The organism is Pseudomonas fluvialis (assembly GCF_002835605.1).
GTDB classification, from domain to species: domain Bacteria; phylum Pseudomonadota; class Gammaproteobacteria; order Pseudomonadales; family Pseudomonadaceae; genus Aquipseudomonas; species Aquipseudomonas fluvialis.
The window spans coordinates 12520-62059 of the sequence record NZ_PIYS01000009.1; the positions used below are offsets into that span (position 1 = coordinate 12520).

Annotated in this window: 39 protein-coding genes, 4 tRNA genes and 2 pseudogenes; 30 read left to right on the forward strand and 15 right to left on the reverse strand. The window is 63.3% G+C overall.

Translation table 11 applies throughout. The features are described 5' to 3' along the window. Positions 1-108 precede the first annotated feature (108 nt). From CW360_RS06605 to CW360_RS06620, 4 genes are all read left to right on the forward strand, one after another. Positions 109-184: transfer RNA gene (locus CW360_RS06605), tRNA-Ala, on the forward strand. A gap of 48 nt (positions 185-232) precedes the next feature. Beyond that, a tRNA-Glu gene (locus tag CW360_RS06610) sits at positions 233-308 on the forward strand. A gap of 508 nt (positions 309-816) precedes the next feature. Next, a complete protein-coding gene (locus tag CW360_RS06615; RefSeq protein ID WP_093985846.1) occupies positions 817-1107 on the forward strand; it encodes an SEL1-like repeat protein in 291 nt (96 codons plus the stop codon). 52 nt (positions 1108-1159) lie between these two features. Continuing rightward, positions 1160-2641: a DNA recombination protein RmuC gene (locus CW360_RS06620; protein ID WP_101193154.1), complete on the forward strand. Its 1482-nt coding sequence runs from the start codon at positions 1160-1162 to the stop codon at positions 2639-2641. A gap of 7 nt (positions 2642-2648) precedes the next feature. Here the strand turns inward: CW360_RS06620 and CW360_RS06625 are convergent, their stop codons facing one another. After that, complete coding sequence (locus tag CW360_RS06625; RefSeq protein WP_101193155.1) at positions 2649-6125, reverse strand: PAS domain-containing hybrid sensor histidine kinase/response regulator; 3477 nt, start codon at positions 6123-6125, stop codon at positions 2649-2651. Positions 6126-6339: 214 nt separating this feature from the next. On the opposite strand from CW360_RS06625, the gene CW360_RS06630 reads away from it, so the two are divergent. The 3 genes from CW360_RS06630 to CW360_RS06640 all read left to right on the forward strand — a co-directional run bounded on the left by CW360_RS06630 (position 6340) and on the right by CW360_RS06640 (position 9321). Continuing rightward, a complete protein-coding gene (locus CW360_RS06630) occupies positions 6340-7008 on the forward strand; it encodes an AzlC family ABC transporter permease (RefSeq protein ID WP_101193186.1) in 669 nt (222 codons plus the stop codon). Beyond that, complete coding sequence (locus tag CW360_RS06635) at positions 7005-7334, forward strand: AzlD domain-containing protein (protein WP_101193156.1); 330 nt, start codon at positions 7005-7007, stop codon at positions 7332-7334. Before CW360_RS06630 ends, CW360_RS06635 begins: the two co-directional genes overlap by 4 nt. A 112-nt stretch (positions 7335-7446) precedes the next feature. Next, positions 7447-9321 carry a 1-acyl-sn-glycerol-3-phosphate acyltransferase gene (locus CW360_RS06640; protein WP_101193157.1) on the forward strand — a complete coding sequence of 625 codons (1875 nt, stop codon included), beginning with the start codon at positions 7447-7449 and terminating at the stop codon, positions 9319-9321. Between the two features lie 14 nt (positions 9322-9335). Here CW360_RS06640 and phnE read toward each other — a convergent pair whose 3' ends face one another. From phnE to CW360_RS06660, 4 genes are read right to left on the reverse strand one after another with little or no spacing between them, the layout of a single operon-like run. Then, positions 9336-10103 carry a phosphonate ABC transporter, permease protein PhnE gene (gene phnE / locus CW360_RS06645; protein ID WP_101193158.1) on the reverse strand — a complete coding sequence of 256 codons (768 nt, stop codon included), beginning with the start codon at positions 10101-10103 and terminating at the stop codon, positions 9336-9338. After that, the gene (locus CW360_RS06650) at positions 10100-10927 is read right to left on the reverse strand and encodes a PhnE/PtxC family ABC transporter permease (protein ID WP_101193159.1); all 828 of its coding nucleotides are present in this window, start codon (positions 10925-10927) and stop codon (positions 10100-10102) included. Before CW360_RS06650 ends, phnE begins: the two co-directional genes overlap by 4 nt. Beyond that, a complete protein-coding gene (locus tag CW360_RS06655) occupies positions 10921-11718 on the reverse strand; it encodes a phosphonate ABC transporter ATP-binding protein (RefSeq protein WP_101193160.1) in 798 nt (265 codons plus the stop codon). Before CW360_RS06655 ends, CW360_RS06650 begins: the two co-directional genes overlap by 7 nt. Beyond that, complete coding sequence (locus tag CW360_RS06660) at positions 11715-12566, reverse strand: putative selenate ABC transporter substrate-binding protein (RefSeq protein WP_101193161.1); 852 nt, start codon at positions 12564-12566, stop codon at positions 11715-11717. Before CW360_RS06660 ends, CW360_RS06655 begins: the two co-directional genes overlap by 4 nt. Positions 12567-12759: 193 nt before the next feature. Between CW360_RS06660 and CW360_RS06665 the strand changes: the two genes are divergently transcribed. The 4 genes from CW360_RS06665 (at position 12760) to gloA (ending at position 16236) form a co-directional block, all read left to right on the forward strand. Further along, positions 12760-13590, forward strand: coding sequence for a PA3715 family protein (locus tag CW360_RS06665; RefSeq protein WP_101193162.1), 831 nt, complete (start codon positions 12760-12762; stop codon positions 13588-13590). A 97-nt stretch (positions 13591-13687) separates the two neighbouring features. Continuing rightward, positions 13688-14722, forward strand: a complete 1035-nt coding sequence (gene selD / locus CW360_RS06670; RefSeq protein WP_101193163.1) for a selenide, water dikinase SelD — start codon at positions 13688-13690, stop codon at positions 14720-14722. After that, positions 14722-15819: a tRNA 2-selenouridine(34) synthase MnmH gene (gene mnmH, locus CW360_RS06675; protein WP_101193164.1), complete on the forward strand. Its 1098-nt coding sequence runs from the start codon at positions 14722-14724 to the stop codon at positions 15817-15819. The genes selD and mnmH overlap by 1 nt, the downstream gene beginning before the upstream one ends. Before the next feature lie 24 nt (positions 15820-15843). After that, positions 15844-16236, forward strand: coding sequence for a lactoylglutathione lyase (gene gloA, locus CW360_RS06680; protein ID WP_093985834.1), 393 nt, complete (start codon positions 15844-15846; stop codon positions 16234-16236). Between the two features lie 28 nt (positions 16237-16264). Here gloA and CW360_RS06685 read toward each other — a convergent pair whose 3' ends face one another. The 5 genes from CW360_RS06685 to mutS all read right to left on the reverse strand — a co-directional run bounded on the left by CW360_RS06685 (position 16265) and on the right by mutS (position 22952). Then, positions 16265-18571 (reverse strand): PqiB family protein, encoded by a 2307-nt coding sequence (locus CW360_RS06685; protein WP_101193165.1) that lies wholly within the window; start codon positions 18569-18571, stop codon positions 16265-16267. After that, on the reverse strand, positions 18564-19181 hold the full coding sequence (locus CW360_RS06690) for a paraquat-inducible protein A (RefSeq protein WP_101193166.1): 618 nt from the start codon (positions 19179-19181) through the stop codon (positions 18564-18566). Before CW360_RS06690 ends, CW360_RS06685 begins: the two co-directional genes overlap by 8 nt. Then, positions 19168-19827, reverse strand: a complete 660-nt coding sequence (locus tag CW360_RS06695; RefSeq protein WP_101193167.1) for a paraquat-inducible protein A — start codon at positions 19825-19827, stop codon at positions 19168-19170. The genes CW360_RS06690 and CW360_RS06695 overlap by 14 nt, the downstream gene beginning before the upstream one ends. Before the next feature lie 104 nt (positions 19828-19931). Further along, a complete protein-coding gene (fdxA, locus tag CW360_RS06700) occupies positions 19932-20255 on the reverse strand; it encodes a ferredoxin FdxA (RefSeq protein WP_101193168.1) in 324 nt (107 codons plus the stop codon). Between the two features lie 129 nt (positions 20256-20384). Further along, positions 20385-22952: a DNA mismatch repair protein MutS gene (gene mutS / locus CW360_RS06705; RefSeq protein WP_093985830.1), complete on the reverse strand. Its 2568-nt coding sequence runs from the start codon at positions 22950-22952 to the stop codon at positions 20385-20387. Between the two features lie 74 nt (positions 22953-23026). Here mutS and CW360_RS06710 point away from each other — a divergent pair, with 74 nt between their 5' ends. From CW360_RS06710 to CW360_RS06725, 4 genes are all read left to right on the forward strand, one after another. Next, positions 23027-23521, forward strand: coding sequence for a CinA family protein (locus tag CW360_RS06710; RefSeq protein ID WP_101193169.1), 495 nt, complete (start codon positions 23027-23029; stop codon positions 23519-23521). A 92-nt stretch (positions 23522-23613) separates the two neighbouring features. Then, positions 23614-24657 carry a recombinase RecA gene (gene recA / locus CW360_RS06715; protein ID WP_093985828.1) on the forward strand — a complete coding sequence of 348 codons (1044 nt, stop codon included), beginning with the start codon at positions 23614-23616 and terminating at the stop codon, positions 24655-24657. Beyond that, positions 24657-25124, forward strand: a complete 468-nt coding sequence (gene recX, locus CW360_RS06720) for a recombination regulator RecX (protein WP_101193170.1) — start codon at positions 24657-24659, stop codon at positions 25122-25124. The genes recA and recX overlap by 1 nt, the downstream gene beginning before the upstream one ends. 74 nt (positions 25125-25198) lie before the next feature. Beyond that, entirely contained in the window at positions 25199-26155 is a 957-nt protein-coding gene (locus CW360_RS06725) for a tRNA dihydrouridine synthase (RefSeq protein ID WP_101193171.1), read from the forward strand. Here CW360_RS06725 and CW360_RS17065 read toward each other — a convergent pair. From CW360_RS17065 to CW360_RS06740, 3 genes and pseudogenes are all read right to left on the reverse strand, one after another. After that, positions 26152-29028, reverse strand: a pseudogene (locus CW360_RS17065) (sensor domain-containing protein). The gene CW360_RS06725 and the pseudogene CW360_RS17065 overlap by 4 nt on opposite strands. Positions 29029-29217: 189 nt before the next feature. Then, positions 29218-29775, reverse strand: a pseudogene (locus tag CW360_RS17285) (PAS domain-containing protein); the annotation flags it as partial. Between the two features lie 84 nt (positions 29776-29859). Next, positions 29860-30741, reverse strand: coding sequence for a LysR family transcriptional regulator (locus tag CW360_RS06740; RefSeq protein ID WP_093985824.1), 882 nt, complete (start codon positions 30739-30741; stop codon positions 29860-29862). Positions 30742-30961: 220 nt separating this feature from the next. On the opposite strand from CW360_RS06740, the gene leuC reads away from it, so the two are divergent. From leuC to CW360_RS06805, 13 genes are all read left to right on the forward strand, one after another. Further along, positions 30962-32389, forward strand: coding sequence for a 3-isopropylmalate dehydratase large subunit (gene leuC / locus CW360_RS06745; RefSeq protein ID WP_101193172.1), 1428 nt, complete (start codon positions 30962-30964; stop codon positions 32387-32389). Positions 32390-32400: 11 nt separating this feature from the next. Then, on the forward strand, positions 32401-33048 hold the full coding sequence (gene leuD / locus CW360_RS06750) for a 3-isopropylmalate dehydratase small subunit (protein ID WP_101193173.1): 648 nt from the start codon (positions 32401-32403) through the stop codon (positions 33046-33048). Between the two features lie 13 nt (positions 33049-33061). Then, positions 33062-34144 (forward strand): 3-isopropylmalate dehydrogenase, encoded by a 1083-nt coding sequence (leuB, locus tag CW360_RS06755; protein WP_101193174.1) that lies wholly within the window; start codon positions 33062-33064, stop codon positions 34142-34144. 55 nt (positions 34145-34199) lie between these two features. Beyond that, the gene (gene asd / locus CW360_RS06760; protein ID WP_101193175.1) at positions 34200-35312 is read left to right on the forward strand and encodes an aspartate-semialdehyde dehydrogenase; all 1113 of its coding nucleotides are present in this window, start codon (positions 34200-34202) and stop codon (positions 35310-35312) included. A gap of 368 nt (positions 35313-35680) precedes the next feature. Beyond that, positions 35681-38470 carry a motility hub landmark protein FimV gene (locus CW360_RS06765; RefSeq protein ID WP_101193176.1) on the forward strand — a complete coding sequence of 930 codons (2790 nt, stop codon included), beginning with the start codon at positions 35681-35683 and terminating at the stop codon, positions 38468-38470. Between the two features lie 15 nt (positions 38471-38485). Further along, complete coding sequence (gene truA / locus CW360_RS06770) at positions 38486-39349, forward strand: tRNA pseudouridine(38-40) synthase TruA (RefSeq protein WP_101193177.1); 864 nt, start codon at positions 38486-38488, stop codon at positions 39347-39349. Positions 39350-39422: 73 nt separating this feature from the next. Then, the gene (locus tag CW360_RS06775; RefSeq protein WP_101193178.1) at positions 39423-40043 is read left to right on the forward strand and encodes a phosphoribosylanthranilate isomerase; all 621 of its coding nucleotides are present in this window, start codon (positions 39423-39425) and stop codon (positions 40041-40043) included. A gap of 129 nt (positions 40044-40172) precedes the next feature. Beyond that, positions 40173-41057, forward strand: coding sequence for an acetyl-CoA carboxylase, carboxyltransferase subunit beta (gene accD, locus CW360_RS06780; RefSeq protein ID WP_093985816.1), 885 nt, complete (start codon positions 40173-40175; stop codon positions 41055-41057). After that, positions 41054-42319, forward strand: coding sequence for a bifunctional tetrahydrofolate synthase/dihydrofolate synthase (folC, locus tag CW360_RS06785; RefSeq protein WP_101193179.1), 1266 nt, complete (start codon positions 41054-41056; stop codon positions 42317-42319). The genes accD and folC overlap by 4 nt, the downstream gene beginning before the upstream one ends. After that, positions 42319-42897: an SPOR domain-containing protein gene (locus CW360_RS06790; protein WP_101193180.1), complete on the forward strand. Its 579-nt coding sequence runs from the start codon at positions 42319-42321 to the stop codon at positions 42895-42897. The genes folC and CW360_RS06790 overlap by 1 nt, the downstream gene beginning before the upstream one ends. Positions 42898-42967: 70 nt before the next feature. Beyond that, entirely contained in the window at positions 42968-43513 is a 546-nt protein-coding gene (locus tag CW360_RS06795; protein ID WP_101193187.1) for a CvpA family protein, read from the forward strand. Positions 43514-43566: 53 nt separating this feature from the next. Next, positions 43567-45072 carry an amidophosphoribosyltransferase gene (gene purF, locus CW360_RS06800; RefSeq protein WP_101193181.1) on the forward strand — a complete coding sequence of 502 codons (1506 nt, stop codon included), beginning with the start codon at positions 43567-43569 and terminating at the stop codon, positions 45070-45072. 56 nt (positions 45073-45128) lie between these two features. Continuing rightward, the gene (locus CW360_RS06805; RefSeq protein WP_101193182.1) at positions 45129-46340 is read left to right on the forward strand and encodes an O-succinylhomoserine sulfhydrylase; all 1212 of its coding nucleotides are present in this window, start codon (positions 45129-45131) and stop codon (positions 46338-46340) included. 59 nt (positions 46341-46399) lie between these two features. Here the strand turns inward: CW360_RS06805 and gspD are convergent, their stop codons facing one another. Both gspD and CW360_RS06815 read right to left on the reverse strand, forming a co-directional pair. Next, positions 46400-48307 (reverse strand): type II secretion system secretin GspD, encoded by a 1908-nt coding sequence (gene gspD, locus CW360_RS06810; RefSeq protein ID WP_101193183.1) that lies wholly within the window; start codon positions 48305-48307, stop codon positions 46400-46402. A gap of 1 nt (position 48308) precedes the next feature. Next, entirely contained in the window at positions 48309-48947 is a 639-nt protein-coding gene (locus CW360_RS06815; RefSeq protein ID WP_157825259.1) for a type II secretion system protein N, read from the reverse strand. 262 nt (positions 48948-49209) lie between these two features. On the opposite strand from CW360_RS06815, the gene CW360_RS06820 reads away from it, so the two are divergent. Next, positions 49210-49285: transfer RNA gene (locus CW360_RS06820), tRNA-Val, on the forward strand. Positions 49286-49318: 33 nt separating this feature from the next. Further along, a tRNA-Asp gene (locus CW360_RS06825) sits at positions 49319-49395 on the forward strand. Positions 49396-49540: the final 145 nt, after the last annotated feature.

Here is a 49540-nt window from a genome sequence, read left to right on the forward strand (position 1 = left end):
GTGGCCTAGGACACCGCCCTTTCACGGCGGTAACAGGGGTTCGAGTCCCCTAGGGGACGCCATATTCCAGCCGCAGTGCCCAGGCACTGCAGCCGACCGCAAGGTTTCGGGGCTATAGCTCAGCTGGGAGAGCGCTTGCATGGCATGCAAGAGGTCGACGGTTCGATCCCGTCTAGCTCCACCAAACACTCAACAGGCCAGCCGCGTGCTGGCCTTGTTGTTCGAAGGTTTAGTCCCCTTCGTCTAGTGGCCTAGGACACCGCCCTTTCACGGCGGTAACAGGGGTTCGAGTCCCCTAGGGGACGCCATTTCAATTTCCCGGTCTGCGGGGTCAAAGGGTCAGTTCGCAAGAGCTGACCCTTTTGTTTTATCTCTGCCAATACGCTGCGCCGACCTCTTTTGGTGCTCTGCCGGGCGCTCTGCGACAGTCTGTCGCGGCCTGTTGTGCACAATCGGTGCAGTCACCCCGGCGAGGGTTAGCAGGCCGTCAGAAATTTTTCCTAAGTCGTTGATTTTTCGTGCTTGCATTTGTAAGTATCTGAAAAATAAGGATATTTATTTTTGATCAAAAAATGATCAAGCTGTCTGAAAGCCTTGTCAGACAACTCCGCCGGGCCTTTTCCAAGAGGTTTTGCACAAAGTTATCCACAGCTTCTGTGGATGGATTGTCGAGTGTTTCACCAAGCCTATTTGCTCACGAAATGCAAGGCTTTACCTGGGCGAGAAAAAGAGTAGAGTGCGCCACCTCACAGGCTGATGCAGATAGTTATGAAGCCGACTCTTGCCGCCCGGCAAAGCCGTCATCAACGGATGTCCATGCACCTGGCCATGTGGCTGCTGGACACCCCACCATTGGCGCAGACTGCACCGATCAAGCGTTTTGCCGTGCAACTGCTCAAGCCCGCTGCCAAGCAAGGCGTGGTGGCTGCGCAAAGCCGTCTTGGCTGTCTGCTCTGCCACGAGGCTGCTGATCTACGCGATCGTCGCGTGGGCCAGGAAATGCTTCGCCTGGCGGCACGTGCCGGCGATCACGGTGCCCGTGAAGCCCTTGAATGTCTGACCGCGCAATTGCGCCTACCTTCGCTGCGTAGTTCTCGCCAGGGTTAACCGCTGGCCTGGTCGGTATACTGCCGGCCAATCCTGCCGTGGAGCCTTTGTGATGCCTGCCGATCTGCCAACCTTGCCGCTGTTGCTGAGCGTATTGCTGGTGGCCTTGCCGTTGCTCGGCCTGCTGTGGCGTCAGCAGCGTCGTCTGGATGCGCTACGCCTGTTGCAGAGCCATCAGCGTGAACTGCTGCAGCAGGCCCAGCAGCGTGTGCAGACGCTGGATGCACAGGTGCAGGAAGCCGTCCAGCACAAGGAACAATGGCAACAACTGCATGCCCGTCAGCAGGCCCAGCTGGCTGCCTTGCAGCGCGAACGTGAGCTGCTGCAGGCCCAGCAACAACAAGCGCGTGCTGATGCTCAGGCCTGGCAGGCCGAGCGTCAGCAGCAGGTCAGCGAGTTACGCCGCCTGGACGCCCAGCGCAGCGCGCTGGCTGCCGAGTTGCGCGAGCAGCAGGAGCATCAGCAGCAGCGCCTGAATGACCTGCAAGGCGCGCGTGACAGCCTGCGTGCACAGTTTGCCGAGCTGGCAGGGCAGATCTTCGAGGAGCGTGAGCAGCGTTTCGCCGAGCACAGTCAGCAGCGCCTCGGGCAGTTGCTGGAGCCACTCAAGGAACGCATCCAGGCCTTCGAGAAGCGGGTCGAGGAGAGCTACCAGCAGGAGGCGCGCGAGCGTTTTTCGCTGGGCCATGAGCTGCAGCGCCTGCAACAGCTCAACCAGCGCCTGGGTGACGAGGCGACGCGTCTCAGTCGTGCCCTGCAGGGACAGAAACAGCAGGGCAACTGGGGCGAGCTGGTGCTGGAGCGGGTACTCGAGCATGCCGGCCTGCACAAGGGTCGCGAATACGAAACCCAGGTCAGTCTCAAGGGAGCCGATGGCCAGCGTTTGCAGCCCGATGTGCTGATTCGCCTGCCCGGCGAGCGGCAGATCATTGTCGATGCCAAGGTCAGCTTGCAGGCTTACCAGCAGGCGGTTGCCGCGCCGGACGAGACGGCGCGCCAGGCGGCGCTGCGTCAGCATGTACAGTCATTGCGCGGGCACCTGAAGAATCTTGCCAGCAAGGATTACAGCCGTCTGGAGGGCCTGCACAGCCTGGACTTCGTACTGCTCTTCGTGCCGCTTGAGGCTGCCTTTGCCGCCGCACTGGAGCAGGATGGGGGGCTTTTCCAGGAGGCTTTCGAGCAGCGAATCGTCATCGTCAGTCCGACTACGCTGCTGGCTACTCTGCGGGTGATCGACAGCCTGTGGCGCCAGGAACGTCAGGGGCAGAATGCCCGGGAGATCGCCGAGCGCGCCGGTTGGCTGTATGACAAGTTCACCCTGTTTGTTGCTGACCTGGATGAGATCGGCACGCGCCTGCAGCAGTTGGACAAGGCCTATGCCGGGGCGCGCAACAAGCTGGTGGACGGACGCGGCAACCTGGTGCGACGTGCCGAGCAGTTGCGCGAGCTGGGCGCACGCACCAGTAAGCAGTTACCGGCCGAGCTGCTCAGCGAGGCCGGTGAAAGCCTGCGCCTGGACGACCCGCGGGGTTGAGCGTGGGTCAGTCACGCTGCCGCAGGTGATGGCTGATCAGCGCCCGCAGGGCAGCCGGCTTGACCGGCTTGGCAAGGTAGTCAAGGCCGGCGGCATGCACGCTGTTGATCAGTTCCTGGCGCCCGTCGGCGCTGATCACCACGCCAGGCAGGGGGCTGCCCAGGCGGCCGCGTAGCCAGGCCATCAGTTCGCAGCCGGTTTCTCCCTCATCGAGGTGGTAGTCGACCAGCGCCAGCTGTGGGCGAATGCCCTCGTCGAGCAGGTGTTCACACTCCAGACGGTTGCGCGCTGTCCATACCTGGCAACCCCAGCGCGACAGCAGGCTGTGCATGCCGGCGAGAATGCTGTCTTCGTTGTCCACGCACAATACCGGCGCGCCGGCCAGTTGCTGGCCGCTGGTGTGCTGGCTGGGGGGCGGGCTATGCGTGACGGTCTGCTGGCTGGCCAGGGGCACGCTAACGCTGAACACGCTGCCCTTGCCAGGCCAGGAGCGCACTTGCAGACGATGGCCGAGGACCCGGCACAGTCCGTCGGCGATGGCCAGGCCGAGGCCCAGGCCCTTTTCTGCGCGGGTCTGGTGACTGTCCAGGCGCTTGAATTCCTCGAAGATTTCCTTCTGCTTGTCGGCGGCGATGCCCGGGCCGCGGTCCCAGACTTCCAGGCGCAGTTGCCTGCCTTCGCGGCGCACACCGAGCAGCACCTGGCCCTTGGCATAACGGAAGGCGTTGGTCAGGAAGTTCTGCAGGATGCGCCGCAGCAGCTTGGGATCGCTGTTGATGCTGTGCCGGCTGCCGCGCACGCGGAAATCCACGCCCTGTCCTTGGGCCAGGGCGCGGAACTCGGCGCCCAGTGCATCGAACAGTTGGGCGAGGGGGATATTCTGCCGGTCACAGGTGATGCGGCCGTTTTCCAGGCGAGAGATATCCAGCAGGTCGGTGATCAGGTCCTCGGCCGAATGCAGTGCACTGTCCAGATGCTGTACCAGCGTTTCGGCTTCGCGGGGCAGGCCTTGCTGGTGGGCGAGGGCGGCGGAAAACAGCCGCGCGGCATTCAGCGGCTGCATGAGATCGTGGCTGACCGCAGCGAGAAAACGACTCTTCGACTGATTGGCCGCCTCGGCATGCGCCTTGGCTTCGGACAGTGCCAGATTGAGCTGGGAGAGTTCCTGGGTGCGTTCGCTGACCCGCTGTTCCAGTCCTTCGTTGGCGGCCTTGAGGGCTCGCTCGGCTTCGCGGAACTCGGTGATGTCGGTGAAGCTCATGACGAAACCGCCGCCTGGCATCGGGTTGCCGATCAGTTCGATGACCCGGCCGCTGGGGAACAGACGCTCGGACGTGTGCGCGGTGCCCTGGCGCATCCAGTGCAGACGCTTGTTCACATGCTCCTCGATGTCGCCGTTGCCGAGCAGGCCGCGTTGCGCATTGAAGCGAATGATGTCGGCAATCGGCCGGCCGATGTACACCAGTCCCTCGGGGTACTCGAAGATCTCGATGTAGCGGCGGTTCCAGGCGACCAGGCGTAACGACTGGTCGACCACGCTGATGCCCTGGCTGATGTTCTCGATGGCCCCCTGCAGCAGGGCGCGGTTGAACTGCAGGACTTCGCTGGCTTCGCCGACGATGCGTACGACGTCCTCGACCTGCATCTCGCGGCCTTCGATGGCTGCCTTGACCACCACCCGCGCCGAGGAGGCCCCGAGCACACCCGCGAGCAGGCGTTCGGTATGGGCAATCCAGTCGCTGTTGGCGTTATGCCCTGGGTTGAATGCACTGCCCTGGCGCATGGCGAAGCGCTGGAAGCTCTGCTGGGCGCGTTCGCTGCCGACAAAGCGCTCGGCCAGGCTGAGCAGATCTGCCAGGCGCACCGCCAGCAGCGAGCGGTTGCTGCCTACCGAGCTGTCCTGGCCGACAAAACGCCCGGCCTGCCAGTGTTCGGCAACCCGGGTGCGCGACATCAGCGAGACCACGGCAAATACCAGCCAGTTGCCAGCCAGCGACAGCACCACGCCCAGGGTCAGGGGATCGACGGGCAGCCCCAGTGGCTGGTTGGCCAGCCACTCCAGGCCGGGGAAGCGCTGCAAGGGCCAGCCCAGTCCGCCGGCCACCAGGGGCAGCACCAGGGTGTAGAACCACAGTGCGGCGCCGGTCAGCAGCCCGGCCAGCACGCCTTGGCGATTGGCCTGTTTCCAGTACAGCGCCCCGAGCATGGCCGGTGCCAGCTGGGTGATGGCGGCGAAGGCTACCTGGCCAATGGTGGCCAGGCTGGCGCTGGAACCGAACAACCGGTAGCAGACATAGGCCAGCAGCAGGATGACCAGAATGCTGACCCGGCGAACCGTCAGCAGCCAGTGGCGGAACAGCTCGAAGGGGCGGTCGCTGCGCTGGCGCCGCAACAGGGCCGGCAGCACGATGTCGTTGCTGAGCATGGTCGACAGCGCCACGCAGGCAACGATCACCATGCCGGTAGCTGCCGAGGCACCACCGATGAAGGCCAGCAGGGCCAGCTCGGGGCGCGCCTCGGCCAGCGGCAGGCTGATCACGAAGGAGTCGGCGCTGATCCCCGGTGGCAGGCTGAGTTGCCCGGCCAGGGCTATCGGTACGACGAACAGCGCCGCCAGCACCAGGTACAGCGGAAACACCCAGCGTGCCAGACGCAGGTCGCGTGGTTCGGTGTTCTCTACCACGGTGACATGGAACTGGCGGGGCAAGCAGATGATCGCCAGCAGGGCGATGCCGGTCTGCACCAGCATCGACGGCCAGTCCAGGGTGTCTGCCCAGAACGCCTGCATGTGGCTGGCCTTGCGGGCCTGGTCGAGCAGCGGCTGGAAGCCGTCGAACATCCCCCAGGTGACGAATACGCCAACGGCCAGGAAGGCGAGCAGTTTGACCAATGACTCGAAGGCAACCGCCAACACCATGCCGCGATGGTGTTCGGTGACATCCAGGTTGCGCGTACCGAACAGGATGGCGAATAGCGCCAGTACCAGCGACACCACCAGCGCGGTGTCCTGGGCGCGTACGCCGCTGGATTCGGCGCTGGCCCCGGTCAGCAGGTTGACGCCCAGCACAATGCCCTTGAGCTGCAAGGCAATGTAGGGCAGTACGCCGACCAGGCAGACCAGCGTGACCAGCACCGCCAGGCCTTGCGACTTGCCATAGCGGGCGGCGATGAAGTCGGCAATCGAGGTGATGTTTTCCTGTTTGCTGATGCGCACCATCTTCTGCAGCACCCAGGGTGCCAGGAGCATCAGCAGCACCGGGCCGAGGTAGATGGGGACAAATGACCAGAGACGCTCGCTGGCCTGGCCGACCGCGCCGAAGAATGTCCAGCTGGTGCAGTACACCGCCAGCGACAGGCTGTACACCCAGGCACGCAGGCGCGGCGACAAGGGCGCGGCGCGGCGGTCGCCATAGAAGGCAATGGCGAACAGCAGCGCCATGTACGACAGAAAGACGGCGGCGATCAGACCGGGGGAAAGAATCATGCGGGCTCCGCTACAGGCTGCAGGCGCTGTGCAGTGTGGCAGCAAAGCACTGCGGCGTCAGGAGGCTTGCGACCAAGGTCGCCTGGTGGCGACTACCCGGTCGCGGAAAAACCTGGGCTGTTGGTCAAGACAGGCGGCCGGCAATCGGCTACCTTCGGCGACCTGTGAGGAGAACACCGTGCGTCGTGAAGAGTTTCTGCAGGGTGCCCGTGACATGCTGCCGCTGTTGCTGGGAACCGCACCCTTCGGGGTGATCTTTGGTGGCCTGGCGATTGCCGCCGGGCTGAGCCCCTGGCAAACCCTGGGTATGTCGCTGCTGGTCTTTGCCGGTAGCGCGCAGTTCATTGCGGTCAGCCTGATTGGCGCCGGGGCTGGCCTGGCCGTGGTGCTGCTGACCACCCTGGTGGTCAACCTGCGGCACGCCCTGTACAGCGCCAGTTTGCAGCCCTTCGTGCGCCACCTGCCGGGCCGCTGGCGCCTGGCGCTGGCCTTCTGGTTGACCGACGAGGCGTTTGCCGTGGTCCAGCAGCGTTATGCGCGGGCCGATACCTCGCCGTGCAAGCACTGGTATTTCCTCGGCGCGGCGCTGGCCATGTATGGCAACTGGCAGTTGTGTACCGCGCTGGGCATCGTGTTCGGCCAGACCCTGCCCAACCTGGCTGCCTGGGGGCTGGATTTCGCCATGCTGGCGACCTTTATCGGCATCGTCGTGCCCATGCTGCGTAACACGCCGCAGGTTGCCGCGGCACTGGTGGCCGGGGCGCTGGCGCTGGCCTGCCACAGCCTGCCCTATCAGCTGGGACTGCTGGTGGCGGCGGCCGGTGGCATTCTCAGCGGTTTGTGCCTGGAGCGCCTGGCCGCGAGCGGGGAGGCGAAGGCATGAACACCTGGCTGCTGATCCTTGGCATGTTGCTGATTACCTTCACCACTCGCTATAGCCTGTTCGCCTGGCCGCACCTGCAGTTTCCTGAGGGCCTGCGCCGTGCTCTGCACTATGTGCCGATCGCCGTGCTCAGCGCCATCGTGGTGCCGGGCATGCTGCTGCCCGATGGCCAGCACTGGGCGCTGCGTGCCGACAACGCCTACCTGCTGGCCGGCCTGGCGAGCATTCTGGTCGCCGCAGTGACCCGCCACCTGCTGGCCACCATCGCCAGCGGTCTGTTGCTGTTCTTCGTGCTGCGCTGGGCATTCGGCCAGTTGCCGGTATAGCGGGTGGGGCGGAGGGCTGTGGCCGAGTGCCACTTTTGCGTAGGTGCCTGTGGCGCAGAGCAGGTGGTTTGCGTTCCAATGCACAGGTTCAACTCACCCAGGGACATGGTCGATGAGTCATCCTTCGCAATTCAGCCTGCTGCGTAGCCGGCGTTTTCTGCCGTTCTTTCTTACCCAGTTGCTCGGTGCCTTCAACGACAACATTTTCAAGCAGGCGCTGATCCTCGGCATTCTCTTCAAGCTCAATGCACAGGCTGACCAGGCGCTGCTGATCAACCTCTGTGCGCTGCTGTTCATCCTGCCGTTCTTTCTGTTCTCGGCACTGGGCGGGCAGTTTGGCGAGAAGTTCGCCAAGGATGCGTTGATCCGCGCCATCAAGTTGGGCGAGGTGCTGATCATGCTGGCCGGTGCCGTGGGGGTACTGCTTGGCAACCTGCCGCTGATGCTGCTGGTGCTGTTCCTGATGGGTAGCCAGTCGGCACTGTTCGGCCCGGTGAAATACTCAATCCTGCCCCAGGCATTGCGCGAGGACGAGCTGGTGGGCGGCAATGCGCTGGTGGAAACCGGCACCTTCCTGGCGATTCTTGGTGGCACCATTGGCGCTGGCCTGCTCATGGCCAGCAGCGACTATGCCGCGCTGGTGGCGGGCAGTGTGGTGGGGGTGGCGGTGCTCGGCTACCTGGCCAGCCGCTTCATTCCCTTTGCCCATGCCTCGCTGCCGCAGCTGGCACTGGACTGGAATATCCTCCGCCAGTCTTGGCAGATCATGCGCATGGGGCTGGGGCAGCGTCCGGCGGTGTCACGTTCGCTGATCGGCAATTCCTGGTTCTGGTTCCTCGGGGCGGTGTATCTCACGCAGATTCCGGCCTTTGCCAAGGACTGGCTGCATGGCGATGAAAGTGTGGTGACGCTGATCCTTACCCTGTTCTCGCTGGGCATCGGCCTCGGCTCGATGCTTTGCGAGCGGCTGTCGGGCGGCAAGGTGGAGATCGGTCTGGTGCCGTTCGGTTCGATCGGCCTGAGCCTGTTCGGCATTCTGCTGTGGGCCGGCTCCGGGCAGCTGGCCCCGGCGGACAGCGCCTATGACTGGCTGAGCCTGCTGGCCCAGCCGGGTAGCCTGACGTTGCTGGGCTGCGTGGTGGGCCTCGGGCTGTTTGGCGGCTTCTATATCGTGCCGCTGTATGCGCTGATCCAGTCGCGTACCGCCGAGCAGGAGCGTGCTCGCGTGGTGGCCGCCAACAACATCCTCAATGCCTTGTTCATGGTGGCCTCGGCGCTGCTGTCGATCCTCTTTCTCAGCGTGGCGGGTCTCTCGGTGCCCGAGCTGTTCCTCGTCGTGTCGCTGATGAACGTGGCAGTGAACTGCTACATCTTCAAGATCGTCCCGGAATTCAGCATGCGCTTCCTGGTGTGGCTGCTCGGCCACTCCATGTACCGCGTCGAGGCGCGTGGCCTGCAGGTGATCCCCGACGAAGGCGCCGCCGTGGTGGTGTGCAACCACGTGTCGTTTGTCGATGCCCTACTGCTGGCCGGCGCGGTGCGCCGGCCCATGCGCTTCGTCATGTACTACAAGATCTACAACCTGCCGGTGCTCAATTTCATCTTCCGCACGGCCGGCGCGGTGCCGATTGCCGCCCGGCACGAGGACGAGCGGATTTATGCGCAGGCCTTCGAGCGGATCAGCCAGTACCTGCAGTGTGGTGAGCTGGTGTGCATCTTCCCGGAAGGCAAGCTGACCAGCGATGGCCAGATCAACACCTTCAGGGGCGGAATCGAGCGCATCCTCGAGGAAAATCCGGTGCCGGTCATTCCCCTGGCGCTGCAGGGGTTGTGGGGCAGTTTCTTCAGCCGGGCCCCGCAGCGCGGGTTGTTCCGCCGCCTGTGGTCACGCATCGGGCTGGTCGCCGGGCAGCCGCTGCCGGCCAGTGAAGCCAGTTGCGCCCGTCTGCAGGCCGAAGTGCAGGCCTTGCGGGGCGAGCGGGCCTGAGCGGCCGCGCTCTGCTACTGGCGCACCCAGCGCTGGCGACTCCAGCTGCTGAGGGCATCCACCGCCAGCACCAGTGCCAGCATGGCGAGGATTACCGTGCTGGCTTGCGCCTCCTGGAACAGGCTGAGGCTGACATAGAGCATCTGCCCCAGGCCGCCTGCGCCGACGAAGCCGAGCACGCTGGCCATGCGGATGTTGTTTTCCCAGCGATACAGGGTGTAGGCCAGCAACTGCGGCCAGAGATTGGGCAGGGTGCCATAGCAGAACGCCGCCAGCTGACCGCCGCCTTGCAGGCGAATCGCCTCGGCGGGTGCCGCCGGGGTATTTTCCAGTGCTTCGGCAAACAGCCGGCCGAGCACGCCGGCCGTGTGCAGGGCCAGCGCCAGGGTGCCGGCGTTCGGCCCCAGGCCGGCGGCCAGTACCATCAGCGCGGCCCAGACCAGTTCGGGAATCGCTCGCAGGGCATTGAGCAGCAGGCGCGCCAGGGCCTCGGCCAGGCCACCGCAGCGCCCGGCGGCTGGCAGCGCGAGGAGCAGGCCGAGCAGCGCCGCCAGCAGGGTGCCGAGTGCCGACATGGCCAGGGTTTCCAGGGTGCCGCGGGCAATTGCCTGCAGGTGCGTGCTGCTCAGGTCCGGTTGCAGGAAACGTAGTGCATAGCGGGACATCTGGGTCAGGCTTTGCTCGCTGAACAGACTGCCCAGTTGCAGGCCCAGGTAGGCAAACGACGCCCAGATGCCCAGGCCCAGGGCCACTAGCAGGGCCAGGTTGCCCAGGCGCTTCATGCCAGCCTCCCACGCAACAGGCGGCTCAACGCATCGGCCAGCAAGACCAGCAGCAGGAAGGTGAGCAGCATGCTGGCCACTTCGCCGCCGGCGAACATGCGCATCGACAGGTCAAGCTGCTGGCCCAGGCCGCCGGCACCGACGAAGCCCATTACCACCGAAGCGCGGATGGCGCATTCCCAGCGGTACAGGGTGTAGGAGGTCAGCTCCGCGGCGGCATTGGGCAGGATGCCGTAGGCAAAGGCGCTCAGACGGCCGCTGCCGGCCTGCAGCAGGGCATGCATGGGGCGCTGCTCGACCGACTCGAAGATTTCCGCATAGACCTTGCCGAGCATGCCGGCATAGGTAATGGCGATGGCCAGTACGCCGGCGGTCGGCCCCAGGCCCACGGCGCGCACGAACAGCAGCGCCCAGACGATTTCCGGCACGCTGCGCAGAAAGATCAGCAGCCCGCGTACCGGCCAGCGCACGGCTTGGCCAAGCCAGCTGGGCTGCCCGCCACGACTGGCGGCAGACAGCGACAGCGCGCGACTGGCCAGCAGCGCCGCCGGAATGGCCAGGAGCAGCGCCAGGGCCATGCCGGCGGTGGCGATGGCCAGGGTCTGCAGGGTGGCCTGGGCGAGCAGTTGCAGGAACTCGCCCTGATGCGCAGGCGGCCAGAAGGCGGCGACGAAACGGCCCATTTCGTTCTGGCTGTCGGCGGCCAGCAGCACGCCGAGATCCAGCTCGCTGAGCTGCACACCGGGCCACAGCAGGGCAATCGCCAGCACACTGAGGAGCAGGCGCGGCATGGCCGCCGGATCACGCGGGTGCGGGCTCAGCATCGTGGAATCTGCAGACTCGGCGCCGGGCTGGGCGGGGTTGGGGTGAGCAGTTGCTGGTTGGCGTACAGGGCGTCGAGGCGCGGCTGGTCGACTTCCGCAGCGGGGCAGTCGAAGGCAATCCGCCCCTCACGCACGCCGATGATCCGCGGGAAATGCGCCAGGGCCAGCTCCACCGCATGCAGGCTGGCGACCAGGGTGATGCCCTCGCGTTGTGCATGTTGGCAGAGCACGCTCAGGGTGTGCCCGGCCAAGACCGGGTCCATGGCCGACACCGGCTCGTCGGCCAGCAGCAGTTGTGGCGCCTGGTACAGCACGCGGGCAATGCCCACCCGCTGCAGTTGTCCGCCGGACAGTTGCTGGCACTGGGCAAACAGCTTGTCGGCCAGGTCCAGGCGTGCGAGAGCGGCGCGGGCACCGGGAATATCCAGTGGGTAGAGCAGGCTGACCAGGCTGCGCAGCAGGCCCCACTGGCCGAGCTTGCCGGCCAGTACGGCGGTCACCACGCGTTGGCGCGCTGGCAGGGGCGGCGCCTGATGGATCAGGCCGATCTGGGTACGCAGTTGCTGGCGCTGGCGGGCAGACAGGCGCCAGGGCGCCCTGCCAAGCACCTCGACCTGGCCTGCGCTGGGCGGCAGCGCGGTGGCCAGCAGGTTGAGCAGGCTCGACTTGCCGGCCCCGGAAGGACCAATGATGGCAACGCGTTCACCGCGCGCAATAGTCAGGTCCACGCCGCGCAGGGCGTGGACGCTGTGGCTGTGCTGCAGGTGCGCGCCGCTCAGGCGCAGGCTCATTTCAGCAGGTCGGCGGCGCGCGCGGCTTCTTCGATGCCCTGGTAGTTTTCCGGGGCGGTTTCGATGAAGCGGCTGGCTGCCTGCAGGTCGAGGATCGCCTTGTGTTCGGCAATCGCCGGATCGAGTGCCAGGAAGGCGGCCTTGATCTTCGCGGTCAGCGCCGGGTCGAGGGTGCCACGCACGGTCCAGTTGTAATCGAAGTAGGTCGGGGTAGTGGCAAAGACCCGTACCTTGTTGCTGTCGATGGTGCCGTTGGCGACCAGCTTGTCCCACACGCTGGCATTGAGCACCCCACCATCCACCTTGCCGGCCTGCACCCAGGCGGCGGTGGCGTCGTGTGCACCGGAATAGCCGACGCGGCTGAAATGGCTTTCCGGCTTGATGCCGTCCTGCAGCATGAAATAACGCGGCATCAGGCTGCCGGAGGTCGAGGACACCGAGCCGAAGGCAAAGCTCTTGCCCTTGAGGTCGGCCAGCGACTGCACGTCCGGGTTGGCGGTGATGAACTTGCTGGTGAAGCGGGCATCCTCGGCACGCTGTACCAGCGGCCGGGCGTTGCCGGTCTTCAGGCGCGCCTGGACGAAGGTAAAGCCACCCAGCCAGGCCAGGTCGATGCGGTCGCTGGCCAGTGCTTCGACCACCGCAGGGTAGTCGGCGACCGGAGTGAACTCGACAGGCATGCCCAGTTGCTGTTCCAGATAGGCCCCCAGCGGCTGGAACTTGCGCAGCAGTTCGGTGGGTGCTTCATCAGGGATGGCGCTGACTTTCAATACATCGGCGGCCTGGGCGAGGGTGGCGGACAGGGACAGCGCCATGGCACTGGCTAACGCGAGCGTGCGCTTGAGCATGGAAAGTTCTCCGGTTCAATAGCGGAAAAAATTCAAAAGGTCACGGTCGCATGGGCCATAACCTTTTGTTCGGTAGGGTAAAGAGCGCCGACATTATACGAGGGCTGTGCGCGGGCTGATAGCTGATCGACAGCAGGCGCCGGGCCTTGGCTTGTAGTATGTGCGGCTGCGCGACGCATCAGGAGGTAGGGCAATGGAGGCTAGGTGTCGTTGGCTGGCGATTGGCTGGCTGAGCCTGTGGCTGATCGGGCCGGCGGCGGCCGGTGAGGCGCAGCGCTGCAGTCAGGCGTTGCTGGATGCGCTGGCCAAGCAGTTGGGGCAGTCCGGCTGGCGCGTGCCTGACGCCAGCACACCCTACTTGGCTCCCTTGCAGGCCGCGGCCTGCAAGCCCTGGCCTGATGATCCCCAGCTGGCTGTAGTGGCACTGGCCTATCAAGACAGCGAGGCACTGCTGCCCGACGCTGGGCGCAACCTGCAGCTGCTGGTGGGGCGGGTGGCGATGCCCGAGGGGCGCTTGCGAGAGCGCTACGACAGCCCGCTTGGCGAAGATGTGCTGCTGGAGATCGGTCCGGACAGCCTGTGGCTGGATACCGCTCGCTATCACCTGGCTCCGGGCGTGCGGGCTTTCGGTCTGCTGCTGAACAGTGTGGCGCGTGGCCCGAGTTGCCCGGAGGGCGGTTTCAACGACCTGTTGACGCTGCTGGTGCCTGAAGGTGCGCGGTTGCGCCCGGTGTTTGCCAGCCATTTGCGCCTGTGGACCACTGTGCAGGGTACGGCCTGCGTGCAGGAGAGCGACTTTGCCATGGAGCAGGCCCGCCTCACGCTGAGCGTCGGGCCGTTGCGCGCCGCCGGCTATGCCGATCTGCAGCTCACCGCCAGCGTCCAGTCCGGGCCGCAGGAGCCGCTGCTGCGCCGGGTCACTCAGCGGCTGCGCTATGACGGGCAACGCTACCCTGTCGAGGAGGTGAGCACCTTCTGGTGGCGTGACAATCAGCCGGCACCTGGCGATACGCCTGTGCGGTGAGTGCCGGCAAAAGTCAGGGCGGCTCAGGGATTCAGGAAAGCGCAGGCAGCTTTGCTAGAATCGCTGCCTGTTTTTTGCCGATTGCCGAGAGCCTGCGATGAGCGAACCGATCCGCCTGACCCAGTACAGCCATGGTGCCGGCTGCGGCTGCAAGATTTCCCCCAAGGTGCTGGAGGTGATCCTCGCCGGCAGTGGCGCACAGAACCTCGACCCGAAGCTGTGGGTCGGCAACGCCTCGCGTGACGACGCGGCGGTCTACGCGCTGGACGAGGAGCGCGGGGTGGTGTCGACCACCGACTTCTTCATGCCGATCGTCGATGACCCCTATGACTTCGGGCGGATTGCCGCGACCAACGCGATCAGCGACATCTACGCCATGGGCGGTGACCCGCTGATGGCCATCGCCATCCTCGGCTGGCCGGTCAATGTGCTGCCGGCGGAAGTGGCCCGCGAGGTGATCCGCGGCGGCCGCGCCGTGTGCGACGCCGCCGGCATCCCGCTGGCCGGCGGCCACTCGATCGACGCGCCGGAGCCGATTTTCGGCCTGGCGGTGACCGGTGTGGTCGAGAAGAAGCACATGAAGCGCAACGACACCGCCACGGCGGGCTGCAAGCTGTATCTCTCCAAACCGCTGGGCATCGGCATCCTCACCACCGCCGAGAAGAAGGCCAAGTTGCGCGAGCAGGACGTCGGTCTGGCACGCGACTGGATGTGCACCCTGAACAAGCCGGGCGCGCGCTTCGGCAAGCTGGCTGGCGTGCAGGCGATGACCGACGTCACCGGCTTCGGTCTGCTCGGCCATCTGGTGGAGATGGCCGACGGTGCCAACCTCACAGCCCAGCTGGACTACGCCGCCGTGCCGCGCCTGCCGGGGGTCGATTACTACCTGGCCGAGGGCTGCGTACCCGGCGGTACCCTGCGCAACTTCGACAGCTACGGCGAGAAGATCGCGCCGATCAGCGAGGAACAGCGCAACCTGCTGTGCGACCCGCAGACCAGCGGCGGCCTGCTGATGGCCGTGGCGCCCGAGGGCGATGCCGAGTTCCTCGCCGTGGCCGCCGAATTGGGCCTGAGCCTGGCGCCCATCGGTCAGCTGGTGGCACGACAGCGTTACGCGGTAGAGGTGCTGTGATGCGCGACAACACGGCCGACTACCGCGAGATTTTCCTCAATGACCTGCCGATGATGGACATGCGCGCCCCGGTGGAATTCACCAAGGGCGCCTTCCCCAACGCCATCAGCCTGCCGCTGATGACCGACATCGAACGACAGAAGGTCGGTACTTGCTACAAGCAGAAGGGCCAGCAGGCGGCCATCGAGCTGGGCCACCAGCTGGTCTCCGGCAAGGTCAAGGCCGCGCGGGTCGCGGCCTGGGCGGCCTTCGCCAGGGCCAATCCGAACGGCTACCTGTACTGCTTCCGTGGCGGCCTGCGCTCGCAGATCGTCCAGCAGTGGCTGAAGGACGCCGGCATCGACTACCCGCGGGTGATCGGTGGCTACAAGGCCATGCGTACTTTCCTGATCGAGACCCTCGACAGCGCCGTGGCCGAGTGCGATTTCGTCATCGTCGGCGGCATGACCGGCACCGGCAAGACCGAGGTGATCGCCGCCCTCGACAACAGCATCGACTTGGAGGGCCATGCCAATCACCGTGGCTCCAGCTTCGGCAAGCGCGCCACCGGCCAGCCGGCGCAGATCGATTTCGAGAACCGCCTGGCCATCGACCTGCTCAAGCGCCGCGCGCGCGGCCAGCAGCAGTTCGTGCTGGAAGACGAGAGCCGGCTGATTGGCACCTGCTCGCTGCCGCTATCGCTGCACCAGGGCATGCAGGACTACCCGCTGGTGTGGCTGGAAGATAGCGTCGCCGATCGCGTCGAACGCATTCTGCGCGACTACGTGATCGACCTGGCCGCCGAGTTCCTCGCCGTGCATGGCGAGGAGCAGGGTTTTGCCCTGTTCGCCGCGCGCCTGCTGCAGAGCATGGACAATATCCAGAAACGCCTGGGCGGCGAGCGTCATGCACGGCTGCGGGCCATCCTGGCGCAGGCGCTCGACGAGCAGGCGCGCAGCGGCGCAGTGGCGCTGCACCGCGCCTGGATCGAGGCGTTGCTCAACGAGTACTACGACCCGATGTACGTCTATCAGCGCGAGAGCAAGGCCGCGCGCATCGAATTCGCCGGCGAGCAGGCGGCGGTCATTGAGTATCTGCGTCAGCGCCTGACGCGCTGACGCCCTTAGTACAGGAGCATCACCATGCGTTTGTTGCACACCATGTTGCGGGTTGGCGATCTGGACAGGTCCATCGCCTTCTATACCGAAGTACTGGGCATGACCCTGCTGCGTCGCAAGGACTACCCAGAGGGGCAGTTCACCCTGGCTTTTGTGGGGTATGGCGACGAGGCGCACAACAGCGTCATCGAGCTGACCCATAACTGGGGCGTCAGTGGCTATGAGCTGGGCAATGGCTATGGGCACATCGCCCTGGAAGTGGATGATGTCTACAAGGCCTGTGAAGACATCCGGGCGCGCGGTGGCAAGATTACCCGCGAGCCAGGGCCGATGAAGCATGGCAACAGCATCCTGGCCTTTGTCGAAGATCCGGACGGCTACAAGATCGAGCTGTTGTCCGCACAGCGCGGCGACTGAACGCCGGGCGCTGCGCGGATCGCGGTGCTCAGCGCGGCGCAGGCGGCAGGCTGATCTTTGGCGCCCACTGCAGCCAGCGCTCATCGACCTCGTCGTGGAGCAGGAAGGTCTGCCCGGGTTGTGCCGGGCCGCCCATCTGCGGGTTGTCCGGGGTGGCGAAGGCAATACCGCCTTCGAGCAGGGCTTCCAGTGACTCGGCGCGCAGCTTGGCGCCCTTGAACAGGCCAAAATCCACGCCGATACCGCTGGCATTCCAGAACCGGCTGGCGCTGCGCACCAGCGCGGCATAGCGCGGCTCGATCAGTACATGCACCAGTACCCGGTCGGCATTCGGCCCCAGTTCGACATGGGTGACCTTGCCCACCGGCACCTGGCGGTAGGTCACCGCGACATCGGCCTTCAGTGAGCCTCGATGGGAGGTGCTGAGCACCAGCGGCAGGCCTTCGCTGTGGTTGTTGTTGAGTGGTGCCTCGTCGGGTTGCGGCTGCAGGCGGAAACGCAGCTGGCGCGGCGCTTGGGCGGGACCGGGGGCAACTTCCAGGTACTGGCCGCTGACCAGGGTGTCGAGGTTGGCGGTGCGTGCCAGGCCCAGCTTGGGTTTGACCAGCCAGAAGCGACTGCCCTGGCGGGCAATGCGCTCGCCGGCCTGCAGGACGCGCAGCTGGATGCGCACGGCCTGCAGGTCATCCTGCAGCTGCAGGCTTTCCACCTTGCCCACCTCCAGTCCCTTGTAGCGCAGCAGGGTGCCTACCTGGAGGCCTTCGGCGCTGTCGCTGAGCAACTCCACGAGCAGCCCCTGGTTGAGTGCCTGTTCCTCGTTGTCGAATAGATTTAGGCGCTGGCCCTGGCGCAGTGCGCCGGCCTGGGTTTGTGGAGTATGCAGGGCAATACCGCCGCTGATCAGACTTTGCAGTGACTCGCTCTTGATCTCGATGCCGGACAGGCTGCCTTTCAGGGTAATGCCGCTGGCATTCCAGAAACGACTGCTGCTGTTGACCAGGTGGGCATACTCCGGCTCGACGTGTACGCCAAAGAGAATCTGCTGGCGGTCCTGGCTGAGTTCCACGCTGCTGACGCTGCCGATGCGCATCTGCCGGTAGAGCAACGGGCTGCCGACCTGTAGCGAGCCCTGGCGACTGCTGGCCAGTTGCAGGTGCAGGCCCGGGCTGTTGAGGTTGAGCGGCGGGGCTTTGCGCAGCGCCTGGAAGCTGCGGCTGGCCTGCCCCTCCTGGGCAAAGCGCACGGCAATGTAGTTGCCCTTGACCAGTGCATCGATGCCGGTCACTCCGGCCAGCGAGATGGACGGTTTGACCACCCAGAACTCACTACCTTCCAGCAGCAGGTCTTCGGTACGCGGTTCCATGGTCAATTCGGCTGTGGCGCCGGTCAGGTCGCGGCTCATTTTCAGCTCACGCAGGCTGCCGACCTGGACACCGTTGAACAGCACCGGGGTGCCTTTCTGCAGGCCTTCCACCGCATCCAGCTTGAGCCACACGCGCACCCCGGCTTCCGCCGAGTCGAAGTCCGTGTAGAGGCGGAAGGGCAGCGCCGGGTCGGTGGGCGGGCTGTCCTGGCGGTGCTCCGGGGTAGCGAAGGCAATGCCGCCGGCGAGCAGGCTGAGCAGTGACTCGCTGTGGATTTTTACCCCACCCAGGCCAGCTTGCACATTGAGGCCGCTGGCATTCCAGAAGCGCGTATGTTTGCGCACCAGATGGCTGTAGGCAGGTTCGATATAGACCTTGAGCTCGACAGTGCGCTGGTCTTCACCGAGCTGGTAGCTCTTCACCCGGCCCACCTGGATTTGCCGGTAATACACCGGGCTGTCCTTATCCAGCGAGCCGAGTCGCTCGGCCTTCAGGGTCAGGTGCAGACCAGGCTGGCTATCGGAGAGGTTGGGCGGCTCCTTGAGGGCGACAAAGTCGCGTCGTGGTTCGCCGCTGGCCGGTTCGACGCCGATATAGATACCCGATACCAGGGTTTCCAGGCCGGTTACTCCGGCCAGTGAGACTTGCGGACGAACCAGCCAGAAGCGCGTGTCCTGGCTGAGATAGCCTTCGGCCTTCTTCATCACTTCCAGGGTGGCGATGACCCCCTGGAGATCGGGGGTAACCTTGAGATCGACCACCTTGCCGACAGAAATACCCTTGTAGATCAACTGGGTCTTGCCGATCTGGATGCCATCGCCCTTGTCGAAGCGTACCCGCACCTCGATGCCAGCTTCGTTGTAGGCCTTCCAGCCCAGCCAGCCGCCGATCAGCAGGGCCAGCAGCGGCAGAATCCAGATGGCCGACCAGTTGCTGGTGCGGCGCAGGTTGGGCGAGGGCAGTTCAGTCATGATCCGCGTCCGTGTCAGTGTTGTCCCAGATCAGCCGGGGGTCGAAGGAGGTGGCGGCAAGCATGGTCAGCACCACCACCAAAGCAAAGGCGGCGGCACCCGGCCCGGCTTCGATGCTGGCCAGATTACCGAAGCGTACCAGCGCCACGAGAATGGCGATGACGAAGATGTCGAGCATCGACCAGCGGCCGATCCACTCGATGAAGCGATACATGAGGATGCGCTGGCGAGGCGACAGGCGCTGGTGGCGTTGCACCGAATAGAGCAGCAGGACCAGGCCGCACAGCTTGAAGCTGGGCACCAGGATGCTGGCAATGAACACCACGCTGGCAATCGGCAGCATGCCGGCATGGATCAGCTCGATCACCCCGCCCATGATGGTGGCGGGGGCGCCATTGCCGAGGAAGTTGACGCTCATGATCGGCAGCAGGTTGGCCGGTATATAAAGAATGGCTGCTGCCAGTAGCAGCGCCCAGGTGCGTGCGATGCTGTGTGGGCGACGGGCATGCAGGCGTGCACCACAGCGCTGGCAGTGCAGATGGGCTGCGCTGCGGCGATGCAAACGATGACATTCGCCGCAGATGATCAGCCCTGCATCAAGCGCGCGCATGGGCATCCTCCAGGGCGTCCCAGACCTGATGGGGTGACATACTCACCTCCAGCCAGACCTGCGCGAGCAGCAGGGCGATGAAACAGGCCATGCCCACGCCCAGGTGCAGGTCGGCAAGGTCGGCCAGCTTGACGATGGCCACCAGGATGCCCATCAGATACACCTCGAGCATGCCCCACTCGCGCAGGTGGTGATACAGGCGATAGACCTGCAGCGCCGGGCGCTGCCCGCGACGCAGGGTGATGGCCAACAGGACCCACAGCTGGCAGAGCAGTTTGAGCAGCGGAATGGCCATGCTGCACAGGAACACCAGGACGGCAATGAACACCATCTCGCTCTGGTACAGCGCGAGCACTGCGCTCCATACGGTGTCTTCGCTGCGCTGGCCGAGCAGGTCGAGTTGCATGATCGGCAGGAAGTTGGCCGGGATGTACAGCAGCAGGGCGGTCAGCACGAGGGCCAGGGCGCGGCGGCTCATGTGCGCACGATGGGTCTGCAACTCGTAGCCGCAGCGTGGGCAGCACGCTTTGTGCTCCAGTGGCAGATCGACATGACGCAACAGCAGGTCGCATTCATGGCAGGCCAGCAGGCTGCTCAGCGGGACATCCTGCAGGTCGGCGGTGGACGGGGCGGGGCTGCTCGGCATGCGGGGCCTGTGGCGTCGAACGTGGCGGGTAGGCAGCAGTGTAGCGGGGTGTGGCGCAGACAAAAAAGCCGCTGCAAGGCAGCGGCTCGGGTGCAGGGTGCGGATTACCGCTCCAGGTACTGCAGCTTGTCTTTCACGCCGTCCCAGTCTTCGGCATCGGCCAGCGCATCCTTCTTCTCGGTGATGTTCGGCCAGACTTCGGCGAGGTCGGCGTTCAACTCGATGAATTCCTGCTGATCTTCCGGTACCTCGTCCTCGGAGAAGATCGCCTGTGCCGGGCACTCCGGTTCGCACAGCGCACAGTCGATGCACTCGTCCGGATGGATAACCAGGAAGTTGGGGCCTTCGTAGAAGCAGTCGACCGGGCAGACTTCCACGCAGTCGGTGTATTTGCACTTGATGCAGTTGTCGGTGACGACGAAGGTCATGGTCGGTTCTCTCCTCGGGCGATGGCCTCAGCCCCTTCTGCGAGGGGCTTGCAGGCGTAGATAGTTGAGTGCCTGGCTAGGGCAAGTTCACAAAATGGCGGCGATTCTAACAGCTTGCATCGGGCTGCGTTAGAACCGCGTCTTCCATGCATATAACAGTTCGAGTGCCTGGCGTGGCGTCAGGTCGTCCGGGCTGACCCGTGCCAGCTCGTCCAGCAGCGGGTGGGGCAGGCTGGCGAACAGGTCGCTTTGCAACGGAGCCTGGCCGCTGGCTGCGACATTTTGTGGCAGCTCGTGGGGCAGGCTGGTGGTTTCCAGGCGTGTCAGATGCTCGCGGGCGCGGGCGATGACCGCCGGCGGCACGCCGGCTAGCTGCGCCACGGCCAGGCCATAGCTCTGGCTGGCGGGCCCTGGCAGGACATGGTGCAGGAAGACGATGCGTTCCTTGTGCTCGGTGGCGGAAAGATGCACGTTGGCTACGCCGGGCTGGCTTTCCGGGAGTACCGTCAGCTCGAAGTAGTGGGTGGCGAACAGCGTCCAGGCGCGCAGTTTGGCTAACTGCTCGGCAGCGGCCCAGGCCAGCGACAAGCCGTCGAAGGTGCTGGTGCCGCGGCCGACCTCGTCCATCAGCACAAGGCTGCGTGCGCTGGCGTTGTGCAGGATGTTGGCGGTTTCGCTCATTTCCACCATGAAAGTCGAGCGGCCACCAGCCAGGTCGTCGGAGGAGCCGATGCGGGTGAAGATGCGGTCGACCAGTGACAGCTCGCAGGCGGCTGCCGGGACATAGCTGCCGATGTGCGCGAGCAGCACGATCAGCGCAGTCTGGCGCATATAGGTGGACTTACCGCCCATGTTCGGCCCGGTGATGATCAGCATGCGCGTGTCATCGTCCAGGCGTACGTCGTTGGCCACGAAGGGGCTGCTGAGCACCTGCTCGACCACCGGATGGCGACCCTGCTCGATCTGCAGGCAGGGCTGCTCGGTAAAACGCGGGCAGTTGAAGTCCAGGGTCAGTGCACGCTCGGCCAGGTTGCTCAGTACGTCCAGTTCGGCGAGCGCCGCGGCGGTTTCCTGCAGCGGTGCCAGTTCGCCGATCAGCTGCTCCAGCAGGGCTTCGTAGAGCTGCTTTTCGCGGGCCAGCGCGCGGCTTTTCGCCGACAGCGCCTTGTCCTCGAAGGTTTTCAGTTCCGGGGTGATGAAGCGCTCGGCACCTTTCAGGGTTTGCCGGCGAATGTAGTCGGCAGGCGCCGACTCGGCCTGCTTGCTGGGCAGTTCGATGAAATAGCCGTGTACGCGGTTGTAGCCCACCTTGAGGTTGGCCAGGCCGGTGCGGGCTTTCTCGCGGGCCTCCAGGTCCATCAGGTACTGGCCGGCGTTTTCGCTGATCGATTGCAACTCGTCCAGTTCGGCGTCGTAGCCGGTCTTCAGCACGCCGCCGTCACGGATCACCGCCGGCGGGTTGTCGATGATGGCGCGCTGCAGCAGATCCGCCAGCTCCGGGTAGGTGCGGATGTTCACGGCCAGTTCGGCGAGGTGCGGGGTGTCCAGCCCGGCCATGGCGTCCTGCAGGCGCGGCAGGGCTGCCAGCGCGTCGCGCAGGCGTGCCAGGTCGCGTGGCCGGGCATTGCGCAGGCCGATGCGCGCGAGGATGCGCTCCAGGTCGCCGATGTCCTTGAGCTGCGGCTGCAGGCTTTCAAAACGGTAGGCATCGAGCAGGCAGGCGATGGCCTGCTGGCGGCGCTCCAGCAGTGCGCGGTCACGCAGCGGGCGATGCAGCCAGCGGGTCAGCAGGCGCGAGCCCATGGCCGTCTGGCTGCGATCGATGACCGACTGCAGGGTGTTGTCGCGCCCGCCCGCCAGGTTGATGTCCAGCTCCAGGTTACGCCGGGTAGCAGCATCGAGAATGACCGTGTCGTCCAGGCGCTCATGGCGCAGGCTGCGGATATGCGGCAGGGCGGTGCGCTGGGTTTCCTTGGCATAGGCCAGCAGGCAGCCTGCCGCACCAATCGCCAGGGTCAGTTCTTCACAGCCAAAGCCCTTCAGGTCCTGCACGGCAAACTGCTGGCGCAGGCTCTTGTGCGCGCTGTCCAGCTCGAAGTCCCAGGGCGCACGGCGCCGGCTGCCACGGCGCTTTTCCAGCGGCAGGCCGGCCGGCCAGTCGTCGGGGAACAGCAGTTCGGCAGGGTTGAGGCGTTCGATCTCCGCCAGCAGGTGTTCCCAGCCGCGCAATTCCTGCACGCTGAAGCGGCCGCTGGTGATGTCCAGCATGGCCAGGCCGAACAGCCGCTCATCGCCCAGCACGGCGCCGACCAGGTTGTCGCGGCGCTCATCGAGCAGCGCTTCGTCGCTGACCGTGCCGGGGGTGATGATGCGTACCACCTGGCGCTCCACCGGGCCCTTGCTGGTGGCCGGGTCGCCGATTTGCTCGCAGATCACCACCGACTCGCCCAGCTTGACCAGGCGTGCCAGGTAGCCTTCGGCCGAGTGGAAGGGGATGCCGGCCATCGGGATGGCCTGGCCGGCGGATTGCCCGCGAGCCGTCAGGGTGATGTCGAGCAAGGCCGCAGCACGCTTGGCGTCTTCGTAGAACAGCTCGTAGAAGTCGCCCATGCGGTAGAACATCAATTGCTCGGGATACTGGCTTTTGAGTTTCCAGTATTGCTGCATCATCGGCGTGTGTGCAGAGAGATCGGTCATGCGTGAATCCGGCTGAAGCGGGAAAAGCCGCTAGTGTAGGGTATCCACCGAAGTGGATTCACCCTGGAGTGCATATGGATCATTTAACCGAACTGGCCGAGCGGCTGGGAGAGGCGCTGCTGGCGCAAGGTGAGCAGGTCAGTTGTGCCGAATCCTGTACCGGCGGCGGCATTGCCGAGGCCATCACCCGCGTGGCAGGTAGCTCGGCCTGGTTCGAAGCGGGTTTCGTCACCTATTCCAACCGCCAGAAAACTGCACAGTTGAGCGTGCCGGAAGTGCTGTTTGCCGAGCATGGTGCGGTCAGCCAGGGGGTGGTCGAGGCCATGGTGCGTGGTGCCCAACAGCGCAGTGGGGCGCGCTATGCGGTGGCGGTCAGTGGTATCGCCGGTCCGGGCGGTGGCTCACCGGACAAGCCGGTGGGCACGGTATGGCTGGCCTGGGCTGATGGCGCGCGCTGCGAGGCGCGTTGCTACTGCTTCAGTGGCGAGCGCCAGGCGGTGCGTCAGCAAAGCGTACAGAAGGCCTTGCAGGGGTTGCTGGCGCTGCTGGCCGGAGAAAATCTGCCGTAGGGGTAGGCGAGTGCCTTGCCTTGTGGAATACTACTGGCTACATATACAGTTGTTTGCCGGCATTGCCCCGGCCCTGATGAATGAGGATGGCTATGGACGACAATAAAAAACGCGCACTGGCGGCGGCCCTCGGCCAGATCGAGAAGCAGTTTGGCAAGGGCGCGGTGATGCGCATGGGAGACCATGAGCGTCAGGCCATTCCGGCCATTTCCACCGGCTCGCTGGGTCTGGATATCGCACTGGGTATTGGTGGTTTGCCCAAGGGGCGTATTGTCGAAATCTACGGTCCGGAATCGTCGGGTAAGACGACCCTGACTCTCTCGGTCATTGCCGAGGCGCAGAAGCTCGGGGCAACCTGTGCCTTCGTCGATGCTGAGCACGCGCTTGACCCGGATTATGCCGGCAAGCTGGGGGTTAACGTCGACGACCTGCTGGTTTCGCAGCCAGACACCGGCGAGCAGGCGCTGGAAATCACCGACATGCTGGTGCGTTCCAATGCGGTGGACGTGATCATCGTCGACTCGGTGGCGGCCTTGGTACCCAAGGCGGAGATCGAAGGTGAGATGGGTGACTCGCATGTGGGCCTGCAGGCGCGCCTGATGAGCCAGGCACTGCGCAAGATCACCGGCAATATCAAGAATGCCAACTGCCTGGTGATCTTCATCAACCAGATCCGCATGAAGATCGGCGTGATGTTCGGTAGCCCGGAAACCACGACCGGGGGGAATGCCCTGAAGTTCTACGCCTCGGTACGCCTGGACATTCGCCGGATTGGCGCGGTCAAGGAAGGTGATGAAGTGGTGGGTAGCGAAACCCGCGTGAAAGTGGTGAAGAACAAGGTCGCGCCGCCCTTCCGTCAGGCGGAATTCCAGATCCTTTACGGCAAGGGCATCTACCGCAGTGGTGAGGTCATCGACCTGGGCGTGCAGCAGGGTCTGCTGGAAAAATCCGGTGCCTGGTACAGCTACCAGGGCAGCAAGATCGGCCAGGGCAAGGCCAATGCCGCCAAGTACCTGGAGGACAACCCGGAGGTGGCCAAGACCATCGAGCAACAGATCCGCGAGAAACTGCTGGTCAGTGGCGCGGCCCAGAAAGGTGCGGTCGATCAGGATGAACTGGTCGAGCTGGACAGCTGATGAGCACCCCGCTCGATAGCCCCGCCGCGGTGCGGCGGGCGGCCATGGATCTGCTCGCGCAACGCGAGCATGGCTATGTCGAGCTGAGTCGCAAGCTGCTCAGGCGCGGTGCAGCGCCCGAGTTGATCGAACAGGCCGTGCAGCGCTTGGCTGAAGAAGGCTTACTGAACGAAGGGCGTTACCTGGAAAGCTTCATTGCCAGTCGTGCCCGAGCAGGCCATGGAGCGTTGCGTATTCGTGAGGAGTTGGCGCAGCGCGGCCTGCCGCGTGAGGCCATCGCTGCGGCGCTGCAGGCGGCTGAAGTGGATTGGCAGGCGTTGTTGCACGGGCTTTGGCAAAAGCGCTTCGGACAGTGGCCTGCGGATGCCCGGGAGCGTGCCAAACAGGCACGCTTCCTGGCTTATCGGGGGTACTCGGCCGAGCAGATCAATCGCCTGTGGCGGGGCGCCCGCGGCACAGACGACTGAAACAGCCAGCCAGCGCTATGGCCATGCCGGCAGCCCGGCTACAATCGCGCCCCCGTTGTTATGTGAGACATATCGTGCAGATAGCCCTGGCACCCATGGAAGGTCTGGTTGACGACATCCTGCGCGAACTGCTGACCGGCGTGGGTGGTATTGACTGGTGTGTCAGCGAATTTGTGCGGGTCAACGATCGTCTATTGCCGGCAGCCAGTTTTCACAAACTGGCACCTGAGCTGGCGCAAGGTTCGCGCACGGCGGCGGGGACGCCTATGCGCCTGCAGTTGCTCGGTTCTGATCCACAGTGTCTGGCCGAGAACGCTGCATTGGCGGTGGAGCTGGGCGCTCCGGTGATTGACCTCAACTTTGGCTGCCCGGCCAAGACCGTGAACCGCTCGCGTGGTGGTGCGGTGCTGCTCAAGGAGCCGGAGTTGCTGTTTCGTATTGCTGAAACCGTGCGCCGCGCCTTGCCTGCTGCGGTGCCCCTGACCGCCAAGATGCGTCTGGGCTACGACAGTCCGGAGGGTGCATTGGACTGTGCTCGGGCGCTGGCAGCCGGTGGGGCAGGACAACTGGTGGTACACGCGCGTACCAAGGTCGATGGCTACAAGCCGCCGGCCCACTGGGAGTGGGTGGCGCGGGTCAATGAGGCGGTGCCGGTGCCGGTGCTGGCCAATGGCGAGGTGTGGTCGGTAGACGACTGGCAGCGTTGCCGGGCCATCAGTGGTGTGGACGATGTGATGCTCGGACGTGGTCTGGTCTCGCGCCCGGATCTGGCTCTGCAGATTGAGGCAGCACGACGTGGCGAAGCGTTGCCGGCCCTGCAGTGGCAAGCGTTATGGCCGCTGCTGATGCGTTTCTGGCTGCTGGCGCAGGGCAAACTCGGCCCGCGCTACGCCCCTGGGCGCATGAAGCAGTGGCTGGGCATGCTGACCCGCAACTATGTGCAGGCGCAGGCGCTGTTCGTGGCGCTGCGCGGACTGCAGGACTGTGCCGCTATCGACGCGCTGCTGATGGCCAGTACACCGCCGGCCTAACGCACCTGGCGTAGCTGGCGGGCCAGCAGGCGCTGGTATTCGCCCAGCGGCAGGGCCGGGCTGAACAGGAAGCCCTGGTAAAGATGGCAGCCCTGCTCCTGGATCATCGCCAGTTGCTCGGCGGTTTCCACGCCTTCGGCAATCAGTTCCAGGCCCAGGCTCTTGGCCATGGCGGCAATGGCACGGATGATCTCGGCATCGTTGCTGTCGTGACTGGCATTGCGCACGAATGACTGGTCGATTTTCAGTACATCCATGGGTAGACGTTTGAGGTAGGTCAGTGAGCTGTAGCCGGTGCCGAAGTCGTCCATGGCAAAGCGTACGCCGAGCTGACGCAATTGCTGCATCTTGGCAATGGTGTCGTCCAGGCTCTGGATAACGATCCCTTCGGTGATTTCCAGCTTGAGCAGGCGCGCCGGTAGTTGGCTGCGTTGCAGGCAGCGGGTGACCTTGTCGACGAAGTCGCTTTGGCGGAATTGCCTGGGGCTGATGTTGACGCTCAAACAGAAGTCGCTGCCCTGAATATGCCCGCTGGCCAGCAGGTGAGCGGTGTCTTCGCAGGCGCGCTGCAATACCCAGTCGCCGACCTCGATGATCAGCGCACACTCCTCAAGCACCTGGATGAATACGGCCGGTGATTGCATGCCCAGTAGCGGATGTTGCCAGCGCAGCAGGGCTTCGGCGCCGATGATGCGACCGCTGCGGCTATCCACCTGTGGCTAGTAGTAGAGCTCGAACTCTTCGCGAGCCAGCGCCTGGCGCAGTTCGCTTTCCAGGCGCAGTCGCTCACTGGCGGCTGCCTGCATGCTGGCGTGGAACAGTGTGACGGCATTGCGCCCGCTGTCCTTGGCACGATACAGGGCAATGTCGGCGCGTTTGAGCAGGTCAGCCGGGCAGCGGCCGTGATCGGGCAATAGGGCAATGCCGATGCTCGGGGTCACCTGCAGGCGGTGACCATCGATCAGCATGGGTTCGGCCAGCAGTGCACGCAGTTTGTCGGCGACCTGTTGGGCCTGCTCGACGGCGTGTTGATAATCGCCCTCCAGGCCGGTGAGCAGCACTACGAACTCGTCGCCGCCCAGGCGGGCCACGGTATCTTCCTGGCGTACGCAGCTCTCCAGGCGGGCCGTGAGCATTTTCAGCACCGCATCGCCGACCGGATGGCCGAGCGAGTCGTTGATGTGCTTGAAATGATCCAGATCGAGATAGAGCAGTGCGCCACGCAGATCGTGGCGAGTCAGCAGGGCGATCTGCTGGTTGAGACGATCCAGCAACAGGGTGCGATTGGGCAGGTTGGTCAGCGGGTCGTGGTAGGCCAGGTGGTGGATCTGTGCCTGTGCCTGTTTCAGCTCGCTGATGTTGCGGGCGATCATCAACAGACACTCCATGCCGTCGAGGATCAACGGCTCGACCGAGACGCTGATGGCAATGGCTTCGCCGTTGCGATTCTGCGCGGTCAGTTCAAGGTTGTGGACGTGGCCGTAATGGCTCATCTGTTCCAGCAGGAGTTCCCGCTGGCCTTCGGCCCAGACGCCCAGTTCATAAGCGGTATAACCAACGATCTGCTCGCTGCTGTAACCACTCAGTCGGCAGAAGCCTTCGTTGACTTCGATAAAACGTCCGGTGGCGCGTTCGCTCAGGCTGATTGCATCCGGTGAGGCATGGAAGGCCTTGGCAAAGCGTTCCTCACTGATGCGCAGGGCTTCCTGAGCGCGCTGAATCTCGGTGACGTCGCGGAAGGTGGAAACAATCAGTGCTTCATGCGCGGCGGATAGCAGGCGGGTCGACACCTCGCAGGTGAGCAGTTGACCGGCGCGGTGGTGGAAAGCGATCAGTTCGTTGTCGAGTCGGCCCTGGCGCTGCATCTTGGCAAACAACTGTTGGCGCTGCGCAGGGTTGGCCCAGAATTGTAGCTGCTGGGCGTTGCGGCCGACGAACTCATGGGGTTCCCAGCCAAATACCTGGGTAAAGCTCGGGTTGATTTCGATGAACAGCCCGTCCTCCATGCGCGAGACGCAGATTGGCTCGGGGCTGGACTGGAACAGTGAGGCAAACTTGGCTTCCGAGGCTTGTAGCTGGCGCTGACGCTCGATGCGTTCGCTGATATCGGCCACCACGCCGCTCATGCGCAGGGGCTGGCCGTCGGCATCCAGATAAAGCGTGGCCAGCGACTCCAGTTGGAACAGCTGGCCGTTCTCGGCTTGTACCTGATAATGCACGGCGTGCAAACGCCCTGGTTGGGCGAGGAGCTCCCGGTATTGCGCGGTGAGGCGTTGCTGATCGCGCTCTGGCAGATGACGAAACAGTTTGTGGTAGACGTCGTAGAACGGTTGTGCGGGCAGGCCATGCAGCTCCGCGGTACGCGCCGAGGCAAACAGTTGGCCACTGGGTACGTGCCATTCCCAGGTGCCCAGGCGAGCGGCTTCGAGGGCCAGTTTGAGACGCTGCTCGCTATTGCGCAGGGCTTGTTCCTGTTGGCGTTGCAGGCTGATGTCGCGCAGGCTGAGGATCAGGCAAGGCAGGCCATCGAGCGTCATGGGGCGGCCATACAGCAGGTTGACGCTGGTGCTGCCATCGCGATGGCGCAAGTTCACTTCCAGATGCTGCAAGCCCTCATTGCTCTGCAGTGCGGCCAGCATGCGCTGACGATCGACAGGGTCTATCCAGATACCCAACTCAAGGGACGTTCGGCCGAGTACTTCGACTTCGCTCCAGCCGAACTGCTCTTCAAAGGCTGGGTTGGCCGCGATGAAGCGACCGCTGCTCATTTCTGTAATCACTACGGTGTTGGGCGTGCTGCGGAAAATCTTCGCGAACTTTTCCTCGCTGTTGTGCCAGGCGGCTTCGCTAGCACGGCGCTGGCCATCTTCAATGAAGGTACAGAGCAGGTGACGCTGCCCCTCAATAGGCAGTTGGCGCAACAGCAGGAGGCCTTGCAGCAGGCTGCCATCGTGGCTGCGCAGGGTGATCTCGCGCTTGAGTACCGAGGTGGTTTCCGGATCCAGCTTGCGTACCAGGCCACGTTCTTCGGGGTTGGCCCAGAGCCCCAGTTGCAGGGTGGTACTTCCCAGTACCTGTTGTGCGTGCCAGCCGAACTGGCTGCAGAACTGTTGGTTGGCGGCGCGAATGCAGCCGTCGTCATAGCGCAGCAGGAGCATGGCCTGAGGGCTTTGCTGGAACAGCAGGTCATCGCCGAGCGTCGGGGTGAGCTGCTCTGTCGGGCTGAGTCGTTGTAATACGCCAACGATCCGCAGGGGCTCTGTAGGCAGCTGTTGGCGTTGTATCTGCAGCTGCAAGCGTTGTGTGCCGTGCAGCACTGCGTGAGACAGCTGCAGTTGCTGGCGCTGGCCATCGCTCAGTAGCTGGAGTTGCGCGGCGATGCTTTCACGCTGCGCGATCGGCAGCAGTTGCAGGTAATGCGCCAGGCTGGTGGGCCGATGCTCGGGTACGCAATCCAGCAAACTCAGCGCCGCGTCGCACAGGTGCAGGCGATCTTCGTCGACATGCCAGATCCACAGGCCCAAGCCTGCAGCCTGTAAGGCAGCTTGCAGCAGCGGGTTGTCCAACGCGGCGGATACACGGTTGGCAGACTGCGTTTCAACGACAGGAGTGGGCATCATGGGCGGCTTTTCCACGGCATTCGGACAGCGCCTTTTGTTGTTTTCTGCACCATAGTTCGCCCTGACTGCTGTGCGCAAGTGATCTCAGGGCAGATTGCCACGCTGTTGGTCGAGTAAGCGCATGAAAGCCTGTGCCGCATTGGACAATGTGCGTTCCTGGTGACGGATATAACCGAGCTGGCGGGTCAGTTGGATGCCGGGAAGTGGCAGGCGCACCACCTGGGCATCGAGCATGGTGCGCGGCAGTACGCTCCAGGCCAGGCCGATGGAAACCATCATCTTGATGGTTTCCAGGTAGTTGGTACTCATGGCGATATTGGGGCTTAACCGCTGCCCCTCGAACAGACGGCGCACGATGTGGTGGGTGAAGGTGTTGTCGCCGGGAAAAACCGCTGGATAGGCGGCAATGTCCGCCAGACTGATCTGCTGCGCACGGGCCAGTGGGTGTTCGGGGGCGGCCACGAAGTCCAGTGGATCGTCCCAGACTGCACGGGCCGCGATGGGCGGCTCGGTATGCGGCGCCAGGGTGATGACCGCCAGTTCGCTATGGCCATGCACGACCTGCTCATAGGCGACCTCCGAATCGAGGAACTGAATATCCAGGGCGACGTCGGGGTGGCTGTGGGTAAAGCGGCGTAGCAGGGCAGGTAAGCGATGCAGGCCGATGTGGTGGCTGGTGGCCAGGGTCAGTCGACCACTGACTTCCCCGGACAGGTTGGTCAGCGCGCGACGCGTGTCGTCCAGTGCGTTGAGGATCTGGTAAGCGCGCGGTAACAGGGCGCGCCCGGCCTCAGTCAGGCTTATTTCGCGGCCCAGGCGATCGAACAGCCTGACGCCCAGTTGCTGCTCCAGGCCGGCGATACGTTTGCTCACCGCTGGCTGGGTCAGGTGCAGGCGTTCGGCTGCTACGGAAAAACCGCCCAGTTCGGCCACGGTGATGAAGGCATTGAGATTGGCCAGATCCATGGGATAGCTCCAGGCGGCAAGCCACCAGCGGCAGGTCGAACCGCTGGGTTTTGGCGTGCGGCTGGTGACTTGACGCTTGAAGTGTCTGGGCATTCTTGTAAGGAATGCTTGGGATAAAAAATATGAATTTGAGTTATTTGTTCCGCAATCATAGCATCTCTCCACATAAGCCAAAGGGGCATTCGCCCTGGCATATAAAGACGCTGATGAGGGATAGCTGATGGCTGGCAAAACGTTGTACGACAAGCTCTGGGAGATGCATGAGGTCAAGCGCCGCGACGACGGTTCGTCGCTGATCTACATTGACCGGCAGATTCTCCACGAAGTGACCTCGCCGCAGGCCTTCGAGGGGCTGCGTCTGGCCGGGCGCAAGCCGTGGCGCATCGACGCCAACATCGCTACCCCGGACCACAACGTGCCGACCACCCGCGCCGAGCGCCAGGGTGGCCTGGAAGCCATCGTCGATGAGGTGTCGCGCATTCAGGTGCAGACTCTCGATGAGAACTGCGATGACTTCGGCATCCTCGAATTCAAGATGAACGACAGCCGCCAGGGCATCGTCCACGTGGTCGGTCCGGAGCAGGGCGCCACCCTGCCGGGCATGACCGTGGTCTGCGGCGACTCGCACACCTCCACCCACGGCGCCTTCGGCGCGCTGGCCCATGGCATCGGTACCTCCGAGGTGGAGCATGTGCTCGCCACCCAGTGCCTGGTGGCCAAGAAGATGAAGAACATGCAGGTGCGCGTGGAGGGCAAGCTGCCCTTCGGCGTCACCGCCAAGGACATCGTGCTGGCCATCATCGGCAAGATCGGCACCGCCGGTGGTAACGGCCACGCGCTGGAGTTTGCCGGCAGCGCTATCCGTGACCTGTCCATGGAAGGCCGCATGACTATCTGCAACATGGCCATCGAGGCCGGTGCGCGCGTCGGTCTGGTGGCTGTCGATGAAAAGACTATTGCCTATGTCGAAGGCCGTCCGTTCGCGCCGAAGGGTGCTGACTGGGCCAAGGCCGTCGAGCAGTGGAAGGGCCTGGTGTCCGACGCCGATGCGCAGTTCGACACCGTGGTCGAGCTGAAGGCAGAAGACATCAAGCCGCAGGTGTCCTGGGGCACCTCGCCGGAGATGGTTCTGGCGGTGGATGAGAAGGTGCCGGACCCGGCAGCCGAGGCCGACCCGGTCAAGCGCGACTCCATCGTCCGCGCGCTCAAGTACATGGGCCTGACCGCCAACCAGCCGATCACCACGATCAAGCTGGACCGCGTGTTTATCGGCTCCTGCACCAACTCGCGTATTGAAGACCTGCGCGCCGCCGCCGAGGTGGCCAAGGGCCGCAAGGTCGCCGCGACCGTCAAGCAGGCGCTGGTGGTGCCGGGCTCTGGTCTGGTCAAGGCGCAGGCCGAGGCCGAGGGGCTGGACAAGATCTTCATCGAAGCCGGTTTCGAATGGCGTGAGCCGGGCTGCTCCATGTGTCTGGCGATGAACCCGGACAAGCTGGGCAGCGGTGAGCACTGCGCCTCGACCTCCAACCGCAACTTCGAGGGCCGTCAGGGCGCCGGTGGCCGTACTCACCTGGTCAGCCCGGCCATGGCCGCGGCCGCTGCCGTGACCGGTCACTTTATCGACGTGCGTGAACTGATCCAGGCCTGAGGAGACAGATGATGAAAGCCTTTACCCAACACACTGGTCTGGTGGCTCCGCTGGATCGTGCCAACGTCGACACCGACCAGATCATTCCCAAGCAATTTCTGAAGTCCATCAAGCGCACCGGCTTCGGCCCGAACCTGTTCGACGAGTGGCGCTACCTGGATGTCGGCCAGCCGAACCAGGATTGCTCGAACCGTCCGCTGAACAAGGACTTCGTGCTGAACTTCCCGCGCTACCAGGGTGCCAGCGTGCTGCTGGCGCGCGAGAACTTCGGCTGCGGGTCGAGCCGCGAGCACGCGCCCTGGGCGCTGGACGAGTACGGCTTCCGCACCGTGATCGCGCCGAGCTTTGCCGACATCTTCTTCAACAACAGCTTCAAGAACGGCCTGCTGCCGATCATCCTCAAGGATGAAGAGGTCGATGCGCTGTTCCAGCAGGCCGAGGCCACCGAGGGTTACCAGCTGACCGTGGACCTGGCGGCGCAGACCGTGACCCGTCCGGATGGCGTGCAGTACAGTTTCGAGATCGATGCCTTCCGCAAGCACTGCCTGCTCAATGGTCTGGACGACATCGGCCTGACCCTGCAGGACGCGGAAGCGATCAAGGCCTTCGAGGCCAAACACCAGCAGAGCAGCCCCTGGCTGTTCGGCGCGATCAAGTAATTAAGGATTGAACATGAGCAAGCAGATTCTGGTTCTTCCGGGCGACGGTATCGGCCCGGAAATCATGGCCGAGGCGGTCAAGGTGCTGAACCTGGCCAATGAGAAATACAACCTCGGTTTCGAGCTGAGCTTCGATGACCTGGGCGGTGCGGCCATCGACCGTTATGGCGTGCCGCTGGCCGACGAGACCCTGGAGCGCGCCCGCGCCGCCGACGCCGTGCTGCTCGGCGCTGTGGGTGGGCCGAAGTGGGACACCATTGATCCGGCCATCCGCCCGGAGCGTGGCCTGCTGAAGATCCGCTCGCAGCTGGGCCTGTTCGGCAATCTGCGTCCGGCCATTCTCTATCCGCAACTGGCCGAGGCCTCCAGCCTCAAGCCGGAAGTGGTCGCCGGCCTGGACATCCTTATCGTGCGTGAGCTGACCGGCGGCATCTACTTCGGCCAGCCGCGCGAGAGCAAGGTGCTGGAAAACGGCGAGCGCATGGCTTACGACACGCTGCCGTACAGCGAGAGCGAAATCCGCCGCATCGCCAAGGTCGGCTTCGACATGGCCATGGTGCGCAACAAGAAGCTCTGCTCGGTGGACAAGGCCAACGTGCTGGCCTCCAGCCAGCTGTGGCGTGCCGTGGTCGAGGAAGTGGCCAAGGATTACCCAGACGTCGAATTGAGCCACATGTACGTCGACAACGCTGCGATGCAGCTGGTGCGCGCGCCGAAGCAGTTCGACGTGATGGTCACCGACAACATGTTCGGCGACATCCTCTCCGATGAAGCTTCGATGCTCACCGGTTCCATCGGCATGCTGCCCTCGGCCTCCCTGGATGCCAACAACAAGGGCATGTACGAGCCGTGCCACGGCTCGGCGCCGGACATCGCCGGCCAGGGCATTGCCAACCCGCTGGCGACCATCCTCTCGGTGTCGATGATGCTGCGTTACAGCTTTGGCCAGGTCAAAGCCGCCGATGCCATCGAGCAGGCCGTCAGCCTCGTACTGGATCAGGGGCTGCGTACCGGCGACATCTGGTCGCAAGGCAAGACCAAGGTAGGCACTGCCGCCATGGGCGATGCGGTGGTAGAAGCGCTGCGTAGTCTGTAATCTTCCAGTCCCGCCGGGGTGGTTCCGGCGGGCTGCTTATATAGGTGTAGTCGTTATGAAACGTGTAGGTCTGATCGGTTGGCGTGGCATGGTCGGTTCCGTGCTCATGCAGCGCATGCTGGAAGAGCGGGACTTCGACCTGATCGAGCCGGTGTTCTTCACTACCTCCAATGTCGGTGGCCAGGGCCCTGCCATTGGTAAGGGCATTGCCCCGCTGAAGGATGCCTACAGCATTGATGAGCTGAAGAGCCTCGATGTGATCCTGACCTGCCAGGGTGGCGACTACACCAGTGAGGTCTTCCCCAAGCTGCGCGAAGCCGGCTGGACTGGCTACTGGATCGATGCGGCGTCCAGCCTGCGTATGGCCGATGATGCGGTTATTGTGCTGGATCCGGTCAACCGCAAGGTGATTGATCAGCAGCTGGATGCGGGTACCAAGAACTACATCGGCGGCAACTGCACCGTCAGCCTGATGCTGATGGCGCTGGGGGGGCTGTACGAAGCCGGTCTGGTCGAGTGGATGAGCGCCATGACCTACCAGGCAGCCTCCGGCGCGGGTGCGCAGAACATGCGCGAGCTGATCAAGCAAATGGGTGCCATTCATGGCGCTGTGGCTGACGATCTGGCTAATCCGGCCAGCGCCATCCTCGATATCGATCGCAAGGTGGCTGAAGCCATGCGTGGCGAAGGCTTCCCGGTGGACAACTTCGGCGTGCCGCTGGCCGGTAGCCTGATCCCCTACATCGACAAGGAGTTGCCCAACGGGCAGAGCCGCGAGGAGTGGAAAGGCCAGGCCGAGACCAACAAGATTCTGGGTCGCAACAAGAATCCTATCCCCGTGGATGGCCTGTGTGTGCGTGTGGGCGCGATGCGTTGCCACAGCCAGGCATTGACCATCAAGCTGAACAAGGATGTGCCGATGGCTGACATCGAGCAACTGATCAGTCAGCACAATCCCTGGGTCAAGCTGGTGCCCAACCAGCGCGAGGCTAGTATGCGCGAGCTGGGGCCGACCGCCGTGACTGGCACCCTCACTGTGCCGGTGGGGCGTCTGCGCAAGCTCAACATGGGCTCGCAGTACCTCGGTGCCTTTACTGTGGGTGACCAACTGCTGTGGGGAGCGGCCGAGCCGTTGCGGCGCATGCTGCGCATCCTGCTGGAACGTTGAGTGTGCCTTGAGTACTTAGACTGCTGAATACGCCCCGGTTTTCCGGGGCGTGTTTTTTGTGCGCTGCGTCAATACTGGGGCTGGACGATAGACGCAGATTGCCGGCAGCATGTGTGCCGGCGCAAAGTGTGCGGTGTTTCCGGTTATCCGGTAAAAGGCATGGGCCCTGCGCCTGTGCAGTTTGTCGAATTATTGATAAAACACTATCTGTCAAAGATACTTACCGGAAAATTTGAAGATTCTTTCTAGCTTGACAATACTGGCTTGGTGGCCAGCTGGCGGGGATACGCCCTTGCAGGGCGCGTAGGCAGCAGCATCAAGACCCCTCTCGCTTGACGAGAATAAAAGATAAAACAAGGGATTACGCTATGATTCGGGTTCGCAAACTGGCATTGGCAATTGCGGCTGCTTCGGCGCTGAGTTCAGGTATGGCCAATGCGCTGGGGTTGGGCGAAGTGACCTTGAAGTCTGCTCTCAACCAGCCTCTGGTCGCCGAGATCGAATTGCTGGATACACGCGATCTGTCCGCCAGCGAGTTGATTTCCAACCTGGCATCTCCCGAAGAGTTCAGCAAGGCCGGAGTTGATCGACAATTTTTCCTCACCGGCCTGAAGTTCACTCCCGTGGTCAAGCCGAACGGCAAGAGTGTCATCCAGGTCACCTCGAACAAGCCGGTACGCGAGCCTTATTTGAATTTCCTGGTGGAAGTGCTCTGGCCAAACGGTCGGTTGCTGCGTGAGTACACACTGCTGCTCGATCCGCCCTTGTATAACCCGCAACCGATCGCTGCGCCCTTGCAGGCTCCGGTTGCTGCCCCCGTGGCTGCCGCCCCGCGCAGTGCTGGGCAGGCGCGTGTACCCGCCGCGGCTCCGCGCAGTGCGGCACCTGCCAGAAGCGCACCCGCTGCTGCGCCTGGCGAATATCGCACCCAGCCCAACGACACCCTGTGGGAAATTGCTTCGCGTCACCGTCAGGGCGGTAGTGTGCATCAGGCCATGCTGGCCATTCTTGAGCTGAATCCCGATGCTTTCGTAGGCGGTAACATCAACCGCATGAAACGTGGCCAGGTACTACGCATGCCCTCGGCAGACCAGGTTGCCAGCCGTACCCAGGGGCAGGCGGTGGCTCAGGTTGCCGAACAGAATGCTGCCTGGCGTGATGGGCGCAGCGCACCGGCACAGCGCCAGCTGGATGCCACGCCGCGTAGCGTAGCGGACGCGGCTCCCAGCCAGTCGGCAAGCAAGGACAATCTGCGTCTGGTATCCGCTGACAGTGGTAAAGCCGTTGCGGGTAGCGACAAGGGCGCTGCCGATGCCAAGGCCCTGCGAGACAAACTCGCGGTGACCCAGGAAAGCCTGGATTCAACGCGCCGTGAAAATCAGGAGCTGACGGGTCGCCTGGGCGACCTGCAGAGCCAGCTCGACAAGTTGCAGAAGCTGGTGGCGCTGAAGGATGAGCAACTGGCCAAGCTGCAAGCTGATCTGGCCAAGCAGCCGGCTGCTACGCCATCCTCCGCACCGGCAGCGGTTACTCAGCCCGCTGTAGAGAAGGCCGCTGCGCCGGTTGCTCCCGCCGCTCCGGTTGAGGCCGCTCCCGCCGCGCCGGCCGAGCCTGATTTCAATTACACCGAGAAGCCCGCCGAGCAGGCTCCGGCTGCCGAGGTTGTGCGCCCTGTCGAAGTCGTTAAGCCCGCTACTCCGGTGCAGCCGGCTGCACCGGCCAAGCCAGTGACTCCGCCTCCGGCACCGGTTGCAGAGCAAAGCTGGCTGGACGAGCTGTTGGCCAACCAGATGTTGCTGGGTGCAGCTGGCGGTGGCGCACTGTTGCTGCTGTTGCTCGGCCTGATGGCAGTGTCGCGCCGTAATGCGCAGAAGGAAGCTGAACTGCAGAGCCAGCTGGAGCAGGATGCACACAGCAGCAGTCTGGAAAACGATCTGGACATGCCGGAAAGCAGCTTTGCCGATGCCTTCGATCAGGGCGTGCCGGAAACTGATACTGACAAGCAGTTCGAAGAAGCGCCGCTTACTCCGCAAACTGCTGATGCGTTGGGCGAAGCGGAGATCTACATCGCTTACGGTCGCTTCCCCCAGGCGGCTGAACTGCTGCACAACGCCATCAATCAGGAGCCCCAGCGCAGCGATCTGCGTCTGAAGCTGATGGAGGTCCAGGCCGAGCTGGGTGACCGTGAGGGTTTTGCCCGTCAGCATGGCGAGCTGGAAGAAATTGGTGGCGTGCAGCGCGAACTGGAACAGCTGCGTAACAAGTACCCCGCTATGGCGGTTGGCTTGGCTGCGGTGGCAGCGGCGAGTGCTGCCAGTCTCGACGCCGGGCTGGATGATTTGCTGCTTGATGAACCGGCCGCGCAGCCGGCGGCTGACGACCTTGACGATGCCTTCGACATCAGCCTTGATGAGCTTGAAGCTGATCTTGAAGCCGATATTCAGGCGGCGGCGAAACCTGCTGACGAGCCAGTCGATGCGCTGTCGCTGGATGATTTGGCCTTTGACGACCTGCAGCTTGACCAGCCGCAGAGCGCTCCCTCGGCAGACATTCCGGAGCTGAGCAACAGTGAGCTGGACTTTGCCCTGGCCCTTGACGAGCAGCCCAGTAGTGTTGCCGACAGTGCTTTGGATGAGTTCAGCCTGGAGCTTGATGCGCCTGCTGCCGCCCAGGCTGAAACGCCAGTGCTGGATGAGGATGATTTCCTGCTGACCCTGGAAGACGAGTTGTCGGTCTCCGCTGCCCCGCTGGAGGAGGCCCCCGCTGCGCTGCCTGCGGCTGGTGATGATGAGCTGGCTGGCCTCGATTTGCCGGCTGATTTCGACCTGTCCATGGAGGACGACATGCAGCCGGAAGCCGCAGTGGCCGATTTTGCCAGCCAGCTGGATCAGGTCAGTGCCGAACTGGGTGAGCTTAGCGATAGCCTGGAGGCTCAGGAACCGGTAGCCGAGTCACTGCCCAGTACCCCGGGGCTGGATGACGACGAGTTCGACTTCCTCTCCGGTACCGACGAAACAGCCACCAAGCTGGATCTGGCCCGTGCCTACATCGACATGGGTGATGCTGAAGGCGCCCGTGACATCCTCGAAGAAGTGGTCCAGGAAGGTTCCGAAGCTCAACAGCAGGAAGCACGCGAGCTGATTGCCAGCCTGACCTGAGTTCGATGCCTTTTCATGACTGATGCAGTAACCACCACGGCCGCCGAATGGGCGGCCGTTGGCTTTTCCAGAATTGCCCTGGGTATTGAGTACCGGGGTAGTCGTTATCATGGTTTTCAACGGCAGAATGCCGGCGTGCCCAGTGTGCAGGCCTGCCTCGAGCAGGCTCTGTCGAGGGTCGCGGGGGGCGAGGTACTGACGATCAATTGTGCCGGTCGTACCGATGCCGGCGTGCATGCCAGTGGCCAGGTGGTGCATTTCGATACGCAAGTCGAGCGTCCGCTGCATGCCTGGATCATGGGCGCCAATATGTATCTGCCCAAGGATATCAGCGTGACCTGGGCACAGGTCATGCCGCGCCACTTCCATGCGCGTTTCAGCGCTGTGGCGCGGCGCTATCGCTATGTGATCTATAACGATCCGGTGCGCCCAGCGCACATGGCCGAAGAGGTCACCTGGAATCACCGGCCGCTGGATGCCCAGCGCATGCAGGAGGCGGCCCAGGCGCTCTTGGGTACTCATGATTTCAGTGCATTCCGGGCGGGACAGTGCCAGGCCAAGTCCCCCGTCAAGACCATCCATCACTTTCAGGTTTTGCAACAGGGACGCTTTATTGTGTTGGATGTGCGAGCCAATGCCTTCCTCCACCACATGGTGCGTAATATGGCTGGGGTGCTGATGACTATTGGCGCCGGGGAGCGTCCAGTAGTCTGGGTCGAAGAGGTGCTGGCCAGTCGCAACAGGCGCGATGCTGGAGTGACTGCGCACCCCTACGGCTTGTACCTGGTGAACGTGGAGTATCCCGAGGAGTTCGCCCTGCCTGAGCGTTACCTGGGGCCACATTTTCTCTCGGGACTGCAGGATGTGCACAGGCGCTGAGGCGTTTGAGCAAGAGGCGGCGTGTGCGCCGGATATCAAGTGGCTCGCTGATGAGTAGCCAGGAGCATGGAATATGGCGCGTGTGCGCAGCAAGATCTGCGGGATTACCCGTGTGGAGGATGCCCTGGCTGCGGTAGCCGCCGGAGCGGATGCCATTGGCCTGGTGTTCTATCCGCCCAGCCCGCGTGCGGTCAGCATCCAGCAAGCCGCCGCGATTCTTGCGGCCTTGCCGCCTTTCGTAAGCAGTGTGGGTTTGTTTGTCGACATGCCACGGAAAAACCTGCAGAGCCTGCTTGATCAACTGCCGCTGGACTTGCTGCAGTTTCATGGTGACGAGGCTGCCGACGACTGTCGTGGCTATGCGCGCCCGTATATCAAGGCACTGCGCATGCGTCCGGGCATCGACCTGCAGGCTGAGATGGCAGAGTACGCCGATGCGCGAGGTATTCTGCTGGATACCTATGTCGAAGGTGTGCCGGGAGGCACCGGGGCGGCCTTTGACTGGAAGCAGGTACCGCAGGAGGGTGGTTTGCCGATCATTTTGGCGGGCGGGCTGCATCCTGATAATGTCGCGCAGGCCATTGCCTGTGCCCGACCCTATGCGGTGGATGTGAGTGGCGGCGTCGAGCTGGCCAAGGGCATCAAAGACCCCATGCGGATGGCGGCCTTCGTGCAGGCCGTGCGCGGTGCCTGATTGCCCAGCCAGGTGTGACGATGCGTACCAGGCAACCGTCCATAGCCTGACATTGCACTGCATAGTGCGTGATTGCCGTCGCCCCTGGCGGCCTGACAAGAATTTGGCTTCTGAAGGAGTTGAGCAAGCATGAGCAACTGGCTGGTAGACAAGCTGATCCCGTCGATCATGCGTTCGGAGGTAAAGAAAAGCTCGGTCCCTGAAGGCCTCTGGCACAAGTGTCCCTCCTGTGATGCCGTGCTGTACAAGCCGGAGCTGGAGAAAACCCTGGATGTCTGCCCTAAGTGTCAGCACCACATGCGTATCGGTGCACGGGCGCGTCTGGACATGTTTCTTGACGAAAGTGGACGCGAGGAAATCGCTGCCGAGCTGGAACCGGTGGATCGTCTGAAGTTTCGTGACAGCAAGAAGTACAAGGATCGCTTGCTGGCTGCGCAGAAAGATACCGGTGAGAAGGACGCCCTGGTGGCCATGCGCGGGGCCTTGCATGGCTTGCCGGTAGTGGCTTGTGCCTTTGAATTCAGCTTCATGGGCGGTTCCATGGGCGCGGTGGTCGGCGAGCGCTTTGTGCGTGCCGCCAATGTTGCCCTGCAGCAGCGCATCCCGCTGATCTGTTTTTCTGCTTCGGGGGGCGCGCGTATGCAGGAGGCCCTGCTCTCGCTGATGCAGATGGCCAAAACGTCGGCAGTGCTGGCGCGCCTGCGCGAAGAAGGCGTGCCGTTCATCTCGGTGCTGACCGATCCGGTCTATGGCGGCGTGTCGGCCAGCCTGGCCATGCTCGGTGATGTCATCGTCGCTGAGCCGCGCGCGTTGATCGGTTTTGCCGGGCCGCGTGTCATTGAGCAGACCGTGCGCGAAAAACTGCCGGAAGGTTTCCAGCGTAGCGAGTTTCTTCTGGAGCATGGGGCGATTGACATGATCATCCCGCGTGCCGAGTTGCGTGAGCGCCTGGCTCGTCTGCTGGCGCAGCTGGGCGGCCAGCCCTCGCCCTTTGCCGGGGCGGCCTGTGCATGACGGAGCGTGACCTGGCCAGCTGGTTGAGCTACTTGGAACAACTGCATCCGGTCGCTATCGACATGGGGTTGCAACGTGCCGCTGCGGTTTGGCAGCGCCTCGCTCGGGGACGTCTGGCTCCCCGGGTGATCACCGTTACCGGCACCAATGGCAAGGGCTCGACCTGTGCCTTTCTGGCCAGTCTGTTGCGCGGCCAGGGTTTGCGGGTTGCTGTGTATGCTTCGCCCCACCTGTTGCGTTACAACGAGCGGGTACAGATCAATGGCCAGCCGGTGACGGACGAGCTGCTGTGCGAAGCTTTTGCCGCTGTGGAAGCGCGGCGCGGCGATATTTCCCTGACCTATTTCGAAATGGGCACGCTGGCGGCGTTTTGGATTTTCCAACAGCAGGAACTGGATGCGCTGGTGCTGGAGGTAGGGCTGGGTGGCCGGCTGGATGCGGTCAACCTGGTGGATGCCGATCTGGCGTTGATTACCAGTATCGGTGTTGATCATGTCGAGTGGTTGGGCGACAGTCGCGAATCGGTGGCGCGTGAGAAAGCCGGCATTCTGCGCGCTGGTCATGCCGCCCTGTGCGGTGATGAGGATGTACCGCAGCCGTTGCTGGATGAGGCGCAGCGCCTGGGCTGTCCGTTGCATGTGCGCGGTCGCTCTTTTGCTCTGGCAGATCGCGACTGGCATGGGGTTGATGCCCAGGGGCATCCCCTGCAGCTGGAGGCCCTCCCCGAGCTTGATCTGCCCGTGGAGAATGCCGCGCTGGCATTGCAGGCATATGCGTTACTTGGGTTGCCCTGGGAGGCTCAACGGTTGCGCCAGTCACTGGCTGAAACCCAGCTGGCAGGGCGCTTGCAGCGTTGTCAGGTAACCGTGCGTGGCAAGCGCGTCGCGTTATTGCTGGATGTCGGGCATAACCCGCACGCCGCACACTACTTGGCGCAGCGACTACGGCAGCGTCCGCGTCGTCGCCTTGCGGTGTTCGGCTTACTGGCCGATAAGGATTTACCTGGCGTCCTGCAGCCGCTGCTCGAGCTCTGTCAGGACTGGTGCGTGGCGCCCCTTGATAGCCCGCGGAGCCGAACGGCCGCAGAGTTGGCTGACTATCTTCGCGAAGCCGGGGTTTCGGTGCGGCAGGCAGATTCCGTATGCTCGGCGCTTGATATTCAATGTGCCCAGGCACAGGAAGGCGACGAGGTGTTGGTGTTCGGTTCGTTTTTCTGTGTGGCCGAGGCGCTGACCTGGCTGCAGACGCAAGGGGAAGGATGATGGCTTTGCTCGATCGGGGATTGCGGCAACGTATTGTCGGGGCGCTGGTGCTGTTGGCGCTGGCCGTGGTGTTCCTGCCCATGCTGTTTTCCCGTCCGGATGAGGCGCGTGATGTGCAGGTTGTAGCGCCGGCCATGCCGGAGCCAGCGGACAGCCTCATTGTGACCCCGGAACCGGTCGAGCCGCTCGACATTCCGCCGTTGCAGGCCATGCCCGAGCACGCTGCCGAGCCTGTCGTGCCGGTAGTCGAGCAGGAGCCGCCCGTGGTCGCTGAGGTTCCGTCGAGTCAGGCTCCCCTGGCTAGCGGTACGCCTGTGGCGGGGCTGGATGAGGCAGGCCTGCCGCGTAGCTGGTCGGTGCAGTTGGCCAGTCTGGCCAGCCGCGAAGGCGCCGAGGCCTTGCAGCAGAAACTGCGTGCCCAGGGCTACAACGCCTATGTGCGCAGCTTCGAGGGCAAGACGCGGGTGCTGGTCGGCCCGGTCATCGAGAAGACGGAAGCGGAGCGCTTGCGTGAGCAGCTCAAGCGTCAGTTGCAGCTGGATGGCTTCATCGTACGCTTCCAGCCGGAGCGGAACTGACGCAGTGCGCTGTTAAGCGGGGGAGTGGCTCTGCTAAAATCCCGCACCTCTTGTGCATGCGGACATTGCCGTGACATTCACCTGGGTCGATTGGGCGATCATCGCCATCATTCTGGTTTCCAGCCTGATCAGCCTGCGTCGAGGGTTCGTCAAGGAAGCCCTGTCGCTGCTGACCTGGGTGATCGCCGGTGCGGTGGCCTGGTTGTTCGGTGGCGCTCTGGCGCATCATCTGCAGGACTACATCAGTACGCCTTCGGCGCGGGTGATCAGTGCCTGCGTAATACTTTTCGTGGTGACCCTGCTGGTTGGGGCGCTGGTCAACTTTCTCATCGGTGAGCTGATCCGGGTCACCGGGCTTTCGGGTACCGATCGTTTTCTGGGCATGGTGTTCGGGGCCGCTCGTGGTGGTCTGCTGGTAGTGGTACTGGTCGGTTTGCTGAGCCTGGCGCCGGTGCAGGAAGACCTGTGGTGGCATCAATCGGTGCTGTTGCCGCATTTCCTGCTGGTGGCCGACTGGTCAAAGAACCTGGTGCTGGGGCTGGGCAGCCAATGGCTGGCCAGTGGTGTCAGCGAGCCCGCCTCCTTACCTTTTTCCATGCAGCTGCCGCCCCCTTGAGGTCGGTCATGCTTAGCTCATTAGCCTGTTTCACTGAATAGAGGTTGCGTCGCATGTGTGGCATCGTCGGTATGGTCGGTAAGTCGAACGTCAATCAGGCGCTGTATGACGCGCTTACCGTGCTTCAACATCGTGGCCAGGACGCTGCCGGTATCGTGACCAGTCATGGCGGCAAGCTGTTCCTGCGCAAGGATAACGGCCTGGTGCGCGATGTCTTCCAGCAGCGCCACATGCAGCAATTGTTCGGCAATGTCGGCATCGGTCATGTGCGCTATCCCACCGCAGGCAGCTCCAGTTCGGCTGAGGCGCAACCGTTCTATGTCAACTCGCCCTATGGCATCACCCTGGCGCACAACGGCAACCTGACCAACGTCGAGCAGTTGACCCAGGAAATCTATGCCTCGGATCTGCGCCATGTGAACACCAACTCCGACTCGGAGGTGCTGCTCAACGTATTCGCCCACGAGTTGGCGGTACGCGGCAAGCTCAAACCGGATGAGGAGGATGTCTTTGCCGCCGTATCCGGGGTGCATCAGCGTTGCCGTGGCGGTTATGCGGTGGTGGCCATGATCACCGGCTATGGCATCGTCGGCTTCCGCGATCCCCAGGGGATTCGTCCCATCGTGTATGGCCAGCGGCATACCGATGAGGGTGTGGAGTACATGATTGCATCCGAGAGCGTTGCGCTTGATGTGCTCGGCTTCACGCTGATCCGCGATCTGGCACCCGGCGAGGCGGTCTATATCACCGAGGACGGCAAACTGCATACCCGTCAGTGTGCCCAGCAGGCACGTCTCTCGCCGTGCATTTTCGAACATGTCTATCTGGCGCGTCCGGATTCGATCATGGACGGTGTGTCGGTCTACAAGGCGCGTTTGCGCATGGGCGAAAAACTGGCCGAGAAGATTCTCCGCGAGCGTCCTGATCATGGTATCGACGTGATCATCCCGATTCCCGACACCAGCCGTACCTCGGCATTGGAGTTGGCCAACCGGCTGGGCGTGAAGTTCCGTGAGGGCTTCGTGAAAAATCGCTATATCGGACGGACCTTCATCATGCCTGGCCAGGCAGCCCGCAAGAAATCAGTGCGGCAGAAGCTCAATGCCATTGATCTGGAGTTCCGTGGCAAGAACGTCATGCTGGTGGATGACTCCATCGTGCGTGGCACGACCTGCAAGCAGATCATCCAGATGGCTCGCGAGGCCGGAGCGAAAAACGTGTTCTTCTGCTCGGCGGCACCGGCGGTGCGTTACCCGAATGTCTACGGCATCGACATGCCGAGCGCTCACGAGTTGATCGCTCATGGTCGCAGTACCGAGGAAGTGGCTGAGCTGATTGGCGCCGACTGGCTGGTCTATCAGGACCTCGATGACCTCAAGGAAGCGGTCGGTGGTGGCAAGATCAAGATCGATGAGTTCGACTGTGCAGTCTTCGACGGCCAATACGTCACGGGTGATGTCGACGAGGCTTACCTGGCGCGTATCGAGCAAGCGCGTAACGATGGCGCCAAGGTGGCCAGCCAGATGGTCAGTGCGATCATCGACCTGTACAACAACTAAGCGGCCGTTGTTTGCTGTGTGCCCGGACTGGGCCGGCGCCCCAATGAGGTAGCATCATGACGCAAGAATGGCAGGCGGGTCGCCTGGACAGCGATCTGCACGGCGTGGGTTTCGATACCCTGGCAGTGCGTGCCGGGCAGCGGCGCACCCCGGAAGGTGAGCATGGCGAGGCGCTGTTCACCAGTTCCAGCTATGTGTTTCGCAGTGCGGCCGAGGCCGCCGCGGTGTTTGCTGGTGAACAGCCAGGCAATGTCTACTCGCGCTACACCAATCCGACCGTGCGCACCTTCGAGGAGCGTATTGCGGCGCTGGAAGGGGCCGAGCAGGCGGTCGCGACGGCCTCCGGCATGGCAGCGATCCTGGCCATGGTCATGAGCCTGTGCAGTGCCGGTGACCATGTGCTGGTTTCGCGCAGCGTATTCGGTGCCACGGTCAGCCTGTTCGACAAGTACTTCAAGCGTTTTGGTGTGCAGGTCGACTACGTGCCGTTGACCGACCTGCAGGCCTGGCGTGATGCGTTGCGGAACAACACCAGGCTGCTGTTTGTCGAGTCACCTTCCAATCCGTTGGCGGAATTGGTGGACATCGCTGCGCTGGCGGAAATTGCCCATGCCGGAGGTGCCTGGCTTGCCGTCGACAACTGCTTCTGTACGCCGGTATTGCAGAAGCCCTTGGCGCTGGGAGCGGATATCGTCATTCATTCGGCGACCAAGTTCATCGATGGCCAGGGGCGTTGCCTGGGCGGTGTGGTGGCCGGGCGTGCCGAGCAGATGAAAGAGGTGGTGGGCTTCCTGCGTACCGCCGGGCCGACGCTCAGTCCGTTCAATGCCTGGGTGTTCCTCAAGGGCCTGGAAACCCTGCGTCTACGCATGCAGGCTCACTGTGCCGCGGCTCAACAGTTGGCGGAGTGGCTGGAGCAGCAGCCGCAGGTTGAGCATGTCTACTATGCCGGCCTGCCCAGTCATCCGCAGCATGCGCTGGCTTGTCGGCAGCAGACGGGCTTTGGTGCGGTGGTCAGTTTCGAGGTGCGCGGCGGCAAGGCGGCGGCCTGGCGCTGTGTGGATGCCACACGGATGATTTCCATCACGGCCAACCTGGGGGACAGCAAGACCACCATCACCCATCCGGCGTCGACTACCCACGGACGTTTATCGGCCGAGGATCGTCAGCGCGCCGGCATCAGCGATGGTTTGCTGCGGATTGCCGTAGGGCTTGAAGATATCGCGGATATCCAGGCCGATCTGGCGCGGGGACTGGCTCAGGTCTGAGTATTCTCCTGATGCAAAAGGTAGCCTAGGCTGCCTTTTGTCTATCTGGGGTTCTTGTGTTAGGGGCGCAGATCGATGGGCTGGCCTTGCTGGAACAGCCGTTCGGCGCGCTCGGGTAGTAGGTTGTGACGGCCGGCGGGCTGGTCGCCGCCGTACAGGCGAATGCTGCCGTACTTTTGTTCGGCCAGCGCGGCCAGGCCGTTGCTGTCGCGAACCACGGTGGGTCGCAGGAAGACCATCAGGTTGCGCTTGACGTGGCTTTCGCTGCTGGAGCGAAACAGTCGCCCAAGCAGCGGGATATCGCCCAGCAGAGGTACCTTGGAGTCAGACTGAGTGACATCGTCCTGAAGCAGGCCGCCGAGCACGACGATCTGTCCGTCGCCGGCGAGGATGGTGCTTTTGATCGAGCGTTTATTGGTAACCAGGTCGACAGCCCTTGAGTTGAGCGTAGTGGTCGGTGCGATGGAGGAAATTTCCTGGTCGATCTCCAGGCGAAGAGCGCCGCCTTCGTTGATGTGCGGGGTGACCTTGAGGGTCACGCCAATATCCTTGCGCTCGATGGTGGTGAAGGGGTTGTTGGCGCCGGCGGCATCCGTGGTGTAGGAGCCGGTCTGGAAGGGCACGTTCTGTCCGACCAGAATCTCCGCCTTCTGGTTGTCCAGGGTCAGCAGGCTGGGGGTGGACAGCAGGTTGCTCTTGCTGTTGGCCGACAGTGCGGTGATGAGTGCGCCGAAGTTGTCACTGCCCACGCCGACGATGGCGCCGTCGGGCAGGTTCAGGTTGTCGGGCAGTTTGTCGTTGGCAATGGCGCCGATCACTGTGCCGACCGACAAGCCGGTATTGCTGAAGTTGACGCCACCGAGACCGCCTTTATCCCCGCGAGCGTCGATCGCCCACTGCACGCCGATGGCATCGCTGATATCACCGGAAATCTCCACGATAGCTGCCTCTACCAGCACCTGGGCGCGCGGTACATCCAGTTGCTGGACAATCCCCTCCAGCGTACTGAGCATGTCAGGTTCGGCCAGTAGGATGAGGGCGTTGAGACTCTCGTCAGCGCGAATCATCAGTTGCCGGCTCTTGCTGCTTTCGCCGCTGCTTTCCTTGAGTTGCTCGGAAAATTCGCCGAGGGTTTCCGCCAGGCTCTTGGCGTCGTTGTGGCGCAAGCGAATAACCCGCGTATTGGCTGAACGCTGGCTGGGGTTGTCGAGGCTTTGTGCCAGGCGTACCAGGCGCGCGCGGGCCTTGTCCGGGCCGAGCAGGATCAGCCGATTGCTGCGGCTGTCGGCAATGATCTGGGTGCTGCCTGAACCTTTGCTCTGGCCGCGTGGCAGAGCGTTTTCCAGGACTTTGGCAGCATCTTCGACCCAGGCGTGCTGCAGGTTGATCACGCTGTAGTCATGCTCGCCCTGATGGTCGACCTGTTCCAGCAGGCGGGCGATGCGCTCGATATTGGCGGCGCGGTCGGTAACGATCAGGGCGTTGGCCGAGGTGACCGCAGCCAGATGCCCATGCTGCGGAACCAGCGGGCGGATCAACGGGATCAGGTCGGCGACTGGAGCGTGTTGCACGACTAGCAGGCGTGTCTCCATGGCTTCCTTGCCGCGCAGCGTGCTGGCTTCGCTTTTCGCTTCGGCATTGGGCACGATGCGTGCCTGTTCGCCCTGGGCAATCACGGTATAGCCGTGGCTGGCCATGACCGAGAGGAACAGTTGATAGACCTCGCTGAGCGATAGGGACGCTTGAGAAATAACGCTGACCTGGCCTTTGACGCGCGGATCCACGACGAAGGTCTGCCCGCTGATTTGTGCAACTTGCTCAATGAAATCAGCAATTTCAGCGTTTTTCAGGTTGATGACCCAGCGCTCTGGGGTGTCTGCGTTGCTGGCCGTATTGGCTGCTGCGGGGAATGACAGACAGAGGGCGGCGGCAAGGGCAAGGGAAAGCAGGCCAGGCTTGAGCGTCATCTCAGGGGGCGTCCGTGGAGGGCTGGTTAGGGGGCGTGGAGTTGTCCAGTTGCAGCTGTTCGCGCAGGCTGTTCATGCGCTCCTGCAGGCGCGCAAGGTCGTCCGCATGCAGGTCTTGCAACGCTTGCTCGGTGTCGGGGGGGCTGTCCGGGGAAGGCTCGCTGCGTCGTTCCGCTACCGCTTGCAGTGCGTGGCCGGCAGGGCGGAAGGCCAGCGTTTCCAGGTGCCCTTGGCGTAGTAGCCGGACTTCCAGGGGGGCAATGTGCTGGAGGATCACTCCGGGAGTGATTTCATCGCCTACCCGGTAGCGACGGCTCTTGTCCTGGTGGCGAATGATGGCGCTGGAACCGGCGGGGTCGGCCTGTACGAAGCTACCTTCAAGGCGCAATTTGAGGCGGGTCGGTTGGCTCGTACTGGCGGGGTTTGGCGCATTGCCGAACAAGCGCGCCAGAAAGGTAATGTCCGGGTTGCCGGCGGCGTTGTGCAGGCGTGGCGATATGGCCTGTTTGGCTGGGCTCTGCAGTGTTTGCAGGTGCTGCTGGAGTTGCCAGGCAAAGCTGGCGCCCATGATTAGCAGGAGTGCCAGGCAGGCAAGTAGCGGCCAGCGCTGGGCAGGGGTGTCTGAGCGGGATGGTGGCACGTATTGCAACCTGTGTGACGATCTCATTGTTATTGGCTGGCTACTTACCTTCGGCGCTTGCTGGCGTCCATGACGGCAAGTGTCGTGTGTACGATCACCGCAGAAGGTCGAGGCGGATCATAACAGTCCTTGGCGGGCATACCATCCCCCGAACGCGTGAAGCTTGTCAGGGGACGCAACATGTTGTTCGCAGAGAAAAAAATTCAGGCGAGGGTTGACTTGTGGCGTGCCTCTGCGTAAATTGCGCGCCTCGCAAGGCGAAGGGTGATTAGCTCAGCCGGGAGAGCATCTGCCTTACAAGCAGAGGGTCGGCGGTTCGATCCCGTCATCACCCACCATCCTTGTGAATCGGGCGTAAGCCCGGCCGACGCGCAGCGGTAGTTCAGTCGGTTAGAATACCGGCCTGTCACGCCGGGGGTCGCGGGTTCGAGTCCCGTCCGCTGCGCCATTTTTCACACAGCGTTTTTGCGTTGTGTTCAGTGGTTTTAACTGCTGAAAAAAGAGTTTTCGGGCATCTTGCCCACCGACATGCAGCGGTAGTTCAGTCGGTTAGAATACCGGCCTGTCACGCCGGGGGTCGCGGGTTCGAGTCC

Excerpts from the sequence above, each read along its gene's own strand:
- CW360_RS06615 (WP_093985846.1), top strand. The coding sequence starts at position 817 with ATGCACCTGGCCATGTGGCTGCTGGACACCCCACCATTGGCGCAGACT.
- CW360_RS06620 (WP_101193154.1), top strand. The coding sequence starts at position 1,160 with ATGCCTGCCGATCTGCCAACCTTGCCGCTGTTGCTGAGCGTATTGCTG.
- CW360_RS06625 (WP_101193155.1), bottom strand. The coding sequence starts at position 6,125 with ATGATTCTTTCCCCCGGTCTGATCGCCGCCGTCTTTCTGTCGTACATG.
- CW360_RS06630 (WP_101193186.1), top strand. The coding sequence starts at position 6,340 with ATGCTGCCGCTGTTGCTGGGAACCGCACCCTTCGGGGTGATCTTTGGT.
- CW360_RS06635 (WP_101193156.1), top strand. The coding sequence starts at position 7,005 with ATGAACACCTGGCTGCTGATCCTTGGCATGTTGCTGATTACCTTCACC.
- CW360_RS06640 (WP_101193157.1), top strand. The coding sequence starts at position 7,447 with ATGAGTCATCCTTCGCAATTCAGCCTGCTGCGTAGCCGGCGTTTTCTG.
- phnE (WP_101193158.1), bottom strand. The coding sequence starts at position 10,103 with ATGAAGCGCCTGGGCAACCTGGCCCTGCTAGTGGCCCTGGGCCTGGGC.
- CW360_RS06650 (WP_101193159.1), bottom strand. The coding sequence starts at position 10,927 with ATGCTGAGCCCGCACCCGCGTGATCCGGCGGCCATGCCGCGCCTGCTC.
- CW360_RS06655 (WP_101193160.1), bottom strand. The coding sequence starts at position 11,718 with ATGAGCCTGCGCCTGAGCGGCGCGCACCTGCAGCACAGCCACAGCGTC.
- CW360_RS06660 (WP_101193161.1), bottom strand. The coding sequence starts at position 12,566 with ATGCTCAAGCGCACGCTCGCGTTAGCCAGTGCCATGGCGCTGTCCCTG.
- CW360_RS06665 (WP_101193162.1), top strand. The coding sequence starts at position 12,760 with ATGGAGGCTAGGTGTCGTTGGCTGGCGATTGGCTGGCTGAGCCTGTGG.
- selD (WP_101193163.1), top strand. The coding sequence starts at position 13,688 with ATGAGCGAACCGATCCGCCTGACCCAGTACAGCCATGGTGCCGGCTGC.
- mnmH (WP_101193164.1), top strand. The coding sequence starts at position 14,722 with ATGCGCGACAACACGGCCGACTACCGCGAGATTTTCCTCAATGACCTG.
- gloA (WP_093985834.1), top strand. The coding sequence starts at position 15,844 with ATGCGTTTGTTGCACACCATGTTGCGGGTTGGCGATCTGGACAGGTCC.
- CW360_RS06685 (WP_101193165.1), bottom strand. The coding sequence starts at position 18,571 with ATGACTGAACTGCCCTCGCCCAACCTGCGCCGCACCAGCAACTGGTCG.
- CW360_RS06690 (WP_101193166.1), bottom strand. The coding sequence starts at position 19,181 with ATGCGCGCGCTTGATGCAGGGCTGATCATCTGCGGCGAATGTCATCGT.
- CW360_RS06695 (WP_101193167.1), bottom strand. The coding sequence starts at position 19,827 with ATGCCGAGCAGCCCCGCCCCGTCCACCGCCGACCTGCAGGATGTCCCG.
- fdxA (WP_101193168.1), bottom strand. The coding sequence starts at position 20,255 with ATGACCTTCGTCGTCACCGACAACTGCATCAAGTGCAAATACACCGAC.
- mutS (WP_093985830.1), bottom strand. The coding sequence starts at position 22,952 with ATGACCGATCTCTCTGCACACACGCCGATGATGCAGCAATACTGGAAA.
- CW360_RS06710 (WP_101193169.1), top strand. The coding sequence starts at position 23,027 with ATGGATCATTTAACCGAACTGGCCGAGCGGCTGGGAGAGGCGCTGCTG.
- recA (WP_093985828.1), top strand. The coding sequence starts at position 23,614 with ATGGACGACAATAAAAAACGCGCACTGGCGGCGGCCCTCGGCCAGATC.
- recX (WP_101193170.1), top strand. The coding sequence starts at position 24,657 with ATGAGCACCCCGCTCGATAGCCCCGCCGCGGTGCGGCGGGCGGCCATG.
- CW360_RS06740 (WP_093985824.1), bottom strand. The coding sequence starts at position 30,741 with ATGGATCTGGCCAATCTCAATGCCTTCATCACCGTGGCCGAACTGGGC.
- leuC (WP_101193172.1), top strand. The coding sequence starts at position 30,962 with ATGGCTGGCAAAACGTTGTACGACAAGCTCTGGGAGATGCATGAGGTC.
- leuD (WP_101193173.1), top strand. The coding sequence starts at position 32,401 with ATGAAAGCCTTTACCCAACACACTGGTCTGGTGGCTCCGCTGGATCGT.
- leuB (WP_101193174.1), top strand. The coding sequence starts at position 33,062 with ATGAGCAAGCAGATTCTGGTTCTTCCGGGCGACGGTATCGGCCCGGAA.
- asd (WP_101193175.1), top strand. The coding sequence starts at position 34,200 with ATGAAACGTGTAGGTCTGATCGGTTGGCGTGGCATGGTCGGTTCCGTG.
- CW360_RS06765 (WP_101193176.1), top strand. The coding sequence starts at position 35,681 with ATGATTCGGGTTCGCAAACTGGCATTGGCAATTGCGGCTGCTTCGGCG.
- truA (WP_101193177.1), top strand. The coding sequence starts at position 38,486 with ATGACTGATGCAGTAACCACCACGGCCGCCGAATGGGCGGCCGTTGGC.
- CW360_RS06775 (WP_101193178.1), top strand. The coding sequence starts at position 39,423 with ATGGCGCGTGTGCGCAGCAAGATCTGCGGGATTACCCGTGTGGAGGAT.
- accD (WP_093985816.1), top strand. The coding sequence starts at position 40,173 with ATGAGCAACTGGCTGGTAGACAAGCTGATCCCGTCGATCATGCGTTCG.
- folC (WP_101193179.1), top strand. The coding sequence starts at position 41,054 with ATGACGGAGCGTGACCTGGCCAGCTGGTTGAGCTACTTGGAACAACTG.
- CW360_RS06790 (WP_101193180.1), top strand. The coding sequence starts at position 42,319 with ATGGCTTTGCTCGATCGGGGATTGCGGCAACGTATTGTCGGGGCGCTG.
- purF (WP_101193181.1), top strand. The coding sequence starts at position 43,567 with ATGTGTGGCATCGTCGGTATGGTCGGTAAGTCGAACGTCAATCAGGCG.
- CW360_RS06805 (WP_101193182.1), top strand. The coding sequence starts at position 45,129 with ATGACGCAAGAATGGCAGGCGGGTCGCCTGGACAGCGATCTGCACGGC.
- gspD (WP_101193183.1), bottom strand. The coding sequence starts at position 48,307 with ATGACGCTCAAGCCTGGCCTGCTTTCCCTTGCCCTTGCCGCCGCCCTC.